The following is a 56834-nucleotide window of genomic DNA, read 5'->3' on the forward strand; positions in this document are numbered from 1 at the left end:
AGGGGCGCGGGGAACTGCGCGACCAGCCACGGACCACCCGCACCCGGCACGCCACCGCACCCCCCGCCCCCTACTCCGCCGTCTTTCGCGCCAGCGGGTTGCTGCCGATGGAGTTGTGCACACTGAAACTCACCGCGTCCGACCGGTACCGGTCGTCCGACCACTCCACCGGCCGCCCCTCCCGCGTCGTCGTCACCCGCCGCACCCGCAGCAGCGGACTCGTCCGGCGGACCCGCAGCAGCACCGAGTCCTGCGCCCCCGCCGCCACCGCGTCGATGACGTGCTCGCCGTACGCGAAGACCAACCCCGTCTCCTCGTAGAGGCGTTGAGTCACCGACGGGCACTCGGGCTCTATCGGCTCCACCGCAGGGGCGATCCAGTCGGCGTACACCGTCCGCTCGAGCAACACCGGTTCGCCGTCCAGCCCGCGCACCCGAAGCACATGCAACACCGGTGTGCCGGCGGTCAGTTGGAGGCGGACGGCGTCCTCCTGGGAGGCGGGACGGTACTCCTGGGACACCACGTGCCCCGTCGCCGTGCGGCCCATCGCCTTCGCCCACTGCGCGAAACTGCGCAGCTCCGCGAAGCTCTGGCTGCGGCGGCTGGCCAGCACCACCCGGCGGGCGCCCTGCCGGGAGCCGATCAGCCCCTCGGAGGTCAGCGCGGCGACCGCCTGGCGGACCGTGCCGCGCGAGACGCCGTACTGCGCCGCCAGTTCCGTCTCCGCGGGCAGCCGACTGCCGACGGTGTACTCCTCGCGGTCGATGGCGCGCCGCAGCTCGTCGGCGATCTCCTCATGTCGCGCCGTCATGCTTCCCCTCTGATCAGGCGGCTGTGCACAGCGTGACCAGCCTAATCGACGCCCTCAGGTGATTCGTGTCAGCCCGCAGCCGGGCGGGATTGTGCAGGGAATAAGGGTCTGGAGTTTCGTCTCCGTTCATGAAGGGGAAACCCACGGCGGGCGTACTAGGGCCAACTTGTTCAGACAAGTTGCCCGGTGCCTTCCGCAGCGCCGCCCCACCCTCGTGCGTACTCCCTGGAGAGACCGTGACCGTGTCCCTGCCGAGAACCGCCCTCCTCGGCGGCTCCCTCGCCGCCGTAGCCGCGCTCGCCCTGAGCGCCTGCGGCGCCGCTCCCGACAACGCGTCGTCCACCACGTCCGGTGGCAAGAGCGCCGCCACCGCCACCTCCGCCGCCGACCTCGGCGGCATGGACAAGCTGATCGCCGCCGCCAAGAAGGAGGGCACGCTGCACATCATCGCCGTGCCCCGCGACTGGGCGAACTACGGCGCCGTCATCGACGGCTTCAAGGCGAAGTACGGCATCAAGATCGAGGACGAGAGCCCCGACGGCTCCAGCCAGGACGAGATCAACGCCGTGACGTCGAGGAAGGGGCAGGACCGGGCCCCGGACGTGCTCGACCTCGGTTCGTCGTTCGCGCTCAGCGCGGCCCAGCAGGGCCTGCTCGCCCCTTACAAGGTCACCTCGTACGCCGACATCCCCGAGGGCCAGAAGGACCCGCAGGCCCGCTGGTACAACGACTACGGCGGCTACATCTCCATCGGCTGCGACGCGAAGCGCGTGAAGACCTGCCCGACGACCTTCGCGGACCTGCTCAAGCCGCAGTACAAGGGCCAGGTCGCCCTCAACGGCAACCCGACCAAGTCCGGCTCGGCGTTCGGCGGCGTGTACGCGGCCGCGCTGGCCGACAAGGGCTCCTTCGACGACATCCAGCCGGGTCTGGACTTCTTCGCCAAGCTGAAGAAGAACGGCAACTACACGCCCGTCGAGTCCACCCCGGCCACCGTCGAGAAGGGCGAGACGCCCATCTCCATCGACTGGGACTACCTGAACGCCGGTTACGCCGACGAGTTCAAGTCCAAGGGCGTCGACTGGAAGGTCAGCATCCCGACCGACGGCCAGTACGCCCAGTTCTACTCCCAGGCCATCAACAAGGACGCCCCGCACCCGGCGGCCGCCCGCCTGTGGCAGGAGTACCTGTACAGCACCGAGGGCCAGAACCTGTGGCTCAAGGGGTACGCCCGCCCGGTCCTGATGTCCGCCATGGAGAAGGCCGGCACGCTCGACAAGGCCGCCGCCGCCAAGCTCCCCGCGGTCACCGGCACGCCCACCTTCCCGACCGAGGCCCAGCAGGACAAGGCCAAGACGGTCCTCTCCTCCGGTTGGTCGAAGGCCGTATCCGGATGACGGCCACGCTCACGCGGGCCGACGTGGCGGCCGCCGCTTCCCAGAAGCGGCGGCGCCGTGCCCCCGGCTGGCTCGCCGTCGTCCCGCTGCTCGCCTTCACGGCCGTCGCCTTCGGACTGCCGGCCGTGGCCATGCTGAACGGCGCCTTCACGGTCAAGGACCCGGTCAGTGGCACGAGTTCCTACACCGCGAGCAATCTCAGCGACTCGCTCCAGGGGCCGTACCTCACCGCCCTCGTCGGCAGTGTGAAGCTGTCCGCGCTCTCCGCCGTCATCGCCGCCGTCCTCGGGCTGCCGCTCGCGCAGGCCGTGGTCAGCTCGCGCTCCCGGGCGCTGCGCGAGGCCGTGCTCACCGCCTCCGGGGTGCTCGCCAACTTCGGCGGTGTGCCGCTGGCGTTCGCGTTCGTCGCGACCCTCGGCAACGCCGGTGTGCTGACCGTGCACCTGCACCTCGCGGACCACGGCTGGGACCTGTACAGCTTCTGGGGGCTGGTCCTCGTCTACCTGTACTTCCTGATCCCGCTGATGGTCCTCACCATCACCCCGGCCCTGGACGGACTGCGCGCCCAGTGGCGGGAGGCCGCGCTCAACAACGGCGCGACCGGTGTGCAGTACTGGCGGTTCGTCGCGCTGCCGGTGCTCGCGCCCTCGCTGCTCGGCGGCTTCGTGCTGCTCTTCGGCAGCGCCTTCGCCGCGTACGCCACCGCCGCCGCCATGGTCGGCAGCGCGGTCCCGCTGGTCACCCTGCAAATCGCGGACGCCCTCTCCGGCAACGTCCTGGTCGGCCAGGAGAACGTGGCCCTCGCCCTGAGCCTGGACATGGTGCTGGTGGCGGGCCTGGTGATGGCCGTGTACCTGCCCCTGCAACGACGGAGCGCCCGATGGCTCGACGCCTGAACCTCTGGCGCTGGGCCGTCCTCGGCCTGGCCGCCCTGTACTTCCTGATCCCGATGGCCGCCTCCGTGCTCTTCACGGTGGACGTGCCCGGCGAGGGCGTCACCTTCGACGCCTACACCCAGATCGTGTCCGCCGACGGCTTCCTGTCCAGCCTGCTGCTCTCGCTGGAACTGGCCGTCGCCACCATCGCCGTCGTACTGCTGCTGACGGTGCCCGCCGTGGTCGCCCTGCGGCTCAGCGCGCCCAGGCTGCGGCCCGTGGTCGAGATCGTCTGTTCGCTGCCCCTGGTGGTGCCGCCGATCGCGTTCGTGGCCGGCATCGTCACCGTACTGAAGTGGGGGCCGGACCACCTCTCCCGGACCCCGCTGTTCGAGACGTTCGTCGCCGTGCAGAACCCGGACTTCCCGGTCGTCCTGGTCATCGCCTACGTCGTGATGGCGCTGCCCTTCGTGTACCGGGCGCTGGACGCCGGGCTGCGCGCGGTAGACGTGCGCACCCTCGTCGAGGCCGCCCGCAGCTGCGGTGCCTCCTGGCCGCAGGCGCTGGTCCGGGCCGTCCTGCCCAATCTGCGCGGGGCGCTGCTCAACGCGTCCTTCCTCACCCTGGCGCTGGTGCTCGGTGAGTTCACCGTCGCCCGGCTGCTGGGCTTCGAGCCCTTCGCCGTGTGGATCTACGACGTCGGCGGCTCGCAGGCCCAGATGTCCGTCGCCGTCTCCGTGCTCAGTCTCCTGGTGACCTGGGCCCTGCTCCTCGCGCTCGCCGGTGCCGGCGGCCGTGACCGAACCGCTTCCTCCCGGGGTTGAACCATGAGTGTCAGCACGCCCGACAAGGCCGCCACCGTCGAATTCCGCTCCCTGCGCCGGGAGTTCGGTGCCACCGTCGCCCTCGACGGACTCGACCTGACCGTCCGGCCGGGGGAGTTCCTGGCCCTGCTCGGTCCGTCCGGCTGCGGCAAGACGACCGCCCTGCGCATGCTCGCCGGGTTCGAACACCCCGACTCCGGCGCGGTCCTGGTCGACGGCGAGGACGTCACCCGGGTCCCCGCCCACCGCCGTGACGCCGGCATGGTCTTCCAGTCGTACAGCCTCTTCCCGCATCTCGACGCCGTCGACAACGTGGCGTTCGGGCTGCGCATGCGCAAGGTGCGCACCGGCGAACGGCGGGCGCGGGCGGCGGAGTTGCTGGACCTCGTCGGGCTCGGCGACAAGGGCGAGCGGTTTCCGCACCAGCTCTCCGGCGGTCAGCAGCAGCGCGTCGCGCTGGCCCGGGCCCTCGCCCTGCGGCCCCGGGTGCTGCTGCTCGACGAGCCGCTGTCCGCGCTCGACGCCAAGGTGCGGTTGTCGCTCCGCGAGGAGATCCGCCGGCTTCAGCAGGAACTCGGCATCACCACCCTGTTCGTGACGCACGACCAGGAGGAGGCCCTGTCCATCGCCGACCGGGTCGCCGTGATGCGCGCCGGACAGCTCGAACAGTGCGCCGAACCAGCCGAGTTGTACGGCCGTCCGGCCACCGCCTTCGTCGCCGAGTTCGTGGGCACGATGAGCCGGATACCGGGCACGGTCAAGGACGACCGGGTGGAGGTGCTCGGGCAGCGGCTGCCGTTCGACGGACAGGCGCCGGGCGCCGGCGAGGTCGACGTCCTGGTGCGGCCCGAGGCCGTGCGGGTGCGCGCGGACGGGTCCGGCACGGCCACCGTCGTCGCCACCGCCTTCCTCGGCGCGGTCGTCCGGGTCACCGTACGGCTCGCCGACGGCACCGAGGCCAAGGCCGACCTGCCCGCCCACGAGGCCGCCGAGCTGGGCGCCGGATCCGCCGCGACCGTGTCGCTGCCCGAGCGGCCGGTGCTCGTGGCGGAACGTGCCCGGGAGTGAACCCGGGAAGCCGCCCAGGGGCCCGGCCCCGACCCGAGGGAATCCATCCAGAAGTGAGGAATGACAACAACGTGACCCCCCACCCACGACTCCCGCTCCAGGCCGTCCTGTTCGACATGGACGGCACGCTCGTCGACACCGAGCGACTGTGGTGGGAGGCGGTGGAAAGCGTTGCCGGACGGCCGCTCGACGCGGCCGACGAGCCCGATGTGCTGGGCCGGCCCGTCGAGCACACCGCCCAGTGGCTGGCCGACGGCACCGGCCGGCCGGGCGCCGACCTCGCGGCCGAGCTGCACCGGGAGTTCGCGGACCGGGTCCGCACCGGCATCGTGCCCCGCCCCGGCGCCCTCGACCTGCTGGACGCGCTGGCCGCGGCCGACGTCCCCACCGCCCTGGTCACCGCGTCCCCACGCGCGGTCGCGGGACTCGTGCTCGACGCCCTCGGGCCCGGCCGCTTCGCCGTCTCCGTCACCGCCGACGACACCGGCCGCACCAAGCCGGCCCCCGACCCCTACCTCGCCGCCTGCCGCGCGCTCGGCGTCGACCCGGCGGCCTGTGTGGCCGTCGAGGACACCGAGACCGGGGTCGCCTCCGCCGAGGCCGCCGGGTGCGCCGTGCTGGCGGTGCCCTCGCTCGCGCCGATCGGCGACGCGCCCGGCCGGACCGTCCGGGAGACGCTGGTCGGAGTCACCCCGAAGGAGCTGAGCGAGATGGCCGTACCCGAACTGCGGGTCATGTCCTGGAACCTCTGGCTCGGCGGCAGCCGGATCGACGACCACCGGGCCAAGCAGGTGAAGACCGTCGTGGACGTGGGCGCCGACGTCGTCGGCCTCCAGGAGACCGCGGGCACCTCGGCCCGGGAACTCGCCGAGGCCCTCGGCTGGCACCACCACACGGCGGGGGAGAACCTCGGGATCATCAGCCGCCACCCGATCACGGCCCGCCTCGGCGACCCGGAGGTCGGCTTCTACGGCGCCACCGGGGTACGGATCGCCGTCCGGCCCGGCCGCGAGGTCGAGGTCTGGACCGCGCACCTGCACTACACGCCGTACGGGCCCTACGAGTTGCACTTCGACGGGCTCGTCGCGGACGAACTGATCGCCCACGAGGAGGTGCGGCTCGGACAGCTGCGGGAGGCGCTGCGGCGGATCGGCGACGGTGACCGTGCCGGTGCCGTGCCGGTGGTGCTGACGGGCGACTTCAACTGCCCCTCGCACCTGGACCGGCCGGACGTGGAGTGGCCGGTGACGAAGGCCGCCGAGGAGGCCGGGTTCCACGACTCCTTCCGGCAGGCGCACCCGGACCCGGCCGCGGTGCCCGGACACACCTGGTCGCCGATCCACCCCGTGCACGAGGACGGCAGCGGGCGGCCCGAGCCGCAGGACCGGATCGACTACGTGCTGCACAGGGGGCTGCGCGTGCTCGACTCCCGGACCTGGGTCACCGGCACCCCGGCGCCCTGGCCCGACGTCGCGGACAACGACTGGCCCTCCGACCACGCGGCCGTCGTCACCACGTTCGCCGTCGAACCGTGATCGACCGGGTCTTGACCAGGGGTTACCCAGGGCAACCATTGCGAGGCGCGGCGGGCATCCCGTAGGTTGTGCCGGCCCCGTCTTACTGGTTGGTAACACCGGCAGGTAACCATGCGCTGGCCCCTCGGCCGCCCCACCACCGTCCGCGCGCGGATCGTGGCGCTCGCGCTCGCCCCGGCCGTCGCGCTGACGGCCCTGTGGAGCTTCGCCATGGTGTCCGTGACCGCCGAACCCCGCGCCCTGATCAGGCTCAAGGGGGTGTACGACGACTTCGGCACGCCGGTGGACACGGCGGTCGGCCAGATCCAGATCGAACGGCGGCTGTCGGCCGCCTACCTGGGCGCCCGCCCGGACACCGCGACCGCCGCCGGCCTGCTGGTGCAGCAGCGGCGCACCGACCGGGCGGTGGCCGCCCTGCGGGACGCCGTCCGGGGCGGCGACCGGGGGCGCCTGACCACCCGGCAGCGCGGGTCCCTCGACGCGATGGTGACCGCCACCGGCGGGCTGGAGAAGCTGCGCGAGCGGGTGCTGTCCCGGCAGATCTCCTGGGACGGCGCCGTCGCCGGCTACAGCGCGCTGGTGGAGCCCGGCTTCGACGTCGAGTCCACCCTGACCGCCCTCCAGGCCGGACAGCTGGCCCGGGAGGCCCAGGTCGTCATCGAGCTGGTGCGGGTACGGGAGTTCGTCTCGCGCGAGGACGCGCTGGTCGCCGGGGCACGGGCCGCCGGACGGCTCACCGACCGGCAGTACGACACCCTCACCGCGACGATCGAGGACCGGCGCGTCTTCGAACGGACCTACGTGCCGGATCTGCCGGCCGACTCACGGACACTGTTCGAGCGGTTCCAGCGCGGGCCGCTGTACCGGGCGCTGGTGAGCGGCGAGGACGCGCTGCTGCGCGCGGGCGCGGACCGGGCCGGTGCGGCCGTCGCCGCGGACACCTGGCGGGCCACCACCGACCGGGCCGTCAGGCAGTACATGCTGCTGTGCACCCGTGCGGCGGAGAACTCCGGGGCCCGCGGCCGGGAGTTCGCGTACCGGGAGCTGGCGAAGGCGGCCGTGTCCGGCGCGGCCGGGCTGGTGGCGGTCGGGCTGTCCCTGTGGTTCGCGGTACGCGGGGCACGCCGGATCTCGCGCCGGCTGGAGACCCTGCGGGACGCCGCCGATGTGCTGACGGCACAGCAACTACCCGCTCTGATGGCTCGGTTGAGTGCCGGGGTGGACGTGGACCCGGTCGCCGAGGCGCCGCCGCTGGCCGCCGGGGAGGCCGGGGACGACGAGATCGGGGACGTCGGCCGGTCGTTCAACCGGGCCCGGCTGGCCGCCGTCGGGGCCGCGGTCACGCAGGCCACGCTCCGCCGCGGGCTGTTCGCGGTCCTCCTCAACATCGCCCGACGCAACCAGGCCCTCGTCCACCGCCAGCTGAAACTCGTCGACACCCTGGAGCGGCGCACCGACGACCCCGTCGTCCTGCGTGAACTGTTCCGCATCGACCACCTCACCACCCGGATGCGCCGGCACGCGGAGAGCCTGATCATCCTCTCCGGCGCGACCCCCGGACGGCGCTGGCGGCGGCCGGTGCCCCTCGCCGACGTGGTGTCCTCGGCGGTCGGCGAGATCGAGGACTACACGCGGGTCGTGGTACCGCCGATGCCCGAGGTGGGCGTGGCCGCGGACGCCGTCGCCGACGTGGTGCACCTGGTCGCCGAGCTGCTGGAGAACGCGACGGTGTTCTCGCCGCCGCACACCCGGGTCACTTTGCGCACCGGCCGGGTCGGCCGGGGCTTCACCCTGGAGATCGACGACCGGGGACTCGGTCTCGACGCCGGACAGCTCGCCGAGGCCCACCGCACCCTCACCGACCCCGGCGCCTTCGACCCGACCCGCCACGACCGGCTCGGCCTGTACGTCGTGGGCCGCCTGGCCGCCCGCCACGGCATCGAGGTGACCCTGCGGGAGTCGCCGTACGGCGGGACGACGGCGGTGGTACTGCTGCCGGCCGCCGTCCTGGCGGAGGCGGACACGGCGGAAGCAGCTGACGCGGCGGAAGGGGCGGGCTCGGCGGACGTAGTGCGCTCGGCGGGCTCGGCGGGCTCGGCGGGTGTGGTGGAGCGGCGGGTGCCCGCCGGTGCGGGGGAGCGGCCGGTGCGGGCGGTTCCGGGCGACGCCCGGCCCGCCGACGACGTGGGGGACGGCGCGCGTGCGCAGTCCGCCGCGCAGGGCGCCGCCCCCGCGCTGCCCACCCGCACCCGTCAGGCCTCCCTCGCCGCCGGGCTGCGCGCGGAACCGGAGCCGGGCGGCCCGCGTGACCTGGACGCCGACGAGATGCGGGCGGTCTTCGGAGCCTTCCAGCGAGGTCTGGAACGAGGCCGCAGGGGACTGCCCGTCGAAGCCGGGGAGCCGACCGACACCCAGGAGAGGAAGCCCGCGGGCCATGAACAGTGACGACCGGAAAGACACCCCCGACGCTCCCGCGACGCCCGCGGGCCCGTCCGACGGCCGGCCCGGCAGCGGTCTCGGCTGGCTCCTCGACGATCTCGTCGCCCGCACCGACCACGTCCGGCAGGCCGTGCTGCTCACCGCCGACGGGCTGCCGCTCAGCCACTCCGACGGCATGCGGCGGCGGGACATCGAGCACCTCGCGGCCGTCTGTTCCGGCTTCCACAGCCTCGCCCGCTCCGCCGGCGACCGCTTCGGGGTGGGGGAGGTGCGGCAGACCATGGTGATGCTGGACGACGCCTACCTCTTCGTGACCCCGGCCGGACACGGCAGCCGGCTCGCCGTCCTCAGCGACGTCCGCACCGACGTCGGCCAGCTGGCCCACGAGATGGCCCTGCTCGTCCGCCGGCTCGGCGGACACCTGGACGCGGCCACCCGCACGACCCCCTGACATCGCGGTGAGCGACGAGCACTGGTACGAGGACGAGACCGGTTCGCTGGTCCGCCCCTACACCGTCACCCGGGGCCGCACCAAGCCCTCCGACCGGCACACCGTCGACCTGATGTCCCAGGTCACGGCCCTGGAACCGGGCACGGGCACGGATCCGGGCACCGGCCCGGACCGGCGCGAGGTCGAGCACGCCGGCGCCGCCCTGCTCGCCCTGGTGCGCTGCGGCGCCCGCCCGGTGGTCGAGCTCGCCGCGGACGCCGACCTGCCGCTCACCGTCGTCCGCGTGCTGCTCGGCGACCTGGCCGAGGCCGGCCTGGTCCGGATCGACGAGCCGCGCCGCGCGGAGCCGGCCGGTCCCGCCGCCGACCCCGCGCTGCTGGAGGAGATCGTGGCGCGCCTGCGGGAACTCTGACCGCGCGCAACGAATCGCCGCCCGGCCCCCGCATCACGCAACGAACCGCTCACCGGCGCGCAACGGCTCCTCCTTGTCCGGCCGGGGCCGCCGACCGTACGGTCTAAACGGCCCCAGAACCCCCTCCGTACCGGTGAGGACCCCGCATGCGCACCGCCCTGCTCCAGAGCTCCGGCCGCCCCGGCTCGACCGTCGAGAACCTGAAGGTGCTCGACGAGGCCGCCGGCCGGGCCGCCGCCGCGGGCGCCGCGCTGCTCGTCGCTCCGGAGATGTTCCTGACCGGCTACGCGATCGGCGACGACATCGCCCGGCTCGCCGAGCCCGCCGACGGGGACAGCGCGGACACGGTCGCCGGGCTGGCCCACCGGCACGGTCTGGCGATCGTCTACGGCTACCCGGAGCGCGACGGCGACCGCGTGCACAACTCCGCCCAGCTGGTCTCCGCCGACGGCACCCGGCTCGCGAACTACCGCAAGTCCCACCTGTTCGGCGGCTTCGAGGCGGACCACTTCACCCCGGGCGACCAGCCGGTCGTCCAGGCCGAGCTGAACGGCCTCACCGTCGGGATCATGATCTGCTACGACGTGGAGTTCCCGGAGCTCGTCCGCGCCCACGCCCTGGCCGGCACCGACGTGCTCCTCGTCCCGACGGCGAACATGCACCCGTTCCAGCTGGTCGCCGAATCCCTCGTCCCGGTCCGGGCCTGGGAGAACCAGATGTACGTCGCCTACGCCAACCGGGTCGGTCACGAAGGGGAGTTCGAGTTCTTCGGGCTCTCCACCCTGGCCGGCCCCGACGGAGTCGCCCGCGCCCGCGCCGGCCACGGCGAGGAACTCGTCGTCGCCGACGTCGACCCGGTCTTCCTCGCCGCCTCCCGCGCGGCGAACCCGTATCTGAAGGACCGCCGCCCCGGCCTCTACGGCTCCCTGGCCTGACCTTCCGCCGCGTCGCCCCGCCCGCTCCCCACCTCACGCATGCCCGCAAGGAGTCCGTACCCCATGACGTCCACCGTGCCCAACGCCGTCGAGCACGCGGCCGGGCAGCAGCCGCCGATCACCATGTTCGGCCCGGACTTTCCCTACGCCTACGACGACTTCCTCGCCCACCCGGCGGGACTCGGGCAGATCCCGGCCACCGAGCACGGCACCGAGGTCGCGGTCGTCGGCGGCGGTCTGTCGGGGATCGTGGCGGCCTACGAACTGATGAAGATGGGCCTGAAGCCGGTCGTCTACGAGGCCGACGAGATCGGCGGCCGGCTGCGGACCGTCGGCTTCGAGGGCTGCGACCCCGAACTGACCGCGGAGATGGGCGCGATGCGCTTCCCGCCCTCCTCCACCGCCCTCCAGCACTACATCGACCTGGTGGGCCTGGAGACCCGGCCGTTCCCCAACCCCCTCGCGGAGGCGACCCCTTCGACCGTGGTCGACCTCAAGGGCGAGTCGCACTACGCCGAGACGATCGCCGACCTCCCGCAGGTCTACCGCGATGTCGCGGCCGCCTGGAACAAGTGCCTCGACGAGGGCGCCGACTTCTCCGACATGAACCGCGCGATGCGCGAGCGCGACGTGCCGCGGATCCGCGAGATTTGGTCGAAGCTCGTGGAGAAGCTCGACAACCAGACCTTCTACGGCTTCCTCTGCGAATCCGAGGCGTTCAGGTCCTTCCGGCACCGCGAGATCTTCGGCCAGGTGGGCTTCGGCACGGGCGGCTGGGACACCGACTTCCCCAACTCGATCCTGGAGATCCTGCGCGTCGTCTACACCGAGGCCGACGACCACCACCGCGGTATCGTCGGCGGCTCCCAGCAGCTGCCGCTCAGGCTCTGGGAGCGTGAGCCGGAGAAGATCGTGCACTGGGCCCACGGGACGTCCCTGAAGTCCCTGCACGAGAACGGCGAGCCGCGGCCCGCCGTCACCCGGCTGCACCGCACCGGCGGCAACCGGATCACGGTGACCGACGCGAACGGCGACATCCGCACCTACCGGGCGGCGGTCTTCACCGCCCAGTCCTGGATGCTGCTCTCGAAGATCGCCTGCGACGACTCGCTCTTCCCGATCGACCACTGGACCGCGATCGAGCGCACCCACTACATGGAGTCCTCGAAGCTGTTCGTGCCGGTCGACCGGCCGTTCTGGCTGGACAAGGACGAGCAGACCGGCCGTGACGTCATGTCGATGACCCTCACCGACCGTATGACCCGCGGTACCTACCTCCTCGACGACGGCCCGGACAGGCCCGCCGTCATCTGCCTCTCCTACACCTGGTGCGACGACAGCCTGAAGTGGCTGCCGCTGTCCGCGCACGAGCGGATGGAGGTCATGCTGAAGTCGCTCGGCGAGATCTATCCCAAGGTCGACATCCGCAAGCACGTCATCGGTAACCCGGTGACCGTCTCCTGGGAGAACGAGCCGTACTTCATGGGCGCGTTCAAGGCCAACCTGCCCGGCCACTACCGCTACCAGCGGCGCCTGTTCACGCACTTCGTGCAGGACCGGCTGCCCGCCGACAAGCGGGGCCTCTTCCTCGCCGGCGACGACATCTCCTGGACGGCCGGCTGGGCCGAGGGCGCCGTCCAGACCGCGCTGAACGCGGTCTGGGGCGTCATGCACCACTTCGGTGGCGAGACCGACCCCACCAACCCCGGCCCCGGTGACGTCTACGACGAGATCGCCCCGGTCGAACTCCCCGAGGACTGAGCCGAAGACGCGGCCCACGGGACGCGTCCGTCAGCCGCGCAGCGGGGTGAGCAGCATCCTGCCCGCGAGCCCGACCGCCGCGTCCAGCCGTTCGGCGAACTCCTCGGCCAGGTCCTCGAACCGGCGCAGCGCCCACAGCGCCCGCGCCGCCGACCAGGTCGCGTCCCGGGCCCGCTCCAGACTCCAGGACCCGAGCAGATGGGTCAGCGGGTCGGCGATCTGGAGCAGGTCCGGGCCCGGCATCAGGTCCTCGCGGATCCGCTCCTCGAGCGACACCAGGAGGTCGCCCACCCGGTCGAACTCGTCCTCCAGGTCGGCCGGTTCGCAGCCGAGCGTGCGGCAGGCGTCGACCACGGCCAGCGCCAGGTCGTGGCCGATGTGCGCGTTGATGCCGGCCAGGGCGAACTGGAGCGGCCGTACCCCGGGGTGGCGGCGGAACTGGAACAGCGGCCGCCAGCAGGCCGGCGGACGGCGGCCGTCCGCCGCCGCGTCCACGGCCGCCAGGTACCGCTCCGCGAATCGCACGTCCAGCGTCGCGGCGGCTCTCGGGTCCCCGAACCGGCCCGCTTCCAGGCGCCGTTCGACCTCCTCCGTGACGGCGAGGTAGACCCGGTTGAAGACCGCGACACCGTCCCGCTCGGGCAGGTCCTCGTCCAGGGCGCGCATCCGGGAGACGACGGTGCCGACCGGAGCGGTGAGGTGTGCCAGCTGCGCCATGGGGGAAGGGTGCCAGCCCCGGACCGGCGGTGGTGCCGACCGGCCCGGAGCTTCCCCGGAACGGGCGAACGCGGCCGTCGTACGGCTACGGCCGGGCGTCGTCGTAGGAACTGGTCCCCTCGTCGAGAAGGGGCGCCTGGCCCTTGAGGTGGGCGGGCGCGAAGGCGCGCAGGGTGTGGTAGCCGGTGATGACGACCAGCGTGCCCAGCGCGATACCGCTGAGGGAGAAGGTGTCGGTGAACTTCATGCTGACGTTGCCGACTCCGATGATGATGCCGGCGGCGGCCGGGACCAGGTTCAGCGGATTGCGCAGGTCGACCTTGGCGTGCAGCCAGATCTGGGCGCCGAGCAGGCCGATCATGCCGTACAGGATCACCGTGATGCCGCCGAGGACCCCGCCCGGGACCGCGGCCACGATCGCGCCGAACTTGGGGCAGACGCCGAAGAGCAGCGCGAAGCCGGCGGCGGCCCAGTAGGCGGCGGTGGAGTAGACGCGGGTCGCGGCCATCACGCCGATGTTCTCGGAGTACGTGGTGTTGGGCGGGCCGCCCACGGCGGTGGACAGCATCGAGGCGACGCCGTCGGCCGAGATGGCCGTGCCGAGCTTGTCGTCCAGCGGGTCACCGGTCATCTCGCCGACGGCCTTGACGTGTCCGGCGTTCTCCGCGACCAGGGCGATCACGACCGGGAGCGCGACCAGGATCGCGGACCACTGGAAGGACGGGCCGTGGAAGGACGGCAGCCCGATCCAGTCGGCCTTGCCGACACCGGACAGGTCGAGACGCCAGTGGTCGGTGACCTTGCCGCTCGGGCTCATCGAGTGGATCCTGCCGAAGATCCGGTCCAGGGCCCAGGAGAGGACGTACCCGAAGACCAGGCCCAGGAAGATCGCGACCCGTGACCAGAAACCACGCAGACAGACGACGGCCAGACCGGTGAACAGCATCACCAGCAGCGCCGTCCACTGGTCCTGCGGCCAGTAGGTGGCGGCGGTCACGGGCGCGAGGTTGAAGCCGATCAGCATCACGACCGCGCCGGTGACGATCGGCGGCATCGCGGCGTGGATGATCCGGGCGCCGAAGCGCTGGACGGCCAGTCCGATCAGGAAGAGCACGGCACCGACCACCAGGACCGCGCCGGTCACCGTGGCACTGGTGCCGCCCTGCGCCCGGATGACCGCGGCCACGCCCACGAACGACAGCGAACAGCCCAGATAGCTGGGCACCCGGCCGCGTGTCGCCAGCAGGAAGATCACGGTCGCCACGCCGGACATCATGATCGCGAGGTTGGGGTCGAGGCCCATCAGCACGGGGGCCACGAAGGAGGCGCCGAACATGGCCACCACGTGCTGGGCGCCGAGCCCGACCGTGCGGGGCCAGGAGAGCCGTTCGTCGGGGCGTACCACCGCTCCGGGCGCGGGGGTACGTCCGTCGCCGTGGAGTTTCCAGCGCACGCCGAGATCCATGGTGGGGCTTCGCTTTCTTCGTACGTGAAGTCGGTCCGGACCATTGTCAGGGCTACCTCGCGGTTCTACGCTCACACGGTCCTACTCATGAACTGTGTTCACGTACCTGATTGACCCTGTGTCCGATCGGAGTGCTCGATGAGTGGAAGATCCCGCATGGCCGTCGTCCTGACGGCACTGGCGGCCGTCGGCGCCGTCCTCGTCCCCTCCGCCCACGCGACCGCGAGGGCGGCCAAGGCGCCGGACACCGCCGTCCTCGACGGCACCCGCCTCCAGCGCACCAGAGCGGAACTCGACCACGGCGACCCGCGACTGCGCCGCGCCGTCCGGGACCTGGCCGTCCGCGCCGACGCCTGGCTGGACCAGGGTCCCTGGACGGTGGTCGACAAACCGAAGCCCGCCCCCGGCGGCGACGTGCACGACTACCTCAGCCAGGCCCCCTACTGGTGGCCCACCACCACCCCCACCGCGGACAATCCCTGGGGCTGCCCCTACGTCCAGCGGGACGGTCAGCGCAATCCCGAGGTCGACAGCGGCACCGACCGCCAGGACGTGGAGAAGGTCTTCGACTCGGCCTACGACCTCTCCCTGGCGTGGTACTACACGGGCCGGCGGGCCTACGCCGAGAAGGCCGGGCAGGTGCTGCGCACCTGGTTCCTCGACCCGGCGACCCGGATGAACCCCGACCTGGACCACGCCCAGTTCATCCCGTGCAAGTACGACGGCCGGTCGATCGGCATCATCGACTTCTCCCAGTCGTACACCAGCGTGGTCGACGCGCTGGCGATCCTCGGCACCGGGGCACCCGGCTGGAGCGCCGCGGACCGGGCGGGCATGCGGAGCTGGAACACGGACTTCCGCGACTGGCTGGCGAACAGCTCCTTCGGGAAGGAGGAGGGCGCGACCGCCAACAACCACGGCACCTTCTACGACATGCAGCTCGCCGCCCTCGCCTACGCGACCGGTGACCGGGCGCTGGCGAGGAGGACCGTGCTGGACGCGCGGGCGAAGCGGATCGCCGCGCAGATCGCGGCCGACGGCAGCCAGCCGCAGGAGCTGTCCCGCACCCGGAGCTGGCACTACTCGACCTTCGACCTGGTCGCCTACACCCGCCTCGCGGCGATCGGCCGGCACGTCGGGGTCGACCTGTGGGCCTACCGGGGTCCGGACGGACAGTCGCTGTCCGCGGCCGTGGACTACCTGCTCCCCGCCGCCACCGGGTCCGCCGCCTGGCCGCACCCGGAGCTGGAGTTCCACCGCTACGCGGCCACCGACGTCGTGCACGCGGCGGCCGACGCGGGCGACCGGGCGGCGCAGCGGGCGGTCCGGTACCTGGAGGCACCGCCCGGCGGCGACCTCTGGGCCCTGCGGCCCGCCGCCGAGCAGCTGGACTCCATCGCGGGCTGACCAGCCCCTTCCCGGCCGGGGCTCCTGAGCACCCGCTTAGGATGGAGTGTCCCCACCACTTCGTCCCGTGCTCAGGAGTCCCACCCGTGACCGCCGAAGCCCCCGCCGCCCCCGCCCTGTCCTACGGCCGGCTGATCCCCGTGACCGTTCACTTCGACGACCTGGACGCGCTCGGGCTGCTGCACAACGCCCGGTACCCGGTGATGGTCGAGCGGGCCTGGGCCGAGCTCTGGCAGGAGCACGGCTTCGTCTTCGAGGGCGACTGGGCCGCGGCCGGGGACGCCTGCAACGCCGTCAAGGAACTGCGGATCGGCTACGAGGCACCGGTCACCCGGCCCGGCACCTACGCCGTCCACCTCTGGCTCGAACGGCTCGGCACCACCGGCCTGACCTACGGCTTCCGGTTCTGTTCGGAGGACGGCGCGGTCACCTACGCGCAGGGCACCCGGGTCCTCGTCCGGCTGGACGCCGGCACGCTGCGCCCGGCCCCGTGGAGCGAGCGGTTCAGGGCCGCGGGTCGGGAACTGCTGCGGGTCGGGAACTGACCTCCGCCCGCACCCCGCGGTCCCCGGACCGCAGCACGCCGGCGAACGCGACCAGTCCGAAGGCCAGCGCCGTGACCAGGTCGAACGACACCACCAGGCTGGTCGCCTGGGCGACCCCGCCGATCAGGCTCGGGGCGACGAGACCCGAGGTGTAGGTGATCGTCGCGACGCCCGCTATGGCCTGGCTGGGGTTCGGCCCCGCGTGTCCGGCCGCCGCGAAGCACAGCGGTACGACCACCGCGATGCCGAGACCCATGAGGGCGAAGCCCGTCATCGCCACCGCCGGATGCCCCGCGAGGACGATCAGCAGGCCGCCGAGCACGGCCAGCACCCCGCCGCCGCGCACGGTACGCACCGCGCCGTAACGGTTCACCACGGCGTCCCCGCTGATCCGGGCGATCGCCATGGTCAGCATGAACCCCGTGGTGGTGGCCGCCGCGAGCCCTGCCGAGGTCTCCATCCGGTTCTTCAGGAACACCGCCGACCAGTCCAGGCTCGCCCCCTCCGCGAACACCGCGCAGAAGCCCACCGCTCCGATCAGCAACGCCGACCGCGGCGGCAGCGCGAACCGCGGCGGCGGCTCCTCGTCCGCCTCCGGCTTGAGATCCAGGACCCAGCCGGCGGCCAGGATCCCGAGCAGCGTCAGGGTGGCCGCGGCCAGCGCGAAGTGCAGTCGGGCGTCCGAGCCGAGGTGCGCGGCGAGGGTGCCGGCCGCCGAACCGATCAGGGCGCCCGCGCTCCACATGCCGTGCAGCCCCGACATGATCGACTTCCGCAGCCGCCGCTCCACCTCCACGCCGAGCGCGTTCATCGCGACGTCGGCCATGCCGGCGCTGGCCCCGTACACGAACATCGCCAGGCACAGCAGGTACATGTTCGTCGCGAGAGCGGGCAGCACCAGCGCCAGCGTCCACAGCGCGATGAGGCCGCGCATCGCGTTGCGACTGCCGAAGCGGTGGCTGATCCGGCCGGCCAGCGGCATCGAGCACGAGGCGCCGAACGCCCCGAACGCGAGCGCGAAGCCGAGCTGTCCCGCGCCCAGCGAGGCATGGTCCTGGATCCACGGCACCCGGGTCGCGAACGAGCCGGTGACCGCACCGTGCACGGTGAACACGGCCGCGACGGCGTACCGCGCGCGCCTCACGTCGTGCTGCTCGTGGCTCACGTCTTCCATGGTCCTGCCCCTCCCCGGCCGGGTGCCGCCCCGCTGCCCGCCGTAAACTATCAGGGACCCTGCCTGATAGATAGGGAGCGAAGTGGCCGTCCCGGGCCGCATGTTCTGGGAGGATGCCCGTCATGCCCGCATCACCGAGCACCGCCCGGGCCATCAACGACCGGCTCGCGCTGAGCCTGCTCCAGCAGCAAGGGCCGCTGACGGCAGGCCAGTTGAAACAGCTGACCGGGCTGTCCCGGCCGACCGTCGCCGACCTCGTCGAACGGCTCGCCGCGTCCGGTCTGATCGCGGTGGTCGGCGAGTCCGGCGAGCAGCGCCGGGGGCCGAACGCCCGCCTGTACGGGATCGTCGCGGACCGCGCCCATCTGGCCGCCCTCGACGTGCGCACCGACAGCGTCTCGGTCCTCGTCTCCGACCTGGTGGGGCGGGTGCTGGCCGAGGGGACGGTGCCGGTCGGCCCGGAGGAGGGGACCACGGCGGCCGTCGAACAGGCGGTGGCGCTCGTGGAGCGGACGGTGAAGGAGGCGGAGGCCTCCGGCGGGGGGCGGCTGCACACCGTCGGCATCGGGGCGCCCGGGCTCATCGACCCGGCGACCTGCGAACTCCGTGACTCGGCGGGGCTGCCGGCGTGGCACCGCCGCCTGGTCGCCGCGCTCCAGGAGCGTTTCCCCGAGGCGCGGGTCAGCGTCGAGAACGAGACCAACCTGGCCGCCCTGGCCGAGCAGCGGGAGGGCGTGGCCCGCGACCGGGACACCTTCGTCCTGCTCTGGCTCGGCGACGGCTGCGGCGCCGCCGTGGTCCTCGACGGCAGCCTGCGCCGCGGTGCCTCCGGAGGCACCGGGGAGATCGGCTTCCTCCCGGTACCGGGCACCGAAGCCCTCCCGTCGGCCACGGACTGCTCGGGCGGCTACCACTCCCTGGTAGGAGCGGCGGCGATCACCCGACTGGCCGAACAGTGTGGCCTGCCCCCGTCCGAGACCGCGGCCCAGGCGGTGGCACAGGCAACCCGAACAACACCCGACCCACCCGCCCCCCTCGAAACCACCGGCACCCCGGCAGAGCCTCGAAGGGGCGCGGGGAACGGCGCGGCGGGCCATGACGCGCCCGCGGCCGACGACGGCCTGTCCCGACCGCGCCTTGAAGCCGACGGTGGCTCGGCAGAGCCTCGAAGGGGCGCGGAGAACGGCGCGGCGGGCCATGACGCGCCCGCGGCCGACGACGGCCTGTCCCGACCGCGCCTTGAAGCCGACGGTGGCTCGGCAGAGCCCCGAAGGGGCGCGGGGGACGGCGTGGCCGGTCACGACGTGGCCGCGGTCGGCCGGCGAGCCGCTTCGGGTCCGTCCGGGGACCGTTCCGGTCGTTTTCTGGATGCCCTCGCCGACCGTATCGCCGTAGGTGTGGCCGCTGTCGTCGCCGTTCTGGACCCCGGCTGCGTGGTCCTGGGTGGTGAGATCGGCCCCGCCGGTGGTGCCGTGCTCGCCGAGCGGGTCGAGGCGCGGCTGCGTCTGATGTCCCCGCTGGCCACCGAGGTACGGGCGAGCACCCTCGGCGGCGCCGCCGTACTGCGCGGCGCCCTGCTGACCGCCCGGGAGCGCGCCCAGGACGACCTCTTCGCACCTCCGGGCCGGTGACCCCGCCGGGGGCAACCGTCAGCGGCGTGTCAGGAAGTCCTCGAACGTGCCCTTCCCGACCGCCCGTTCCGGTGTCAGGTGGCCGCCGTCCCGGAAGGCGCGGTACGCCCCGCCGAACAGCGGTACCCCGACCACCGCCCGGCGCCGCCCGCTCGCCTTCAGGTACGCACGGGCCAGCGACTCCAGGGACCGCACCTCGGGGCCGCCCATGTCGGCCACCCGCCCCGCCGGCCCCGCACCGGCCAACTCGGCCAGCCGGTCCGCGACTTCGGCCACCTCGATCGGCTGGTCGGGCACCCCGCGCGGCACCGCGAGCACGGGCGCCTTCGCCAGCCCCTCGAACAGCGTCACCAGCAGATCGTGGAACTGCGTCGTCCGCAGCACGGTCCAGCCGAGCCCCGACTCCTCGACCAGCCGTTCCACCGCGAGCTTCGCCCGGTAGTAGCCGAACGGCACCCGGTCCACCCCCACGATCGAGATGTACACCAGATGGCCCACCGAGGCCCGCCGCGCCGCCGCGATCAGGTTCGCCGCCGCCCGCTCGTCACCGCCCTTCGGCGTGCTCGCGCAGTGCACGACCGTGTCCACGCCGGCCAGTGCCGTGTCGAGACCGGCTCCGCCCGTGCGCAGGTCCACGGCGTAGGGCTGGGCGTGCCGGCTGAGCACCCGCACCTCGTGGCCGTCCGCCCGCAACCGCGCCGCGACGAGCCGGCCGAGCGTGCCGGTTCCGCCGGTCACCAGGGTCGTGGTCATGTCGTTCCGTCCCTCCGGACACCGGGCGCTCCCGGTCGGAACGCCCCTCCGGCGAGTACGACTGCGCGCACCCCGCGAAATGTGACATCGGCGCGCGACCCGGCGACGGGCAAGGGCCGTCGTCACCGCCGCCGGGTTCGCTCGCACCATAAAAGGACTAGACCAGTAGGGTCAATAGAGGTGAATCGAAGTCAGGAACCCTGGTCCGGGCGGCCGTTGGGCACACGTCGACCCCCGTGGGAAGTCCAGCGGCACGGGCTGTGAGGCAGCCCACACCGTTCGCCTGTATGGACCACCATCGGGCGTGGCACACTGGCGGTGTACCAGAAGCAGCGCACTCCGGGGTCGGTGAAAGTCCGAACCGGCGGTTACAGTCCGCGACCCGTCCGCTTCCAGCGGCCGGTTGACCAGGTGAAATTCCTGGACCGACGGTTAAAGTCCGGATGGGAGGCAGTGCGCGGCGGGCGAGCATGTACATGTGCGCGCCGCCGTATCTGGTCTCGTCCGTGCCGGACGGGACCTTGTCGGCGTCGCACCGGTGTGTTCACCCGTACATTCTGTCGTCCTTCGACAGGCCCCGGAGTCCGTGCCCCGTTGAGGCAGGAGGACCCGGGAAGTGTTCACCGGAATCGTCGAAGAGCTGGGTGAGATCACCGCCGTCGAGAACCTCGGCGACGCCTCCCGTTTCCGGCTCCGTGGCCCCGTAGTGACCGAGGGCGCACAGCACGGCGACTCCATCGCCGTGAACGGCGTCTGTCTGACCGTCGTGGAGCACGAGGGGGACGAGTTCACCGCCGACGTCATGGCGGAGACCCTCCGGCGGTCCTCCCTCGGCGCCCTGGGCGTCGGCTCCCGCGTCAACCTGGAGCGCCCCACCGCCGTCGGCTCCCGCCTCGGCGGCCACATCGTGCAGGGCCACGTGGACGGCACCGGTCAGGTGCTGGCCCGCACCCCCTCCGAGCACTGGGAGATCGTCAAGGTCTCGCTCCCGGCCGACCTCGCCCGCTACGTCGTGGAGAAGGGCTCCATCACGGTCGACGGCATCAGCCTCACCGTCGTGGAGGCGGGCGCGGACCACTTCACCGTCAGCCTCATCCCCACCACCCTCGACCTGACCACGCTCGGCCACAAGCAGCCCGGCGACCCGGTCAACCTCGAGGTCGACGTCGTCGCCAAGTACGTCGAGCGGCTGCTCGCGAACACGCAGGGAGCGGGCAAGTGAACTGGCTGAACTCCGAGGCGTTCACCCTCCTCGACCAGCACATCATCTGGTCGGACATGATCGGCAACATCCTGGGCCTGATCACCCTCGCCCTCGGCTGGCGGCGCTCGCTGCTCACCTGGCCGGTGCAGTTCCTCTCCGGCCTGGTGCTGTTCATCGCCTTCTACGGCCACCTGGCCGGCAGCGCGGGCAAGCAGGTCGTCGTCATGGTGGTCGCCCTGTACGGCTGGTGGCAGTGGAACCGCGACAAGGACCGGTCCGGTGACGGCCACATCGTGCCCCGCTTCGCCACCTGGGGCGAGCGCGCCGCGATGCTCGCCGCCGCGGCCGTCGGCACGGTCGCCGTCGCCCTGCTCTTCAAGGCCTTCCCGTCCCTGTCCTGGGACCCCTGGCCGGACGCCTACATCTTCGTCGGCACGATCGTCGCGATGTACGCCCAGGCCCGCGGCATGGTCGAGTTCTGGATCGCCTGGCTCCTGGTCGACCTGGTCGGCGTCCCGCTGAACTTCGCCAACGGCTACGCCTTCTCCGGCTTCGTCTACGTCATCTACGGCGCGCTCGTCCTGTGGGGCATGCGCGACTGGTGGCAGCGCTCCCGCCAGGGCGCGCGGCCCGCTCTGGAAGGAGCCCCCGCATGACCGCGGCACCCGTCCTCCACAGCACCCACGGAATCGACGACCTCGTCCTGGACCCGGTCGAGCAGGCCGTCGCCGACATCGCCGCCGGCCGCCCCATCGTGGTGGTCGACGACGAGGACCGCGAGAACGAGGGCGACCTCGTCATCGCCGCCGAGAAGGCCACCCCCGAGATCATCGCCTTCATGATGAGCGAGTGCCGCGGCCTGATCTGCGCCCCCATGGAGGGCGAGGAACTGGACCGGCTCCGGCTGCCGCAGATGGTCGAGGACAACACCGAGTCCATGAAGACCGCGTTCACCGTCTCCGTGGACGCCTCCGCCGCGCACGGCGTCACCACCGGCATCTCGGCCGCCGACCGCGCCACCACGCTCCAGCTGCTGGCGAGCGGTGCCGCCGAGCCGTCCGACCTCGTCCGCCCCGGCCATGTCTTCCCGCTGCGCGCCCGCCCCGGCGGCGTCCTCACCCGCAACGGGCACACCGAGGCCGCCGTCGACCTCGCCCGGCTCGCGGGCCTGCGCCCAGCCGGCGCCATCGTGGAGATCGCCGGCGAGGACGGCCGGATGCTCCGCCTCCCCGAGCTGATCCCGTTCGCCCGCAAGCACGGCCTGACGATCATCTCCATCGCGGACCTGATCACCTACCGCCGGTCCGCCGAGCCCACCGTCCGCCGCGAGGCCGAGGTCAAGCTGCCCACCCGGCACGGCACCTTCACGGCGTACGGCTACCGCTCCACCACCGACGGCGTCGAGCACGTCGCCCTCGTCCACGGCGAGATCGGCGACGGCGAAGACGTCCTGGTCCGCGTCCACTCCGAGTGCCTCACCGGGGACGTCTTCGGCTCCGCCCGCTGCGACTGCGGCCCCCAGCTCGACGAGGCGCTCGAACGCATCCAGGAAGAGGGCCGCGGCATCGTCGTCTACCTGCGCGGACACGAGGGCCGGGGCATCGGGCTGCTGTCCAAGCTGCGCGCCTACGAACTACAGGAACGCGGCCGCGACACCCTCGACGCCAACCTCGAACTCGGCCTGCCCGCCGACGCCCGCGACTACCGCGCGGGCGCCCGGATCCTGACCGACCTCGGCGTGCGCAGCGTCCGGCTGATGACCAACAACCCCGACAAGAGCGACGCGCTGCTGAGCCACGGTCTCAGGATCAGCGGGCGCGAGCCGATGCCCGTGCAGGCGGGCGAGCACAACCTCCGCTACCTGCGCACCAAGCGGGACCGGATGGGCCACGACCTGCCCTGGCTGGACACGCCGGCCGTGGCCACCTGCGCGAACCAGTAGAGAAACAGCACTGAGGAGAGACGTACGTGAGCGGCAAGGGTGCACCGGAGTTGTCCGTACGCAATGTCAGCGACCTGCGGGTCGCCGTCATCGCGGCCCAGTGGCACGAGAAGGTGATGGACGGACTGGTGGACGGCGCCCTGCGCGCCCTGCGCGACCTGGGCATCGACGAGCCCACCCTGCTCCGGGTCCCCGGTACCTGGGAGCTCTCGGTCGCCGCGAAGGTCCTCGCCGGCCGCGGCTACGACGCGGTGGTCGCCCTCGGTGTCGTCATCCGCGGTGGCACCCCGCACTTCGAGTACGTGTGCCAGGGCGTCACCCAGGGCCTCACCCAGGTCTCCGTCGAGACCGGCGTCCCCGTCGGCTTCGGCGTACTCACCTGCGACAACGAGGAGCAGGCCCTGGACCGCGCCGGCCTGCCCGGATCGAACGAGGACAAGGGCCACGAGGCGGTGACGGCCGCCGTGGCGACGGCGGCCACGCTCCGCTCAGTATCTGAACCCTGGCACTGAGCGAGGCGGCATTTGGCGTAGTCTGGCGCTCACCATGTCCAACAAGACTTTCGAGGAGCTCTTCACCGAGCTCCAGCACAAGGCCGCCCACGGCGACCCCGCCACGTCCCGCACCGCCGAGCTGGTCGGCAAGGGCGTCCATGCCATCGGCAAGAAGGTCGTCGAGGAGGCCGCCGAGGTCTGGATGGCCGCCGAGTACGAGGGCAAGGAGGCGGCCGCCGAGGAGATCTCGCAGCTGCTCTACCACGTCCAGGTGATGATGGTCGCCCGCGGCATCTCGCTGGACGACGTCTACGCCCACCTCTGAACCACCCGCCGTCACCCCTCCCAGAGCAAAGGAAGCCGACCTCATGCTGCGCATCGCCGTCCCCAACAAGGGTTCCCTCTCAGGCCCTGCGGCGGACATGCTGCATGAGGCCGGCTACCGGCAGCGGCGGGAGTCCAAGGAACTCCGCATCGTCGACCCGGTCAACGACGTGGAGTTCTTCTACCTGCGCCCCCGCGACATCGCGATCTACGTCTCCTCCGGCCGCCTCGACATCGGCATCACCGGCCGTGACCTGCTCGTCGACTCCGGCGCCAACGCCGAGGAGATCCTGCCGCTCGGCTTCGCCCGCTCCACCTTCCGCTTCGCCTCGAAGCCGGGCGCGGCGAACTCCCTGGCCGACCTGACGGGCAAGACGGTCGCCACCTCCTACGAGGGGATCGTCGGCAAGCACCTCGCGGACAGCGGCGTCGACGCCTCCGTGGTCCACCTGGACGGCGCCGTCGAGACCGCCATCGAACTGGGCGTGGCCGAGGTCATCGCCGACGTCGTGGAGACCGGCACCAGCCTGCGCAACGCCGGCCTGGAGGTCTTCGGCGAACCGATCATGAAGTCCGAGGCGATCGTGATCCGCCGCACCGGCGCGGACGCCGAGGAGCCCAAGGTCCAGCAGTTCCTGCGCCGGCTCCAGGGCGTCCTGGTCGCGCGGACGTACGTGATGATGGACTACGACTGCCGGGTCGAGCAGCTGGAGAAGGCCGTCGCCCTCACCCCGGGCCTGGAGTCGCCGACCGTCTCCCCGCTGCACAACGAGGGCTGGGTAGCCGTCCGCGCCATGGTCCCCACCAAGGACGCCCAGGGCATCATGGACGACCTCTACGACCTCGGTGCCCGCGCCATCCTGACCACGGCCATCCACGCCTGCCGCCTCTGAGGGCCCCGCGAGAGATGTCCGAGCCTCCCACGCTGCCCGTCACCTTCCGGCCGGGCCACACCCGTGCGATCCTCCTCACCGCCGGTGTCGCGATCTTCGTCACCATCTCCGGTGTCGCGCTGCTCCTGGAGCAGCTCGGTCCGGGGGAGAAGCTCAGCTTCGTCGTCACCGGCGCCCTGATCTTCTGGGTGCTGGCACAGCTGGCCCGGGTGAAGGTGGTCGCCGACGAGTCCGGGGTCACCGTCGTCAACATCGCCGCCAAGCGGCATCTCCAGTGGGCGGAGATCCTCCAGGTGAACCTCCGCCCGGGTGACCCCTGGGTGTTCCTCGACCTCAGCGACGGCACCAGTCTGCCCGCGCTCGGCATCCAGCCCGGCATCGCCAAGCAGCGCGCCATCGCCGACGCCAAGGCCCTCCGGGCCCTCGCCGAGGCCCACACGATCCACGACCCCGAGCAGCATCAGGGCTGAGATCACGCAACTTGGGGGCCGTATCCGGGCCGTCGACCCTGCCGCATCGGCCCCTGTCTTGATTAATCTGTTGGCGGAGGCTTTTCACGTCCCGCCTCCGCCCCTGTGGCGCGCTCCGCGCACAGGGGTTCCTGCTACCCGAGGAGTGACCCTCTCCGGCGATGGACGGATCGTCCTGTAGTACCTGCGCCGCCCCCTCCCGACATACCGTGGACCGCCCCTGCGGAGTCCGCGGCGAAGCGGAGGCGGCGGCATCATGACCACCCCCCTGCTGCTCCTGGCAGCCGCGTTCCTGCTCATCCTGGCCAACGGCTTCTTCGTGGCCGCCGAGTTCGGCCTGGTCACCGTCGAGCGCCCGGAGGCCGAGAAGGCCGCCGCCGACGGCGACAAGCGTGCCGGCACGGTTGTCGAATCGCTGAGGGAACTGTCCTTCCAGCTGTCCGGCACCCAGCTCGGCATCACCATCACCTCCCTGGTCGTCGGCATGCTCGCCGAGCCGGCGCTGGCCGCGCTGCTGCGCGGCCCGTTCACCGCGATCGGCCTCCCCGAGGGCGCCGTCTCCGGTGTCGCCGTCGTCGTCGGCATGCTGCTGGCCTCGGCCATCCAGATGGTGATCGGCGAACTCGTGCCCAAGAACTGGGCGGTCTCCAAGCCCCTCCAGGTCGCGCGGTTCGTGGCCGGCCCGCAGGCCCGCTTCTCCCGCCTGTTCCGCCCGGTCATCGCCGCGCTGAACACGGTCGCCAACCGGCTGGTCCGGGCCCTCGGCGTGGAACCCGCGGAGGAGCTGGCCTCCGCCCGCACCCCCGGCGAGCTGGTCTCGCTGGCCCGGCACTCCGCCCAGGCGGGCGCCCTGGAACAGGACACGGCCGACCTGTTCGTCCGCACCCTGTCCCTGGGCGAGCTGACCGCCCAGCACGTCATGACCCCCCGGGTGAAGGTCAGCGCGCTCCAGGACTCGGCGACCGCCGAGGACGTCGTCAACCTCACCCGGGCCACCGGCCTGTCCCGCTTCCCCGTCTACCGCGAGAAGATCGACGAGATCGTCGGCATGGCCCACCTCAAGGACGCGCTGGCGGTCCCCGCGCACGACCGGCTGCACACCCCGGTCGGGCGGATCGCCCGGCAGGCGCTGCTGGTCCCCGAGACCCTCCCGGTCCAGCCCCTGCTGGCCCGGCTGCGCAGCGAACAGCCCATCGCGGTCGTCGTCGACGAGTACGGCGGCACGGCCGGCCTGGTCACCTTGGAGGACATCGTCGAGGAACTCGTCGGCGAGGTCCGCGACGAGCACGACAGCCCCGACGCGCCCGAGCTCGCCGCCGCCCCCTCCCAGGACGGCAAGCCCGCGTGGGACGTCGACGGCAGTGTCCGCGTCGACATCCTCCAGCGGATAGGGCTGGACGTGCCGGAAGGACCCTACGAGACGGTCGCCGGACTCGTCGCCGACCTGCTCGGCCGTATCCCGGCGCCCGGCGACCGCGCGGAACTGCCCGGCTGGCGCCTCTCGGTCCGCCGGGTCGGCCACTACCGGGCCGAACGCGTCCGGCTGGTCCGTATCGCCCCCGTCGCCGCGGAGGCCGCCCGATGAGCGTTCTCCAACTGGTCTTCGCCGGGCTGCTCGTCCTCGCCAACGGCTTCTTCGTGGGCGCGGAGTTCGCGCTGGTCTCGGTCCGCCGCAGTCAGATCGAACCACTGGGCACCGCACGGGCCCGCCAGGTGCTGTACGGCCTGGAGCGCCTGCCGCAGATGATGGCCGCCGCCCAGTTCGGCATCACCGTCTGCTCGCTGACCCTGGGCGCGGTGGCCGAGCCGACGGTGGCGCATCTGCTGGAACCGCTGTTCGAGGCGGCCCGTCTGCCCGAGGGCGTGATCCATCCCCTGGGCTATGTGATCGCGCTCGCCGGAGTGGTCTTCTTCCACCTGGTCATCGGCGAGATGGTGCCGAAGAACCTGGCGATGGCGGCACCGGAGAAGGCGGCGCTCTGGCTGAGCCCCGGCCTGGTGGCGTTCGCCCGGGTGTGCCGGCCGATCACGGTCGCGCTCGGCGCCTGTGCCCAGGGCATCCTCAAGCTCTTCCGGGTGGAGCCGAAGGACGAGGTCGAGGCCGTCGTCACCAGCGAGCAGCTGAACCGGCTGCTGGAGGACTCCGGCCAGGCGGGCCTCCTCGACCCCGAGGAGCGGGAGCGGCTGGAGGACGCGCTGGAGCTGGGCTCCCGCCCGGTGACCGACGTGCTCCTGCGCCGCGAGTCCCTGATCACGGTCCCCCCGTCGGTCACCCCGGGCCAGATCGTCGAGCTCACCGCCCGCACCGGCTTCTCCCGGTTCCCGGTCGCCACCGAGTCCGGCGCCTTCATGGGCTACGTGCACGTGAAGGACGTACTGGACCTGGAGGACTCGGACCGGGCGGTGCCGCAGCAGATATGGCGTCCGATGACCACACTCCGAGCCGAGCTGCCCCTCGACGACGCGCTGACGGTGATGCGCCGAGCGGCTACCCACCTGGCCCAGGTGGCCGACGGGAAGGGCAGGGTGCTCGGTCTGGTCGCACTGGAGGACGTGCTCGAACTGCTCGTCGGCGAGGTCACGGACCCGGCACACCGGGAACAGCCGACGCCGCCGCGGACTCCGGAGCCGCGGGGGAGTGGGGAGCCGGAGGAGGTCATGGCCCGGTGAGGCAGTAGTCAGGCCGCGGGTGCGTGGGGGGATGGTCGCACAGCTCCCCACGCACCTGGCCGGGCGCCGCACTCGCGTCGGCCGGCACCCCGCCGGCGCCGGTGAGCGTCCCCACCCACGGCCCACCCCACCCGCGGCTACATCCCGGCTGACGGATCCTGCGGTCCCCGGCCCGACAGGACCTCCCCGTACGCCTGCATCAGGTCCGGCAGGCGCAGTGTCGCCAGGTCGTCCCTCGACAAGACCCCGGGATACGTCGACAGCCGCAGATCCCGGTAGGCGCAGCTCTTCTCGTACAGCGTGCGCAGGAACCGGCCGTTGCCCAGTTCGTCGATCCAGCCCTGTTCGACCACGTGCCCGGCGATGGAGCGCAGCTCGTCCAGGGCCTCCTCGTCCCACGCGTCACCGTTCTCCGCGGCCAGCACCTCCCCGATGGACGTCAGCTCCAGCGGACGGTAGGACGGGAAGTCGACGCGGGAGGTGAAGCGGGAGGAGAGCCCCGGGTTGGCGGCCAGCAGCCGGTCCATGCCCTCCGGGTAGCCCGCCAGGATCACCACCAGGTGGTCCCGGTTGTCCTCGGCCCGCTTCAGCAGTACCTGGAGCGCCTCGTCGCCGTACGCGTCGCCCTTGCCGTACCCGGAGTTGGAGAGGGAGTAGGCCTCGTCGACGAAGAGCACACCGCCGATCGCGGAGTCGATCAGCTCGTTGGCCTTCACGGCGGTCTGGCCGAGGTACTCGCCCACGAGGTCGGCCCGCTGCGCCTCCACCAGGTGGTCGCCGCCCAGCAGCCCCAGCGCGTAGAACACCCGGCCGAGAATCCGGGCGACGGTGGTCTTGCCGGTCCCGGACGGCCCGGAGAAGACGAAGTGGCGTTTCGGCGGCTGCACCGGCAGGCCCTGCCCGGCTCGCAACCGGGCCATGTTCAACTGGGCGGACAGCGCCTTGACCTGCCGCTTCACGGGCTCGAGCCCGACCATGCGCTCCAGTTCGGCGAGCGCCTCCTCGAGTAACGCGGGGTCGGTCGGCCCGGCCGGCAGCGGCGGCGACGCCATCACCTTCTCGCGCACCGCCGGGTCGATCACCGACGGCATCGCCCCGGCCGGCGGTTCGGCCTCTCCGAACCGCAGCTCCCGTCCTTCCGTGCCGAACAGCGGGTCTAGCAGGTCCGGCCCGTCCACGACGTCCTGCCCGGCCCCGGTGAGCGTGATCGACGCGAAGTCGGCCGCCTCGTCGTACCCGTCGCCCTCGGCTATCGCGGCCAGCCGGGCGGAGGTGTCCATGAAGGCCGGATCGACCCGGTGCACGGCCCGGTAGAGCGGGAGCGCGGCGGCGCTGCGGCCGGTGCCCTCGTGCGCCCGGGCCAGCCAGTAGCGCAGCTCCTTGCGCTGCGGCTGCTCACTGCGGCACCGCATCAGCGCGGCCGAGAGCAGGGGTTCGGCCTGGCCGTACATCTCGAGACGGACGCGGGCCATGCCGCCGAAGAGGCCCGCCTCGATGCCGAGCAGGGGATCGTCGAGGAGCGGGTCGGTGTGCCGGACCAGCTGTTCCCAGTCCTTGACCAGGTAGGCCCGGCAGGAGTGCAGGAAGCGGACGTGGTGGTCGGTGTCCACGGGCGGCAGTCCGGCGAGGGCCCGGTCGAGCTCCGGGACGTGTCTGCCGTCCAGCCAGTGGGAGGCGTGGGCGAGCAGCAGGTCGCGCGGGCTCTCCAGCACCGGCTGCACCCACCAGCCCAGCCAGTACCAGGAGTTGAGCGTGCGGCGGTGGCGGCCGCGCTGTTCGCCGAAGCGGTCCCGGTGCCGGAACATCCGCAGCAGCGCGGTCGTCGTGTCGACGCGCAGCGCGTGCAGGCCGAGCCAGGCGTCGGCCATCCCGGGATCCATCCGCACCGCGGTGCGGAACTCCTCCTCCGCCTGCGGATAGGCGCCCATCGTGTAGGCGTCCACGCCTCGCAGCCAGGCGAGGTCGGCCGGGGCCTCGGGGCCCTGCGTGCCGAATTCCATCACGTCCCCCACAAACCGTGCCCCCGTTGTTGGCCCCCGGGCTCCCCCCGATGGCCGCCGTTGGTCGAACCGCTGTGCCGCGGACCGGAGTTGCAGGTGCGCGAAGCAGCCGTTCGAAGGTCGCACCGATGGCATCGTACCTGCGGTTCCACCGCCTGCCGAAGGGTGACGTACAGGCCGTTTGGCGAGGTGGGAGCAGATGGGGCGCACACCGGACGGTGACCGTGGGTGAGCAGGAGGGCGCGCGCGGCAGGCGTAAAAGGGGTAAAGGGCAGAACGAAGCCCCCGATCACGGGGGAACAACCGGGGGCTTCGCGTCTGTGGGGCGGCTGCGAACGGCCGCTCATTGAGAACGTAAGACCTGTACGACCCTTGGGTCAAGCCGAGTTGAGGTACTCGGGCAACTTCTTCGGGGCGCGTCTTCACAAGTTCAGCACACCGGCGACGGCCCGTCACGGTGGGTGACGCCCTGGTACGGTCCAGCTGTCCGTCCTGGCCCCGGCAGTACCTCGTACCCCTGCTGTGTCTGTGTCACCAGGAGGTCGGCGTGCGGCCTCGACGGGTCCCCGGTGAAGTGGTCGCGTTCCGCCGCGACCCACCTGACCCAGAAGTCCCGCTGTTCCGCGCCGTCCCGGGTCCTGCCCCGCGCCCAGGACTCCTCGTGCGGCAACTCCATCCACAGCAGTCGCGCCAGATGCGGGCGCAGGGCCCGGCGGCCGGCGCCGACTCCCTCGACCAGGACCACGGGGTCGGGCGACAGCGGGCGGGGCGGGCCGAAGCGGCGGGTGCGCCAGTCGTAGGGGGAGTAGTGCGCCGTCTCGCCCCGGCCGAGCGGCCCGATCACCTGGGTCAGCAGGCGGCCGGTCCAGTCGAACAGCTCCTCGTGGCTGGCGATGTCGTCCAGGTGCAGCACCGGCGCACCCCCTAGCGCGGCGGCCAACCCCCCGGCGAACGTGCTCTTTCCGGAGCCGGCGTGCCCGTCGACCGCGACGAGGCGGACCGGACCACAGGAGGGCGGCAGGCCCTGGAGCGCGGTGGCGAGCTGGTGAATGACGATTCCCGAGGTGTGCTGCGGTGTGCGGCGTTTTCCGGAAACATTCTAGTAGTGCGGCGCATAGCGGACGTCCGCGGCCCCGAAGAAGTAGCGGCTTGAACCAATTTCTGGCCGATCTTCGTCGGCCCCATTAATATTTCCGACCGGCTGACCGATATGTCGAATTCGGACGTTCCCGCCCTCCCCGGCCGTGAGTAGGGTGCCTTCAGCGTGCACGCGTCGCACGGGGACGGACAGGGGAAGATGGCCGCGGAGTTATTCGAGGGGCAGTACGTATGGCATCCGGCGGCCGATGACCGCTTGCTGGCGAGCGTATGCGTCGACGTACGTGCCGGAAGATATCTGAGCGCCCGCGAGGCCCTGGCCGAGACACGTTCCGACTTCGCCCTGCGCGCCCACCGCTCCCTGGTCCTGGCCTCCGAGGCGGCCGGCACGGATCTGGTCGAACGCTGGCTGGCCGAGGAGCCCGGCCCCGAGGCCGCCCTGATGTGGGCCCGGGTCGCCGTGCAGCGCGCCATCCGGGCCGCCGACGCCCACGACGAGCGGGCCGAGGCGCTGGAGCGGATCGCGCTCACCGCCTGCGAGCGGGCCGCGGCCATGAACCCCGCCGACCCCACGCCCTGGGCCGCCAAGCTGGCCATGGCCCGGCTGCACCGCCCCCACGACCAGGCCCCCGGCGGCCTGCTGACCTCCCCGCCCGGCCCCTGGCGGCTGTTCGCGCACACCCTCAGCCTCGATCCCTGGCACCGCGAGGCCCACCACCGCTTCCTGTCCTTCTTCTTCACCCGGTACGGCGGCTCGGTCAACGCGGCCTGGGACGTCGCCGCCTTCCTCGGGCAGCGCGCCCCCGCCGACTCCGTGCTGCGGCTGCTGCCGCTGGTCGCGCTGGTGGAGAGCCACAACCCCACCCAACTGCTCGCCGAGCGGGTCTGGGAGCAGCCCCAGTGGCGCGCCACGGCCCTGTCGATCTACCGCAACTGGCTGCCCGCGGTGGCCGGCTACTCCTTCACCCCGGTGCTCGACCTGGCCTACCTCGCGCACGCGCTGGTCATGGCCCGGCGCGAGTTCGAGGCCCGGGCGGTGTTCACGGCCATGGGGCCGTACGCCTCCCGGATGCCCTGGAGCGTCTTCGGCGAACCCGCCGACCAGCTCTCCCGGGCCCGCCGCGCCTGCGGCCTGTCCGTCCCCTCCTAGTCACGCCTAGCGAAAGGCCGGCAAGTGTCAGAACGCACAGCGGATCCGATCGTGCTCGACGACGACGCGACCCTGCACGCGATGGGTTATCCGCGGAAACTCACCCGCCGATTCCACGCGTTCGACAATTTTGCGATCTCCTTCACCATCATCAATATCCTCTCCGGAATCTTCTCGTCATTCGGGTTCGGTATGAACGCGGGCGGCCCCCGCATTCTCGTGTTCGGCTGGATCGGCGTCTGCGTGATGGTGCTCTGCATCGGCGCCGCCATGGCGGAAGTCGCCTCCGCCTATCCGACGAGTGGTGCGCTGTATTTCTCCGCCGGCAAGCTCGCCAAACGCCACAAGGGTGCCTGGTCCTGGTACACGGGCTGGCTCAACTTCGTGGGCCAGATCGGCGGTACGGCCGCCACCGGATACGCGGCGGCCACGTTCATCCAGGCGTTCATCGCCCTCCAGTGGACCTCGTACACGCCGACCGCTCACCAGACGGTGCTGATCACGGCCCTGATCATCGTGCTCCAGGGGCTCGCCAACACCTACACCGTCCAGCTCGTCGCCGTGCTGAACCGGATTTCCGTGTGGTGGCTGCTGATCGGACTCGTGGTGATCGTGAGCACACTGATCGTGATGCCCGACCATCATCAGTCGGCGTCCTTCGTGACGCATTTCGTGAACAACACCGGCTTCACCAACGGTCTTTACGGCGGCATGCTCGGCCTGCTGGTCACCAGCTGGACCTTCACCGGCTTCGACGGCAGCTTCCACATGTCCGAGGAAACGGTCCAGGCGACCGTCAACGCCCCCAAGGGCATCATCCGTTCCATCGGCTATTCGGCGGTCACCGGCCTGATCCTGATGCTCGCCCTGGTGTACAGCATCGGTGACTACGCCAAGGTGGCGAGCTCCTCCGCGCCGCCCGTCCAGATCCTCATCGACGGACTCGGCATGGGCTGGGCCAAGGCGATGCTGCTCGTCGTCATCGGCGCCATGCTCTTCTGCGGTCTCGCCAACCTCACCAGCAACACCCGGCAGATCTTCGCCTTCTCCCGGGACGGCGCCATGCCGGGCTCCCGGCTCTGGCACTCGGTCTCGCCCCGCACCCGGACGCCCGTCAAGGCCGTCTGGCTCGCCGTGGCCTGCTCGCTCGCCCTGGTGGTGCCGGGCTGGTGGTCGCACACGGCGTTCACCGCGATCGTCAGCGTCAACGTCGTCGGCCTGTTCCTCGCCTATGCCGTCCCGGTGTTCCTGCGGCTGCGCCTCGGTGACGAGTTCCAGCCGGGACCGTGGAACCTGGGCCGCTGGAGCAGGCCGGTCGGCTGGCTGGCGGTGGTCTGGATCCTGCTCAGCAGCGTCCTGTTCATGCTGCCGCAGGCCTCGCCGATCACGGTCGACTCCTTCAACTACGCGCCGATCGCGCTGGCCGTCGTCCTGGTCGTCGCCACGGTCTGGTGGTTCGCCACCGCCCGCCGCCGCTTCCAGGGACCGGTCAGCTACGGCGGCCCCGACGAGGTCGCCGCCATGGACCTCATCTGACCCCGACGCGAGTACACCCCGTACCGGCATCCCGTGCGGGCGCCCCCGTACCGGAACCCCGTGCGGGCATCGGGTGCGGGAACGCCCCGGCGCCGGCCCCGCGCCGGCGCCGGGGCCTTTCAGTGGACAAGACCAATATTGGTGGGCGTGGCTCGGGCGGAAGTGCTGGTAGGGGCCCGATGACTGCTCCATAGTGGGCGCACAGTCCCGCACCCGGACCAGCCGCGACGCGCACCCTGGGGGTCTTTCACCCATGAGCAGAGCCGAACAGCCGTCCCGCAGAACCGTGCTGGCAGCCGCCGCCTCCGTCGCCGCGGCCGCCGTGGCGCAGGGCGTGGTCCCCGCCGTCCCGGCGGCCGCGGCGACGGAGAGCGACCCCGACGCCGACGGCACCGGCCGGGCCGACCCGAGCCAGGTCGAGTACTGCTGCTGGACCACCTACGGCGACTGGCGGACCGGTACCGCGACCGGCGTCGAGGCCGTCGCCGGCGACCGCCCGGGTGTGGTGGTCGGCACCCCCGCCGGTACCACCTCCTACACCGACCCCCACACCGGCAAGACCGCCACCTGGGAGTACGGCACCTGGACCGGCCCCGTGCACCGGCTCGCCGTCCCCGCCACCGAGGTCATCGCCTCCTGGAACGCGGACACCCCGGCCGGCACCTGGATCAAGGTCGAACTGCACGGCACCTACTCCGACGGCACGGACACCCCCTGGTACGTGATGGGCCGCTGGGCGGCCGGTGACCAGGACATCAGACGGACCTCCGTGGACGGCCAGGGCGACGGCAGGAGCAGCATCTCCACGGACACCTTCGCCATCGGCGACGCCTCCGCCGGCCTGCGCCTCGCCTCGTACCAGCTGCGCCTGACCCTCTACCGCAAGCCCGGCACCCAGCTCACCCCGACCGTCCGGCGGCTCGGCGCCATGGGCTCCGACGTCCCGGACCGCTTCACGGTGCCCGCCTCCGTCCCGGGCCTCGCCCGGGAACTGAAGGTCCCGCGGTACTCCCAGGAGATCCACAAGGGGCAGTACCCGGAGTACGACAACGGCGGCGAGGCCTGGTGCAGCCCCACCTCCTCGCAGATGATCATCGAGTACTGGGGCGGCCGGCTCACCGCGGCCCAGCTGGCCTGGGTCGACCCGTCGTACGCGGACCCCCAGGTCTGCCACGCGGCCCGCTACACCTACGACTACCAGTACGCCGGCTGCGGCAACTGGCCGTTCAACGCCGCCTACGCGGCCACCTACCAGGACCTCCAGGGCGTGGTGACCCGCCTGGGGTCGCTCACCGACCTGGAGACCCTGATCGCGGCGGGCATCCCGGCCATGACGTCCCAGTCGTTCCTGTCGAGCGAGCTGACGGGAGCCGGCTACGGCACCTCGGGACACCTCATGACGGTGATCGGCTTCACCGCGGACGGCGACGTGATCGCCAACGACCCGTTCTCGCCCGACGACGACGCGGTCCGGCGGGTCTACGCGCGGCGGGAGTTCGAGAACATCTGGTTGCGGACCAAGCGCTACAACGCCAGCGGCAAGGTGACCTCCGGCACCGGAGGCGTCTGCTACGTGTACTTCCCGGCGGCCCCGACGCCCGCCCAGACCACGGCGCTCGCGGCGGTCGGCCTGCGCTGACCAGCCACGACGGCGGCCCCGGGCGCTCCGGGGGCCGCCGTCCTGTGACCAAGCTCTCCGCCGCAAAAGCCGCAATCGGTGGCATGGTGGACGTCATGACCACGCACTCCGCCACCGCCGCCCGCGCCCGTACCGGCGGCCCGAAGGACGACGGCCCGAAGGTTCTGGAACATGTCATGGGCTGGACCCTGGTCGTGGTCATCGCCATGCTGGTCACCCAACTCGGGCTGCTGTGACCTGACGCGCGACCCGAGCTGACATACTGCGGATGTCCCGCAGCCTGTTGAGACCAGGGTCGAATTTGAATATCAGTCAACAACGTGCCGCTGCCCGTCCGCGGGCGCGCGGCACCGAGCGCTCGGTGGCCCGTCGCGCCGAACTCATCGCCATCGGGCGGAAGTTGTTCGCCGACACCTCGTACGACGCGCTCTCCATGGACGACATCGCCAGGCAGGCGCATGTCGCCAAAGGGCTGATCTACTACTACTTCCAGTCCAAGCGCGGCTACTACCTGGCGATCATCCAGGACTCCGTCGCCGACCTGGTCACCTACGCCGCGAGCGGTCTGGAACTGCCTCAGGTGGACCGCGTCCACCGCACCATCGACAGCTATCTGCGGTACGCGGAGCACCATCAGGCCGCGTACCGCACGATCGTCAGCGGCGGGGTCGGCTTCGACACCGAGGTGCACGCCATCCGGGACGGGGTGCGTGAGGCGATCGTCGCCACCATCGCCGAGGGCGCCTACGGCCGGACCGACATCGCCCCGCTGGCCCGGATGGGACTGCTCTCCTGGCTGTGCAGCGTGGAGGGCGCCACCCTCGCGTGGATCGACCGCCCCGAACTCTCCCGCGACACCATGTGCGAGCTGCTGGTCAAGACCCTCGGCGGCACGCTCCGCGCCATCGAGGAGCTCGACCCGTCCTACCCCGCTCCGGCCCCGGCCCGCCGGGACGGCTGACGCACGAGGGGCGGAGGTCTCGTGGTACCCCCGCCCCAGGCCCCCGTGCGGGGGGCTAGTTGATGGCCTTGATCAGCTCACCGTTGGCGGTGTCACCGCTCAGTTCCCAGAAGAAGGTGCCGCCCAGGCCCTGCTGGTTCTTGTACGTCATCTTGGTGCCGATGGTCGCCGGGGTGTCGTAGCTCCACCAGTCGCTGCCGCACTTGGCGTACGCCGTGCCGCCCACCGTGCCGGTCGCCGGGCACTTCGTCCTGAGCACCTTGTAGTCGTCGATGCCCTGTTCGTAGGTTCCCGCCGCCGGGCCGGTCGCGGTGCCGCCGGGGGCCGCCTGGGTGACGCCGGTCCAGCCGCGGCCGTAGAAGCCGATGCCGAGCAGCAGCTTGGCCGCCGGGATGCCGAGGCCCCTGAGCTTGGCGATGGTCGCCGAGGTGTAGAAGTTCGCCGTCGGGATCCCGGAGTAGGAGTTCAGCGGCGAGTGCGGAGCCGTCGGGCCGGTCGAGGCCCAGGCACCGAAGTAGTCGTACGTCATCGGGTTGTACCAGTCGACGTACTGTGCGGCGCCTGCGTAGTCGGCCGCGTCGATCTTGCCGCCGCTGGTGGCGTCGGCCGTGATCGCCGCCGTGACCAGCGAACTGCTACCGAACTTCGCGCGCAGCGCCGCCAGCACGTTCCGGAACGCGTCCCGCCCGCTGGTGTCGCAGGTGTTTCCGCAGGCGTTCGGGTACTCCCAGTCGATGTCGATGCCGTCGAAGACGCCGGCCCACTTGGAGTTCTTGACCAGGTCGTAGCAGGACTGGGCGAAGGCCGCCGGGTTCCTGGCGGCCTCGCCGAAGCCGCTCGACCAGGTCCAGCCGCCGAAGGACCAGAGGATCCTGAGGCCGGGGTGCTTCTTCTTCAGCTTCAGCAGCTGGTTGAAGTTGCCGCGCAGCGGCTGGTCCCAGGTGTCCGCGACGCCGTCCACCGACTCGGCGGCGGTGTAGGCGCGGTCGGTGGCCGCGTAGGAGTCGCCCATCGCGCACTTGCCGCCGGTGACGTTGCCGAAGGCGTAGTTGATGTGGGTGAGCTTGGCGGCCGAGCCGGAGGTCTCGACGTTCTTGACCAGGTACTTGCGGTCGTAGGTGCCCCATTCCGTGAAGTAGCCGACGACCTTCGAGCCGGCCTTGACCTGTGGGGCGGGCGGGGTGGCCGCGGAGGCGGTGCCCGCGCCGGCCAGCAGGCCGGCACCGAGGACGGCACAACAGGCCGCGGAGAGCAGCGCCCGGAACCGGGAGCGGCGGGGAGTGTGCATCGGGTGTCTCCTCCTGGGGGAGAGGGGAACGCGCGCCGATTGGCATGAACGCGGTAAAGCGTTGGTCATGAACCTTAGGAGGACTAGACCAGTAGGGTCAATGGTTCGGACCAATTTCGCTACGGCGGGATGTTGGCCTGGAATTCCGGAAGTAAGCGGTCGTTAACTGGTGACGGGAGGTCCCCGATCGGGCATACTCACTGCGCAGCCGCAGGTCAGCAGCTTCCGAGACCCGGAAACGTCCCTTCGGCCGCACCCGAACGACAGGCGGAGCAGCCCCTACCCGATGGGCCGCGGCCGCTGGTGCCCGACAGGGAGGAGACCGACGCCATGTCCGACCGCGACCCGCAGCCGGTGGAGCGTCAACTGCCCACGGAAGAGGCGAGAGACCTGCTCTCGCTGGTCCGGGACATCGCCCGGCACGAGATCGCGCCGGAGGCGGCCGAGGAGGAGGACGCCGGACGCTTCCCGCGCGGGGTCTTCACCCTGCTCTCCGAATCAGGCCTGCTCGGCCTGCCGTACGACTCCGAGTACGGCGGCGGCGACCAGCCCTACGAGGTCTACCTCCAGGTCCTGGAGGAGCTGGCCGCGGCCCGCCTCACCGTCGGCCTCGGGGTCAGCGTGCACACCCTCGCGAGCTACGCGCTCGCCGCCTACGGAACCAAGCAGCAGCAGGTCGAGCACCTGCCCGCGATACTCGGCGGCGGCCTGCTGGGCGCCTACTGCCTCTCCGAGCCCGCCTCCGGCTCGGACGCCGCCTCCCTGCGCACCAGGGCCGTCCGGGACGGGGACTCCTGGGTGATCAACGGCACCAAGGCCTGGATCACCCACGGCGGCATCGCCGACTTCTACACCGTCATGGCCCGCACCGGCGGCGAGGGCTCGCACGGCATCACCGCCTTCCTGGTCCCCGGCGACGCCGAGGGCCTGAGCGGCGCGGTGCCGGAGAAGAAGATGGGCATGAAGGGCTCGCCCACCGCCCAGGTCCACTTCGACGACGTCCGGGTCCCGGACGAGCGCCGCCTCGGCGAGGAGGGGCAGGGCTTCGCCATCGCCCTGTCCGCCCTGGACTCGGGCCGGCTCGGCATCGCGGCCTGCGCGATCGGCCTGGCCCAGGCCGCCCTGGACGAGGCGGTCGCCTACGCCACCGGGCGGCGGCAGTTCGGGCATCCCATCGCCGACTTCCAGGGCCTGCGCTTCATGATCGCCGACATGGCCACCCAGATCGAGGCCGGACGCGCCCTCTACCTCGCGGCGGCCCGGCTGCGCGACGCGGGCCGCCCGTTCGCCCGGCAGGCCGCCATGGCCAAGCTGCACTGCACCGACACCGCGATGAAGGTCACCACCGACGCCGTCCAGATACTCGGCGGCTACGGCTACACCGCGGACTTCCCGGTCGAGCGCTACATGCGGGAGGCCAAGGTGCTACAGATCGTCGAGGGGACCAACCAGATCCAGCGGATGGTCATCGCCCGTCATGTGGCAGGGCCGGAAAGCCGCTGAACTGCCCCCGTACGACCGTCGGAGCCGCCAGCCTGACCCACTCCGGGTCGTGGCGGCCCGGCAGGGCGCGGCCCCGGTCGGCCCAGATCCGCATCAACTCGCGGTAGATCGGCGGATCCTGCGGCGCGGGCGGCGGGAGCGAGGCTGCGGGCGGGGGGACGAAGATCCGGCGCTGACGGCCGAGGACCGAGTACGTGGTCGTCATGCCCGGCCAACGCGGCGGCGGCCGCCCAGGTCACCGATCCCGCGAATCGCGCGTGAGTTCGCGGGCGTCCCCTCCCGGATCTGGCCTCCCGACGCCTTCTGACGTACCGTCAGCCGGGCCGTTGCCAGCCACCGGGGGAGGCCCTGCCATGGCCGACGACCGTCCCGTACCGCTCGACGAGTACCCCGTGCACCAGGTCCCGCTCTCCATGCGGCACGTCGCCACCGGGGACCGCAACGCCTACGACCGCTGCATCTTCCACGTCCTCGACCACTCCGGCGCCGCCCTGCTCGTCCTCGGCCTCGGCGTCTATCCGAACGTCGGTGTGATCGACGCCTACGCCACCCTGCGCACCGGCGACACCCTGCACGCGGTCCGCGCCTCGGACGCCCTCGGCGAGGACCGGATGCGCCTGACGGTCGGCCCGCTGCGCATCGAGGTGGCGGAGCCGCTCCGACGCTTCCGTCTGATCTGCGACGACGACCTGATCTCCTACGACCTCACCTGGACCGCCGGCTTCCCGCCGCTGTGGGAGCCGCACCACCTCCAGCGCCGCGGTGACCGCCTGACACTGGAGGGCCGCAGGTTCGTGCAGGCCGGCGGGGTCTCCGGGGTGATCCGGGCCGGCGGCGCGGAGTTCCGCGTCGACCCGGGCGGCTGGACGGGCACCCGGGACCGCAGCTGGGGCGTGCGGCCGATCCCGGGGGAGGAGGGCGGCCGGCTCGCCGAGGCGCACCCGACCGAGGGCTTCCACTGGATCTGGTCCCCGGTCCGCTTCGAGGACCGCTTCCTGATGGTCGTCGTCCAGGAGGACGCCGACGGCTACCGCACCCTCAACGACGCCACCCTGCTCCGCGACGGCCACCCCGACCGCCAACTCGGCTGGCCCCAGGCCGAGATCGGCTACCGCAGCGGTACCCGGCAGCCGGAGCGGGCCGTCGTCCACCTCGGCGGCCCGCGCGAACCCCGGGAACTGGAGGTGGAGATCCTCGCCTCCTCGCCGCTCGCGGTCGGCGCCGGCTACCCGCCCGCCGACGACTGGCAGCACGGCACCTGGCAGGGACCGGGGTGGACGGACCGCCGTACCTACGACATGACCGCGGCGCATCCCCGCGCCGCCTACGGCGTCACCGACCACTCCGCCCGGTTCCGCCTGGACGGCCGCGTCGGCCACGGGATCTTCGAGCACGGCTCGTTCGGCAGACACGATCCGAGCGGCTTCACCGGCTTCGACTCGGTGGCGCCCTGAGAGAGGAGGCCGGCATGACCGCGAAACCGCGCCCGCGCACCACGACCCGCGATCCCGCCGAACTCGCGCGGCGGCTGACCGCCTGGCTGGACGCCCGGCTCCCCGGCGCCCGAGCCGTCGGCATCACCGTGCCCGCCTCCAACGGTCTCTCCAGCGAAACCCTGCTCTTCGACATCGAGCACCCCCGACCGCCCGTCCGGGCCTGCGCGTTGAGGCTGGCTGCGGACCCGTCGGCGTACACGGTCTTCCCCTCGTACGACATGACCCGGCAGTACCGCACCATGCGGCTGGTCGGTGAGCACACGGACGTGCCCGTGCCGCGGGTGCTGTGGCTCGAAGAGGACCCGGAACCGCTCGGCGCGCCCTTCTTCGTCATGGCACGGGTGGCGGGGCGTGTCCCGCCCGACGTCATGCCCTACACGTACGAGGGGAACTGGCTGCACGCGGCGACCGACGGCGAACGCGAGCACCTGGAAGCGGCTTCGGTCGGCCTGCTGGCCCGGATCCACGACCAAGTCCCCCTGGCACAGGCCGGGTTCCTCACACTGCCGGGTGAGGGCGATGCGCTGGGCCGGCACGTCCGCTCCCAACGCGCCTACTACGACTGGGTGGTGGACGGACTGGCCCGCTCTCCCCTGATCGAGGCCGCGTTCGACCGGCTGGCGGAACTGTGGCCGCACGAGCCCGGCGCCCCGGTCCTCAACTGGGGTGACGCGCGCATCGGCAACATCGTCTACGACGGCTTCGACCCCGTCGCCGTCCTCGACTGGGAGATGGCGGCACCGGCCCCGCGCGAGGTGGACCTCGGCTGGACCGTGTACCTGCACCGCTTCTTCCAGGACCTCACGGTCGCCTCCGGGCAGTCCGGCCTGCCCGGCTTCCTGCGCCGCGACCGCATCGAGGCCCGCTACGCCCGCCTGACCGGCCACGCCCCGCGGGACATGGAGTTCCACACCCTGTACGCCGCCCTGCGGCACGCGATCGTGATGCTGCGCATCGCCTACCGGCAGGTGTACTTCGGCGAGGCCGCCGTCCCGGCGGATCCGGACACACTGATCCTGCACCACGGCAGCCTGCGCGCCATGGTGCAGGGCAGGTACTGGAGTGAGGTGCGGTGACTCAGGCGGCCTGACGGCTGACGGTGTCGCCGCCGAAGCGCATCGCCGGTACGCGCATCGGGCGTGAGCCCGGGCCGCCGACGTGCGAGAAGGGCTGCGTCCGCCAGTCCAGACCCTGCGGGAGGGTGAGCAGGAGGGCGGTGTCCTGCTCCTGCGGCTCGGCCGACTCGTCCGCGGACGGGGCGTCGGCGGCCGCGCGGCCCGTACCGGCACAGACCGTCAGGCCGAACGGGTTCCACGGCGAGGCGCACAGCGCGTGCTCCGGCAGAAACTCCTCGTCCGCCAGCAGCGCGATGGGCTGCGCGCAGTCCGGGCAGACCACCCGGAACATCTCGAAAGTGTCGTAGGCGTCCAGTTCCTCGGCCTCGTAGGGGTCGGATTCGACGCCCTCCGGCTCGGGCTCGACGACCAACTGCGGGCGCTTGGGCGTGGTACGACCAGGGCGCTTAAGACTCTGCATGGGTACTCCCCCTCGGGCTGGGCCGTGACGGCACTGCGGCCTCGACCACAGCAAGCACTTCCCGTCCGGTCTCGGCGGTAATCACGAGACCATCACAGAGCCCGCCCGGGAGCTGTGTCGTTCGTCACATGCCGTTCGCAGGTGCCCGGTGCGGTGTTTTTGTCCCTCAGGCGACCCACAGCCTGCCCTCCGTGACATCACGAACCGGCTATGACCTGCGCCGCTGAGGTATCCGATCAGATCGGGCGCCCTGTAGCTTTTGCGCCATGGAGGAGCTCGACCGTCAAATCGTGCAGCTGCTCGTCAAGGACGGGCGGATGAGCTACACGGACCTGGGCAAGGCCACGGGCCTTTCCACGTCGGCCGTGCACCAGCGGGTGCGCCGGCTGGAACAGCGCGGCGTCATCCGCGGCTATGCCGCGGTCGTCGACCCGGAGGCCGTCGGGCTGCCCATGACTGCGTTCATCTCGGTGAAACCGTTCGATCCCAGCGCCCCCGACGACATCGCGGACCGGCTGGCCGGCGTCCCCGAGATCGAGGCGTGCCACAGTGTGGCCGGGGACGAGAACTACATCCTCAAGGTGCGGGTGGCCACGCCCCACGAGCTGGAGGAGCTGCTGGCGCGGCTGCGCAGCCTGGCGGGAGTGTCCACGCGGACGACGGTGGTGCTGTCGACGCCCTATGAGGCACGGCCGCCGAGGATCTGAACGGCGACGCGGCGGGTCGGGCGCGGATGGGCAGCGCTTCCAGGAGCCCCCGGTCCCACGGCTGGCGGTGTGAGGCGCGAGACTGTCCCCTATGAGTGATCGCGCCGACCAGCACAAGACCGTTCTCCTCCGTCGCGGCGAGGTGCACAGCCCCGCCGATCCGTTCGCGACCGCGATGGTCGTGGAACGCGGGCAGGTCGCCTGGGTCGGGTCCGAGGGAGCCGCCGACGCGTTCGCGGACGGGGTCGACGAGGTCGTCGACCTGGACGGCGCGCTGGTCACCCCCGCCTTCACCGACGCCCATGTCCACACCACGTCCACCGGACTCGCGCTGACCGGGCTCGACCTTTCGGGCGCGGCCTCGGCGGCCGAGGCCCTGGCGCTGGTCAGGGATTTCGCGGCTGCCCGCCCGGACGACCGGGTGCTGCTCGGGCACGGCTGGGACGCCTCCCGCTGGGCCGGTGGACGGCCGCCGAGCCGGGCCGAGCTGGACGCGGCCACCGGCGGACGGCCGCTCTACCTCTCCCGTATCGACGTCCACTCGGCCGTCGTCACCACCCCCCTGCTGGACCTGGTCCCGGATACGGCCGCCCGTCAGGACGCCCCGCTGACGGGCGACGCCCACCATGCCGTACGGGCCGCGGCGTTCGCGGCCGTGACGCCCGCGCAGCGTGCCGAGGCCCAGCGAGCCGCCCTCGCGCACGCGGCCTCGCTCGGCATCGGCACGGTGCACGAGTGCGGCGGGCCGAAGATCTCCTCCGAGGACGACTTCACCGGGCTGCTGCGCCTCGCCGCCGGACTGCCCGGCCCACGCGTCGTCGGCTACTGGGCGGAGGAGGACGCCGAGAAGGCGCGGGAGCTGGGCGCGCTCGGTGCCGCCGGCGATCTGTTCGTCGACGGAGCCCTCGGCTCGCACACCGCCTGCCTGCACGAGCCGTATGCCGACGCGGACCACACCGGCGCCGCCTACCTGGACGCGGCAGCCGTCGCCGCCCATGTCGTCGCCTGCACCGAGGCCGGACTCCAGGCGGGCTTCCACGCCATCGGCGACGCCGCCGTGACGGCCGTCGTGGAGGGCGTGCGCACCGCCGCCGAGAAGATCGGCCTCGCCCGCGTCCGGGCCGCCCGGCACCGGGTCGAGCACGCCGAGATGCTCGCGCCCGCCCACATCGCGGGCTTCGCCGAGCTCGGCCTGATCGCCTCCGTGCAGCCCGCCTTCGACGCGCTGTGGGGCGGGGCGGACGGCATGTACGCGCAGCGCCTCGGCGCCGAGCGGGCCCGCACCCTCAACCCCTACGCGGCCCTCCTGAAGGCCGGGGTCCCGCTCGCCTTCGGATCCGACAGCCCGGTCACCCCGCTCGACCCCTGGGGGACCGTCCGGGCCGCCGCCTTCCACCACACGCCCGAGCACCGCGTCTCGGTCCGCGCCGCGTTCACCGCGCACACCCGCGGCGGCTGGCGGGCGATCGGCCGGGACGACGCCGGTGTGCTGGTGCCCGGCGCGCCCGCCGACTACGCGGTCTGGCGCACCGAGGAACTGGTGGTGCAGGCACCGGACGACCGGGTCGCCCGCTGGTCCACCGATCCCCGCTCCGGCACCCCCGGCCTGCCCGATCTGACCCCGGGACACGAGCTGCCGGTCTGCCTGCGCACGGTGGTCGGCGGCCGAACGGTGTTCGTACGACCGGGCGAGTGAGCGGACCGCATTCGTACGGCCGGGCGAGTGATCTCCCGGGGTGGCGCGGTCGTGATCATCGGCCGCCGGCCCGTCGCGCGACCTGCGCATCCTCCGCCCTGACCAGGGGTTTGAGGGTATTCGTGCAGGTCAAACGGCTGTTGACAGCCAGCGGCAGGGGGCCGGTAGGTTCGGCCGAGTCCACCACCGGACGCCCGACCGGGGAGCAGTTCGCGCACTCGCCGCAAGCGCCGCTGGGTCAGGGACGGTGTGCCGCACCGGGGCACCGTCACTGGGAGCCAGGCTCAGCGCCCGCGCCGACGAGGGAACGTTCCGGCCGGTCGGGAGGTGCGACCCGGGTGGGGCCCGGAGCTCAGTAGACAACGGCTTTCGGTCGACCCGCAGCCAGCGGGCCCCAGGTCGGCCCGAAGGGCGCCGGGCCCCCATCCGCAGGCAGGACACGGATGGCGGCCGCCTGAAACGGGCATCCTTACCCCGTTCTTGTGCAATCGACACCACCGTACGCACGAGCCGTCACGTCGGCGCAGGCCGTGGCCACTATGGTGGACCCCTGCGTACGACATGAAGGGGCAGCAGTGAACGACGGCGACGGGACCCTCGCGGCAAAGGCCCAGGGTAGGCAGTTCGGCCCGCTCGGCACGGCCTTGGTGATCATTCCGACCTACAACGAGGCGGAGAACATCAAGTCCATCGTCGGCCGGGTGCGCCAGGCCGTCCCCGAGGCGCACGTTCTGGTGGCGGACGACAACAGCCCCGACGGTACGGGCAAGCTCGCCGACGAACTGGCCGCCGAGGACGACCAGGTCCAGGTGTTGCACCGCAAGGGCAAGGAAGGGCTCGGCGCCGCCTACCTCGCGGGGTTCCGCTGGGGCATGGACAACGGGTACGGCGTGCTCGTGGAGATGGACGCCGACGGCTCCCACCAGCCGGAGGAGCTGCCCCGGCTGCTGACCGCGCTGAAGGGCGCCGACCTGGTGCTCGGCTCCCGCTGGGTGCCCGGTGGCCGGGTCGTCAACTGGCCGAAGTCGCGCGAGTTCATCTCCCGGGGCGGCTCGCTGTACTCCCGGCTCGCCCTCGACCTCCCGCTGCGCGACATCACCGGCGGCTACCGCGCGTTCCGCCGCGAGACCCTGGAAGGCCTCGGGCTCACCGAGGTCGCCTCCCAGGGCTACTGCTTCCAGGTCGACCTGGCCCGGCGCGCGGTCAAGGCCGGTTTCCACGTCGTCGAGGTGCCCATCACGTTCGTGGAGCGTGAGCTGGGCGACTCCAAGATGAGCCGGGACATCCTGGTGGAGGCCCTGTGGCGGGTCACCTCGTGGGGCGTCACCGAGCGGGTCGGCAAGATCACCGGCAAGGGCGGGCAGCCCTAGCGGACAGGGCGCCGGGAGCCCTGGCCGAGGGGCGCGCCGGGAGCCCTGGCCGACGGGTGCCGGGAGTTCCGGCCGACGGGTGCGGGGAGTCCCGGCCGAGGGGTGCCGGGAGCCCTGGCGGACGGCGTCGGCAGGCCAGGGGACACGGGCCGCGGCCACCTCTGCCGGGGTCCGGAAACCTCACAGATCCGGCTGATCATCCCCTTATCCCGCACTGAGCCGCGCCCAGGCACACTGGGGGCATGACGACTGGCGCGCAGACCCCTCCGTACACCACCCGGCCCCGCCGCTCCCGGCTCGCCAGATATCTGCCGCTGGGCCTCGCGGCCTGGCTGGTGCTGGAGATCTGGCTGCTCACGGTGGTCGCGGGCGCGGCCGGCGGGATGACGGTGTTCCTGCTGCTCGTGGCGGGCCTGGTGGCCGGTTCCGTGGTCATCAAGCGGGCCGGCCGCCGGGCCTTCCAGAGCCTCAACGAGGCGATCCAGCGCGGCGGCTCCCCGGAGCGCGGCGGTGGCAACGGGCTGATGATGCTGGGCGGCCTGCTCCTCATGATCCCCGGTCTGGTCTCCGACGCCCTCGGCCTGCTGCTCCTGCTGCCGCCGGTCCAGAAGGCCGTCTCCCGCCTCACGGAACGCGCCCTGGACCGCAAACTGCGCGCCGCCGCCCCTGGCACCCTGGGCAACGCCTTCCAGCAGGCCCGTATGCACCGCCCGGACGGCAAGGTGGTCCAGGGCGAGGTGATCAGGAACGACGGACCGGACCGGGGTGACGAGCCCGCGGGGGAGCGGCCGCCACTGACCCGCTGACCCCGGCGCGGGGCCCCGCGCCGGGGTCAGCGAGAACCGGGAGTGACCGGGAGCGCCGAAAACCGACGGCGCCGTACGTTCACAGAACGTACGGCGCCCTCGGTATCGGTTGTGTCGGCTTCCCGTTAAACGGGACTATGCGGACTTACGGCTGTCCCTGGGATGAATCGCGATGTTCATCGCCCCGGAGCGCAGAACCGCAAGACGCTCCTCGAGGACCTCTTCGAGTTCCTCACGGGTGCGCCGCTCCATCAGCATGTCCCAGTGGGTACGCGCGGGCTTGGCCTTCTTCTCTTCAGGGCCGTCGCCGTCCACGAGGAGTGCCTGGGCCCCGCAGACCTTGCACTCCCACTCCGGCGGGATCTCCGCCTCGACCGAGAAGGGCATCTCGAACCGGTGCCCCTTCTCGCATGCGTACTCCACGGCCTGGCGCGGGGCCAGGTCGATACCGCGGTCCGTCTCGTAGCTGGTCACCACGAGGCGCGTACCGCGAAGAGCTCGCTCACTCATGAATCGTGCCTCCCGGGCTTGTCGCCCACAGGACAGGTGTCGCTGTCGTCGTCATCCGGTCAACGTCCGGTCGGCGGTAAAGATTCCCGTTCCGGGTCATGCGTCGCCGTCGTAGCCGCCCCTTGTTGTACCCACCAGTGCCCGGTTTGTCACATCTGCTAACAGATGTCACCCAGCGTTTCGGCATCTTTGACGCGCAGTAACGGTACGCCTGGCAGGCCAAACGCGTACACTACCGCCCTTTCGCGTTGAACGCTAAATCTTCCTTGCTAGATCCTGTGCGGAACCGGATTGCCGGCCTCGCGGATCGCCCTCCGTACCGGTACCCGCGCGAGCAGCGCGAACCCGATGACGAAGAAGGCCACCAGCGAGATGATCGCCGAACGGTAGCTTCCGCTCAGCTGGTAGGTGATCCCGAACAACAACGGTCCCAGCCAGCTCATCCCCCGATCGCTCACCTCGTACGCCGCGAAGTACTCGGCTTCTTTGCCGGGCGGTACGAGATGGGAGAACAGGGAGCGCGACAGGGCCTGGCTGCCACCGAGGACGAGACCGATACCGCCCGCGAGGACGAAGAACCACACCGGCGCCCCGGCCGGCAGGAAGTACCCCGCCGCCAGCGTCACCGTCCACGCCACCAGCGAGCCGAGAATCGTGCGCTTCGCCCCGTACGCCCGGGCGAGCCGCCCCATCGTCAGGGCGCCCGCCACGGCCAGCACCTGCACCATCAGCACGGCACCGATGAGCGTCGACTGACCGAGCCCCAGTTCCTCGGAGCCGTAGACGGAGGCCTGGGAGATCACCGTCTGGATGCCGTCGTTGTAGACGAGGTACGCGAGCAGGAAGGACAGTGTCAACGGGTGACGTCGCATGTCCCGGACGGTCGCCGCGAGTTGACGCAGCCCCGGCGCGGTCGCCCCGGCGACGGTGCGGCCGCCCCGGTCGCGCAGCCGCCGTAGCGGCATCAGGGCGAAGAGGCCCCACCACAGGCCGGCGCCGGCCAGACAGATCCGGACCGCCTCCGTCTCGGAGAGGCCGAACGAGTCGTGCGCCGAGTACAGGACCAGGTCGGCGACGAGCACCAGGGAACCGGACGCGTACCCGAAGGCCCAGCCCCGCGAGGAGACGGTGTCGCGTTCCTCCGGCGGCGCGATCTGGGGGAGGTAGGAGTTGTAGAGCATCAGCGCGACACTCTGGGCCGCGTTCGCGACGACCAGCAGCAGCCCGCCGAGCAGATAGCGGTCGCCGTCCAGGAAGAACATCCCGGTCGTCGCCGCGGCCCCGGTGTACGCGGCCACGCCGAGCAGGTGCTTCTTGCGGCCGGTACGGTCGGCCGCGCCGGCCACCAGGGGCATCAGCACCACGGCCACGATCACCGACAGGGAGACCGAGTAGGCGAAGAAGGAGCCGGCCCGGACCGGGGCGCCGAGCGGGTGCACATAGCCGTCGGCGTCCGCCGCGTGGTCGGCCACCGACGTCAGGTAGGGGCCCAGGAACACGGTGAGGACGCTCGTCGAGTAGACCGAGCAGGCCCAGTCGTAGAAATACCATCCGCGCTGTTCGCGCCGCAGTTCGGCGGCCTCGTCCAAGGCCTCCGTCCGCACGGTCTCGGTGCCCACCCGTGCCCTCGCCCTCTCCGCAGCGGTGCCGGCCGCGCTTCTCAGACCCAGACGCCCCGGTCCTTCATGACCTCGCGCAGCGTGTCGATGTGATCGGTCATGATGCCATCGACACCCAGGTCCAGGAGCCGGTGCATCCGCTCCGCCTCGTTGACCGTCCACACGTGGACGTGCAGCCCGCGCGCGTGGGCCGCGCGCACGAACCGCCGGTCGACCACCGGGACCCCCGACTGGGACTCGGGCACCTGCGCCGCGACCGCCGAGCGGCGCACCGACGCGGGCAGCCCCCAGGAGCGCAGCCGCAGCCCGACCACACCGCGGGTACCGAACGAAGTGGCCAGCCGCGGGCCCGCCAGCCGCTGGGCGCGCAGCACCCGCGCCTCCGAGAAGGAGCCGACGCAGACACGGTCGTAGGAGTCCGTCTTCTCGATCAGGTCGAGGAGCGGGCGGAGCGCCGGCTCGGCCTTGGCGTCCACGTTCCAGCGGACGTCCGGGAACTCCTCCAGCAGCTCCTCGAAGAGGGGGAGCGGTTCGCGGCCCCCCACGCGCGCGTGCCGTACGTCGTCCCACGGCAGGTCGGCGATCCGGCCGGCCCCGTCGGTGACCCGGTCCAGGGTGTCGTCGTGGAGGGCGACGAGCCTGCCGTCCGCCGTGGCGTGCACATCGGTCTCGATGTAGCGGTAGCCGAGGTCGACCGCGCGCCGGAACTGCGCCACGGTGTTCTCCAGGCCGTCCGCGGCCCCGCCCCGGTGGGCGAAGGCGATGGGGCCGGGGTGGTCGAGGTACGGGTGGCGGATCGGCGTGCTCACTTGCGCAGTATGACCTGCCCGGGTGACCCCGCGGCAACGACCGTGCTGCGGCCCGGTGCCGCCGGGACGGCGAACACCTTGAGGAACAGCTGCGCGAGCGGTCCGATGGCCACCGCGTACAGGAGGGTGCCGACCCCGATGGTCCCGCCGAGTGCGAAACCGGTGACCACGACGGCGACCTCGATGGCCGTCCGGATCAGCCGGATCGACCGGCCGGTGCGCCGGTGCAGCCCCGTCATCAGGCCGTCCCGCGGCCCCGCCCCGAAACTCGCCGCGATGTACAGACCGGTCGCCGCCCCGTTCAGCACGATGCCCGCCGCCATCAGCGGGACCCGCACGGCGAACGCGTGCGCCACCGGGACGACGGCGAGCGTGGCGTTCATGGCGAGGCCGATGACGAACACGTTGGAGACCGTGCCCAGCCCCGGGCGCTGGCGCAGCGGGATCCACAGGAGCAGTACGGCCGCACCCACGACGATCGCCACCGTGCCGATGCTCAGCCCGGTGTGTCCGGCGAGCCCCTGGTGCAGTACGCCCCACGGCTCCAGACCCAGACCGGCCACGACGAGAAGGGCGGAACTCACGCCGTACAGCGTGAGTCCCGCATAGAGCTGGACCAACCGTCGCCCGAGACGGCCTTGCGTGGACAAGGGGGACCCCCAGAGTGGGAAAGGTGGAAAAGGTGGACTGACCCGTGTCACTCTGTGGCTTGGGAGGGAGAGCCATCCATGGCCAATTCGGGGAAGGTGGACTGATTCTCATGGCGCAGTGGACTTCGGCGGTGGGAGCCGCTCAGCTCGCCCGGCTGCTCAACTCGCAACAGGACCGCCCGGCCGGCCCCGGCACCCGGCGGCCGCCCGCCTACCGCGCGCTCGCCGACGGCGTCCGGCTGCTGGTGCTGGAGGGCCGCGTCCCGGTCGCCGCCAGGCTGCCCGCCGAACGCGAACTGGCGCTCTCCCTGTCCGTCAGCCGGACGACCGTCGCGGCGGCGTACGAGGCGCTGCGCGCGGAGGGGTTCCTGGAGTCCCGGCGCGGCGCCGGCAGCTGGACCGCCGTCCCGGCCGGCAACCCGCTGCCCGCCCGGGGTCTGGAGCCGCTGCCCCCCGAGGCGCTCGGCTCGGTGATCGACCTGGGCACCGCGGCCCTGCCGGCCCCGGAGCCCTGGCTGACCCGGGCCGTTCAGGGCGCCCTGGAGGAACTCCCGCCGTACGCCCACACCCACGGTGACTACCCGGCCGGGCTCCCGATCCTCCGCTCGATGATCGCCGAGCGCTACACCGCCCGCGGTATCCCCACCATGCCCGAGCAGATCATGGTCACGACGGGGGCGATGGGCGCGATCGACGCCATCTGCCATCTCTTCGGCGGCCGGGGCGAGCGCATCGCCGTCGAGTCCCCGTCGTACGCCAACATCCTCCAGCTGATGCGGGAGGCGGGCGCCCGGCTGGTGCCGGTGGCGATGGCCGAGGGGCTGGGCGGCTGGGACGTGGACCGCTGGCGTCAGGTGCTGCGGGACGCGGCGCCCCGGATCGCGTACGTGGTCGCCGACTTCCACAACCCCACCGGGGCGCTCGCCGACGACGACCAGCGGCGCCGGCTGGTGGACGCGGCCCGCTCGGCGGGGACGGTGCTGGTCGCCGACGAGACCATGAGCGAGCTGTGGCTGGACGAGGACGTGACCATGCCCCGCCCGGTCTGCGGTTTCGATCCGGCCGGCTCGACGGTCATCACGGTCGGCTCGGCCAGCAAGGCGTTCTGGGCGGGCATGCGGATCGGCTGGGTACGGGCCGCTCCCGACGTCATCCGCAGCCTGGTCGCCGCGCGCGCCTACGCCGACCTGGGGACTCCGGTGCTGGAGCAGCTCGCGGTGAACTGGCTGTTCAGCACCGAGGGCTGGGCGCAGGCAGTCGACCTGCGCCGGGCCCAGGCCCGCGAGAACCGGGACGCGCTGGTGACCGCGGTGCGCCGCGAGCTGCCGGACTGGGAGTTCGAGGTGCCCAGGGGCGGGCTGACGCTGTGGGTGCGGACCGGGGGGCTGTCCGGTTCCCGGCTCGCGGAGGCGGGCGAGCGGGTCGGGGTGAGGGTTCCGTCCGGGCCCCGCTTCGGGGTCGACGGGGCCTTCGAGGGGTACGTGCGCCTCCCGTTCACCGTGGGGGGAGCGGTGGCCGAGGAGGCGGCGGTGCGGTTGGCCGCGGCGGCGCGGCTGGTGGAGTCGGGGGCCAGTGGGGGGAGCGAGTCGCCGAGGTCGTTCGTGGCGTAGGTATGTGGCGTAGGGACCTGGCCGCGGGTGTGTCGCCAGGGCCGGTACGTCAGCCCTCGGCGACGGCGGCCTCCGCCGGTACCGCGTCCGCGGGCACAGCTTCCGCCGGTACCGCGTCCGCGGGCACCGCTTCCACCGGGACCGCTTGGGCGGGCGCGTTCAGGGGCGGCAGCAGGTTCAGCACCGCCTCCCGGTCCGCGTCGCTCGTCGCGTCGTCGTACGGGTCCGGTGTCGCCGGTACCTGGAGGCGCAGCACCGGACCGTGCCCCAGCCGGGCGTAACCCCGGCCCGGCGGCACATGGGTCAGCGGGGTCGTGTGCGGCGGCGCCCCCAGCACCGCCACGAGCTCGTCCGGCAGCGCCGGTCCGAGGACGACACGCGCGCGGGTGTGCTGTCGTACCGCCTCGTTCAGCGCGTCCGAGGCGTCGAGGTGTTCGGCGACCGCCACGGTGACGTTCGCCGCGCGGCCGTGCCGGAGGGGGACCTGGAGGAGGGACTGCGGGTCCTGGTGCCCGTCGGTCGAGGCCAGGTGGACGAAGGCGCTCGGGCGGTCCAGCAGGATCCACAGCGGACGTTTGCAGTCCTCCGGCGCCGGGTGGCCTCCCTGCCGGGCCAGGTTGAGGGCGATGAGCCGCCGTTCCGTCTCGTGCGCGGCCCACTCCAGGGCGGCCAGCGCCCCGGTCAGGCCGCACTCCACGGCGAGGACCCCGTCCCGGCCGCCCAGGCAGGCGTACTCGCCGGCGCCGCCGCCCTCCACGACGAGCACGTCTCCGTACTGGAGGGCTTGCAGGGCGACGGAGCGCAGCAGCGTCGAGGTGCCGCTGCCGGGGCGGCCCACGACCAGCAGGTGGGGTTCGGTGGAACGGGCGCCGGTGCGCCAGACGACCGGCGGCACGTCGCGCTGCTCCTCGCCGTACGCGAGCGGGAGGGTGCGCAGGACCTCGGTGGGGTCGGTGAAGCCGAGGACCGTCTCGCCCGGCGCGGTGACGAAGCGCTGGGCCGCGATGTCGGTGGGCAGCGGGGCGAGGACGGTCACCGTGAGCTGGTTGGCCTCCTCGTCCCACGCGAAGTGGTACTCGCGGCCCCGCCCGGACTTCGCGGTGAGCAGATGCTCGATCCCCGCGCGGGCCGCGGGCTCGCCGTCCGGGAAGTAGGCGGGGTAGCGGAGCACCAGTTGGCCGATCCGGCCCGTGTCGTCGAACTCGTGGGCGAGGAAGGCCTTCTCCCACTCCCCGCCGTGCGCGTACAGCGGCGCCGGGTCCTCGGCGGCCGAGAAGTACGGCACCAGGGCCTCGTACAGGGACTGGAGCCGCTGGGTCTGCGACTCGTCGGGGCCCTCCGGCGGGGGCGGGGTGCGGTCACGGCCCTGCCAGGCGCTCGCCGCCATCAGGGTGATGACGGCGAGCAGCGGTCCGTACGGCACCAGCGCCACGACCAGGACGACCGAGGCCACCAGGAAGAGCAGTGGCCCGCGTTTGTCCTTGGGGGTCTGCGCCCATCTCTGCCGTCCGGCCGAGGCCAGCCTGCCCAGTCCGCGGGTGACGGTGATGAGCGGGTGGAGGACGTCGGTGGCGTTGTCGGCAGCCGTCCGGGCCAGCTCCCGGCTTCGGGCGAGCTGCGCGGTGCCGTTGCTCAGGATGCGGGGGAGGGGGCGCCGGGCCACTGCTGTCTCCTGGTGGTGCGTACGGGCGGGAGGAGCGTCAGAACTTGATGCCGCCGAGCAGGCTCGCGAGGCTCTCGCCGCCCGCCTTGATGCTCGGCGCGATGGCCGTGCTCGCGAGATAGAACCCGAAGAGCGCCGAGACCGTGGCGTGCGACGGCTTCAGTCCGTCCTTGCGGAAGAAGAGGAAGACGATGATGCCGAGCACGATGACGCCTGAGATGGAGAGGATCATGTGAGATCTCCTGGTGTCGAAGGGGGACAGTCACCATGAGTTCTTCCAGCATCACAGCAGGTATCCATATGATTAAAGGTGCGATTGGGTGAATTTCGGTTGATTTCACCCGGCTGGCGGATCATTCTCGACCTGTGGCTGCCGTGATCTTTACCTCGGACAGATCCGGTCATGTGCACCCTGAGCCAGTACGCTGGCGAATCACTCGTACGGCCGTGCGGCCCGTCCGTTGCCGTACGCTCCCTCCGTCCGCGCAAGTCCCCGCAGCACACAGGAGAGGCGGTCCCGGTGATGAGCGAAGCCCCCGACCCCGAGGTCGTGGAGCTGGCGACCAAGATCTTCGATCTGGCCCGGCAGGGCGGGACCGAGGCGCTCGTGGCGTACCTCGACGCGGGCGTTCCGGCCAACCTCACCAACGACCGCGGCGACTCCCTCGTGATGCTCGCCGCCTACCACGGACACGCCGAGGCGGTGCGTGAGCTGCTCGCCCGGGGCGCCGAGGCGGACCGGGTCAACGACCGAGGCCAGACACCGCTCGCCGGAGCGGTCTTCAAAGGTGAGGCGGAAGTGATCAGAGTGCTCCTGGAGGCGGGCGCGGACCCGGCGGTGGGCACTCCGTCGGCCGTCGACACCGCCCGGATGTTCGGCAAGACGGACCTTCTGGAACTGTTCGGTACCCACTGACCCATCTGTTCTGACCAGCTAAAAGACACAAAACGGGGGAGGCGGTACAGGGCCGCCGAAATTTCGGTCGCGGCAGGTCGAAGTGCCGAGTCATCATGACGTCGTGATTCACGGACGCGATGGCTGGGCAGGTGTTGCCGCACCGCGCGGGCCGTGATCGGCCCGCATGGGCCACTGACGAGAGGCAGAGAGAAATGGTCTACAGCAAGCAAGAGACGGCGGGCGCTCCGACGTTGTGTCACGCGGCCAGGTAGTGCGTGTTCTCCGGTTGCGTCGACGCTTGATGTGAGGCTGTTTCCCATGTTCGATCCGGTCATAGCGCCCAGCGGCACGCTGCTCGGCCTGCTCCAGCGGGGCCGAGGCGACGGCACGCTGCACGCGCTCACCGCCCCGCGCGCCGAGGCGCTCGCGGCTCTGAACCACTGTGTGCTGAGCGACCCACGCCACGACTGGCAGGTGGAGAACCGCTCCCTGTACTACGCCCGGCTCTACCTCGACCTGAACGGCGAGCTCGACGCCGTCGAGGCGCACCTCTTCGACCCCGAGGACGTCCTCGATCCCGAGGAGTCCCGCACCGGCCTCGCGCTGGCCGTGCTCGGGCACCTCGCCTCCTACGGCAGGCGGGACGCCCTCGAACTGCTGCGCAGGTACGCGGCCGGCGGCACCAACTGGGCCTGGGCCCTGGACGAGCTGGCCCTGCGGGACGACGACGCGGGCCTGCGCGCCCTCGCCGCCCCGGTGCTCGCCCGGTTCGCCACCGACGCCGAGGGCGAGGCCGAACTGGCCGCCGCCGTACGCGACGCCTTCGAGCCACGGCCCTGGCGGCTGTGGGCCGACGATCCCCGCGCATCCATCGCCACGCGGGTGCGCGCCGCGCAGGAGACCGGCTGCTTCGACCGCTGGCAACGCCAGATGCGACCTACCGGGCCCCGTCCGGGGTGGAGCGTGCAGGCCGTCTTCGAGTGGGCCCAGCAGGGCATCGAGCGAGGGGCGGCACTCCATGTGCCCGCCGCCCGGTGTCTGGTCGCCGTGGCCGGGCCCGAGGACCGGCCGGAGATCCTCCGGGCCGCCCGGAGCGGCACCGACGGAGCCCGCTGCACCGCGTTGCGCTATCTCGCCGACAGCAACGACCGTGACGCGCTCGGCCTGATCGAGGGCGCGGTCGACGACGGCACGGCCACCGTGGTGGAGGCCGCCGTCGACGCCTTCGAACGCATGCGCAGCATCGCCGCCGTCGACAGGGCCCGCGGCTGGGCCCGCCGGCCCGACGCCCTCGGCGCCGCCGCCGGCCGGATGCTCGCCTGCCGGGGCGGTGCCCAGGACAGCGAACTGGTCCTCGCGGCACTCCGGGAGGCGGTACGCGGCGAAGGCCCCGACGCGCCGACCCTCTGGACGCTCGTCGACGGCACCGGACGGCTCGGCATCGCCTGTGCCGCTCCCGTCCTGCGCCACGTCTACCGCGAGACCGCCTCGTCCCACCTCCGCGGCCGCGCCGCCCGCGCGCTGGCCGCCACCGACCCCTCCTTCGCCACCGGCTTCGCCGTCGAATGCCTGTGGGACTGCGAGGAGACCACCCGCGAGATCGCCGCCCGGCACGCCGAGACCGGTGACGCCCGGGTCGTCGAACAGCTCCGCCGGCTCGCCGCCGACCCCGCCGAGGAGGCCGAGGTCCAGACGGCCGTACGCAGCCGCATCGGACCGGACACGCCCGCCGTGTGACACGACACCACGGGGGACACGGCTTCACGGGGGACACCGCTTCACGCGGGACACGCCCGCCGTGTGACACGGCACCACGGGGGACACGGCACCACGGGGGACACGGCCGCACTCCGGGAACCGCGGGGGATACCTCACACGTTGTACGCGCGTACGACCGCCCGACGGGTGAACGAGCGGTGACCGGCGGATCAGCCGGGCATGGACACCGGCTGGACTGCTCGGGTGTGCAGAGCAACGCTCATGGGACGTTTAACAACCGGAAAGATCCACTTTGACGCGCCCACGTCCAGCGCGGCGACAACACCGGTATGCGTGTCGTCATCGTGACCGAATCCTTTCCCCCCGATGTGAA

General features: G+C 72.0%; 54 protein-coding genes and 1 riboswitch (1 of these 55 running past the window's edge). Of the genes, 38 read left to right on the top strand and 16 right to left on the bottom strand.

Annotation, left to right across the window (positions count from 1 at the left end):
* Positions 1-70: 70 nt before the first annotated feature.
* Positions 71-811 (bottom strand): GntR family transcriptional regulator, encoded by a 741-nt coding sequence (locus tag AAW13_RS26825; RefSeq protein WP_046731933.1) that lies wholly within the window; start codon positions 809-811, stop codon positions 71-73.
* Positions 812-1047: 236 nt separating this feature from the next.
* On the opposite strand from AAW13_RS26825, the gene AAW13_RS26830 reads away from it, so the two are divergent.
* The 10 genes from AAW13_RS26830 to AAW13_RS26875 all read left to right on the top strand — a co-directional run bounded on the left by AAW13_RS26830 (position 1048) and on the right by AAW13_RS26875 (position 12508).
* Complete coding sequence (locus tag AAW13_RS26830) at positions 1048-2208, top strand: ABC transporter substrate-binding protein (RefSeq protein ID WP_046731934.1); 1161 nt, start codon at positions 1048-1050, stop codon at positions 2206-2208.
* Complete coding sequence (locus tag AAW13_RS26835; protein ID WP_046731935.1) at positions 2205-3104, top strand: ABC transporter permease; 900 nt, start codon at positions 2205-2207, stop codon at positions 3102-3104. The genes AAW13_RS26830 and AAW13_RS26835 overlap by 4 nt, the downstream gene beginning before the upstream one ends.
* On the top strand, positions 3089-3907 hold the full coding sequence (locus AAW13_RS26840; RefSeq protein ID WP_046731936.1) for an ABC transporter permease: 819 nt from the start codon (positions 3089-3091) through the stop codon (positions 3905-3907). Before AAW13_RS26835 ends, AAW13_RS26840 begins: the two co-directional genes overlap by 16 nt.
* 3 nt (positions 3908-3910) lie before the next feature.
* Positions 3911-4975, top strand: coding sequence for an ABC transporter ATP-binding protein (locus AAW13_RS26845; RefSeq protein WP_046731937.1), 1065 nt, complete (start codon positions 3911-3913; stop codon positions 4973-4975).
* Between the two features lie 71 nt (positions 4976-5046).
* Complete coding sequence (locus tag AAW13_RS26850; protein ID WP_046731938.1) at positions 5047-6510, top strand: HAD-IA family hydrolase; 1464 nt, start codon at positions 5047-5049, stop codon at positions 6508-6510.
* A gap of 111 nt (positions 6511-6621) precedes the next feature.
* Complete coding sequence (locus AAW13_RS26855) at positions 6622-8955, top strand: sensor histidine kinase (RefSeq protein ID WP_079178985.1); 2334 nt, start codon at positions 6622-6624, stop codon at positions 8953-8955.
* Entirely contained in the window at positions 8945-9400 is a 456-nt protein-coding gene (locus AAW13_RS26860; RefSeq protein WP_046731940.1) for a roadblock/LC7 domain-containing protein, read from the top strand. The genes AAW13_RS26855 and AAW13_RS26860 overlap by 11 nt, the downstream gene beginning before the upstream one ends.
* A 7-nt stretch (positions 9401-9407) precedes the next feature.
* Complete coding sequence (locus AAW13_RS26865; protein ID WP_052768666.1) at positions 9408-9812, top strand: DUF742 domain-containing protein; 405 nt, start codon at positions 9408-9410, stop codon at positions 9810-9812.
* A gap of 146 nt (positions 9813-9958) precedes the next feature.
* Positions 9959-10747 (top strand): carbon-nitrogen hydrolase family protein, encoded by a 789-nt coding sequence (locus AAW13_RS26870; RefSeq protein ID WP_046731942.1) that lies wholly within the window; start codon positions 9959-9961, stop codon positions 10745-10747.
* A gap of 63 nt (positions 10748-10810) precedes the next feature.
* Positions 10811-12508 (top strand): flavin monoamine oxidase family protein, encoded by a 1698-nt coding sequence (locus AAW13_RS26875; RefSeq protein ID WP_046731943.1) that lies wholly within the window; start codon positions 10811-10813, stop codon positions 12506-12508.
* Positions 12509-12538: 30 nt separating this feature from the next.
* Here AAW13_RS26875 and AAW13_RS26880 read toward each other — a convergent pair whose 3' ends face one another.
* On the bottom strand, positions 12539-13225 hold the full coding sequence (locus tag AAW13_RS26880; RefSeq protein ID WP_046731944.1) for a DUF5995 family protein: 687 nt from the start codon (positions 13223-13225) through the stop codon (positions 12539-12541).
* 85 nt (positions 13226-13310) lie between these two features.
* Positions 13311-14690 carry a uracil-xanthine permease family protein gene (locus AAW13_RS26885; RefSeq protein ID WP_046731945.1) on the bottom strand — a complete coding sequence of 460 codons (1380 nt, stop codon included), beginning with the start codon at positions 14688-14690 and terminating at the stop codon, positions 13311-13313.
* 138 nt (positions 14691-14828) lie between these two features.
* Between AAW13_RS26885 and AAW13_RS26890 the strand changes: the two genes are divergently transcribed.
* Positions 14829-16097 carry an alginate lyase family protein gene (locus AAW13_RS26890; RefSeq protein WP_046731946.1) on the top strand — a complete coding sequence of 423 codons (1269 nt, stop codon included), beginning with the start codon at positions 14829-14831 and terminating at the stop codon, positions 16095-16097.
* A gap of 86 nt (positions 16098-16183) precedes the next feature.
* Positions 16184-16642, top strand: coding sequence for an acyl-CoA thioesterase (locus AAW13_RS26895; RefSeq protein ID WP_046731947.1), 459 nt, complete (start codon positions 16184-16186; stop codon positions 16640-16642).
* Here AAW13_RS26895 and AAW13_RS26900 read toward each other — a convergent pair.
* Positions 16602-17816, bottom strand: coding sequence for an MFS transporter (locus AAW13_RS26900; RefSeq protein WP_046731948.1), 1215 nt, complete (start codon positions 17814-17816; stop codon positions 16602-16604). The two genes, AAW13_RS26895 and AAW13_RS26900, sit on opposite strands and share 41 nt — an antisense overlap.
* A 122-nt stretch (positions 17817-17938) precedes the next feature.
* On the opposite strand from AAW13_RS26900, the gene AAW13_RS26905 reads away from it, so the two are divergent.
* The gene (locus AAW13_RS26905) at positions 17939-19447 is read left to right on the top strand and encodes an ROK family transcriptional regulator (RefSeq protein ID WP_046731949.1); all 1509 of its coding nucleotides are present in this window, start codon (positions 17939-17941) and stop codon (positions 19445-19447) included.
* Positions 19448-19465: 18 nt separating this feature from the next.
* Here AAW13_RS26905 and AAW13_RS26910 read toward each other — a convergent pair whose 3' ends face one another.
* On the bottom strand, positions 19466-20200 hold the full coding sequence (locus AAW13_RS26910; protein ID WP_046731950.1) for an SDR family oxidoreductase: 735 nt from the start codon (positions 20198-20200) through the stop codon (positions 19466-19468).
* A 330-nt stretch (positions 20201-20530) separates the two neighbouring features.
* A riboswitch (FMN riboswitch) is annotated at positions 20531-20661 on the top strand.
* A 155-nt stretch (positions 20662-20816) separates the two neighbouring features.
* On the opposite strand from AAW13_RS26910, the gene AAW13_RS26915 reads away from it, so the two are divergent.
* From AAW13_RS26915 to AAW13_RS26955, 9 genes are all read left to right on the top strand, one after another.
* The gene (locus AAW13_RS26915) at positions 20817-21422 is read left to right on the top strand and encodes a riboflavin synthase (RefSeq protein ID WP_046731951.1); all 606 of its coding nucleotides are present in this window, start codon (positions 20817-20819) and stop codon (positions 21420-21422) included.
* Positions 21419-22060, top strand: coding sequence for a nicotinamide riboside transporter PnuC (gene pnuC / locus AAW13_RS26920; RefSeq protein ID WP_046731952.1), 642 nt, complete (start codon positions 21419-21421; stop codon positions 22058-22060). Before AAW13_RS26915 ends, pnuC begins: the two co-directional genes overlap by 4 nt.
* Positions 22057-23346: a bifunctional 3,4-dihydroxy-2-butanone-4-phosphate synthase/GTP cyclohydrolase II gene (locus AAW13_RS26925; protein WP_046731953.1), complete on the top strand. Its 1290-nt coding sequence runs from the start codon at positions 22057-22059 to the stop codon at positions 23344-23346. Before pnuC ends, AAW13_RS26925 begins: the two co-directional genes overlap by 4 nt.
* A gap of 26 nt (positions 23347-23372) precedes the next feature.
* Positions 23373-23858: a 6,7-dimethyl-8-ribityllumazine synthase gene (ribH, locus tag AAW13_RS26930; protein WP_046731954.1), complete on the top strand. Its 486-nt coding sequence runs from the start codon at positions 23373-23375 to the stop codon at positions 23856-23858.
* A gap of 34 nt (positions 23859-23892) precedes the next feature.
* Complete coding sequence (locus AAW13_RS26935; RefSeq protein ID WP_030946750.1) at positions 23893-24165, top strand: phosphoribosyl-ATP diphosphatase; 273 nt, start codon at positions 23893-23895, stop codon at positions 24163-24165.
* A gap of 43 nt (positions 24166-24208) precedes the next feature.
* Complete coding sequence (hisG, locus tag AAW13_RS26940) at positions 24209-25057, top strand: ATP phosphoribosyltransferase (protein WP_046731955.1); 849 nt, start codon at positions 24209-24211, stop codon at positions 25055-25057.
* Positions 25058-25071: 14 nt separating this feature from the next.
* Positions 25072-25527, top strand: coding sequence for a PH domain-containing protein (locus AAW13_RS26945; protein ID WP_046731956.1), 456 nt, complete (start codon positions 25072-25074; stop codon positions 25525-25527).
* Between the two features lie 256 nt (positions 25528-25783).
* Complete coding sequence (locus AAW13_RS26950; protein ID WP_046731957.1) at positions 25784-27112, top strand: hemolysin family protein; 1329 nt, start codon at positions 25784-25786, stop codon at positions 27110-27112.
* Positions 27109-28197: a hemolysin family protein gene (locus AAW13_RS26955; protein ID WP_046731958.1), complete on the top strand. Its 1089-nt coding sequence runs from the start codon at positions 27109-27111 to the stop codon at positions 28195-28197. Before AAW13_RS26950 ends, AAW13_RS26955 begins: the two co-directional genes overlap by 4 nt.
* A 137-nt stretch (positions 28198-28334) precedes the next feature.
* Here AAW13_RS26955 and AAW13_RS26960 read toward each other — a convergent pair whose 3' ends face one another.
* Together AAW13_RS26960 and AAW13_RS26965 are read right to left on the bottom strand one after the other, a co-directional pair.
* Entirely contained in the window at positions 28335-30197 is a 1863-nt protein-coding gene (locus AAW13_RS26960) for an AAA family ATPase (protein WP_046732005.1), read from the bottom strand.
* 430 nt (positions 30198-30627) lie between these two features.
* The gene (locus AAW13_RS26965) at positions 30628-31248 is read right to left on the bottom strand and encodes a uridine kinase family protein (RefSeq protein WP_071659695.1); all 621 of its coding nucleotides are present in this window, start codon (positions 31246-31248) and stop codon (positions 30628-30630) included.
* Positions 31249-31494: 246 nt separating this feature from the next.
* On the opposite strand from AAW13_RS26965, the gene AAW13_RS26970 reads away from it, so the two are divergent.
* The 5 genes from AAW13_RS26970 to AAW13_RS26985 all read left to right on the top strand — a co-directional run bounded on the left by AAW13_RS26970 (position 31495) and on the right by AAW13_RS26985 (position 36581).
* On the top strand, positions 31495-32445 hold the full coding sequence (locus AAW13_RS26970) for a hypothetical protein (protein ID WP_046731960.1): 951 nt from the start codon (positions 31495-31497) through the stop codon (positions 32443-32445).
* Between the two features lie 81 nt (positions 32446-32526).
* Positions 32527-33981, top strand: coding sequence for an amino acid permease (locus AAW13_RS26975; protein WP_240528755.1), 1455 nt, complete (start codon positions 32527-32529; stop codon positions 33979-33981).
* 253 nt (positions 33982-34234) lie between these two features.
* Positions 34235-35620 carry a peptidase C39 family protein gene (locus AAW13_RS26980; protein ID WP_046731962.1) on the top strand — a complete coding sequence of 462 codons (1386 nt, stop codon included), beginning with the start codon at positions 34235-34237 and terminating at the stop codon, positions 35618-35620.
* A gap of 95 nt (positions 35621-35715) precedes the next feature.
* The gene (locus tag AAW13_RS45075) at positions 35716-35856 is read left to right on the top strand and encodes an SCO1431 family membrane protein (protein ID WP_308310962.1); all 141 of its coding nucleotides are present in this window, start codon (positions 35716-35718) and stop codon (positions 35854-35856) included.
* A gap of 65 nt (positions 35857-35921) precedes the next feature.
* Entirely contained in the window at positions 35922-36581 is a 660-nt protein-coding gene (locus AAW13_RS26985) for a TetR/AcrR family transcriptional regulator (RefSeq protein WP_071659696.1), read from the top strand.
* A 55-nt stretch (positions 36582-36636) separates the two neighbouring features.
* Here the strand turns inward: AAW13_RS26985 and AAW13_RS26990 are convergent, their stop codons facing one another.
* On the bottom strand, positions 36637-37869 hold the full coding sequence (locus AAW13_RS26990) for a glycoside hydrolase family 18 protein (protein WP_046731964.1): 1233 nt from the start codon (positions 37867-37869) through the stop codon (positions 36637-36639).
* A gap of 330 nt (positions 37870-38199) precedes the next feature.
* Between AAW13_RS26990 and AAW13_RS26995 the strand changes: the two genes are divergently transcribed.
* Entirely contained in the window at positions 38200-39372 is a 1173-nt protein-coding gene (locus AAW13_RS26995) for an acyl-CoA dehydrogenase family protein (protein ID WP_046732006.1), read from the top strand.
* On the opposite strand, the gene AAW13_RS27000 is transcribed toward AAW13_RS26995, so the two are convergent.
* Positions 39335-39577, bottom strand: a complete 243-nt coding sequence (locus tag AAW13_RS27000; protein ID WP_071659697.1) for a hypothetical protein — start codon at positions 39575-39577, stop codon at positions 39335-39337. The two genes, AAW13_RS26995 and AAW13_RS27000, sit on opposite strands and share 38 nt — an antisense overlap.
* A 148-nt stretch (positions 39578-39725) precedes the next feature.
* Between AAW13_RS27000 and AAW13_RS27005 the strand changes: the two genes are divergently transcribed.
* Together AAW13_RS27005 and AAW13_RS27010 are read left to right on the top strand one after the other, a co-directional pair.
* Positions 39726-40826, top strand: coding sequence for an Rv3169 family protein (locus AAW13_RS27005; protein WP_046731965.1), 1101 nt, complete (start codon positions 39726-39728; stop codon positions 40824-40826).
* Positions 40827-40840: 14 nt separating this feature from the next.
* Positions 40841-41944: a phosphotransferase family protein gene (locus tag AAW13_RS27010; protein WP_046731966.1), complete on the top strand. Its 1104-nt coding sequence runs from the start codon at positions 40841-40843 to the stop codon at positions 41942-41944.
* Between the two features lies 1 nt (position 41945).
* On the opposite strand, the gene AAW13_RS27015 is transcribed toward AAW13_RS27010, so the two are convergent.
* Complete coding sequence (locus AAW13_RS27015) at positions 41946-42404, bottom strand: hypothetical protein (protein WP_046731967.1); 459 nt, start codon at positions 42402-42404, stop codon at positions 41946-41948.
* A gap of 266 nt (positions 42405-42670) precedes the next feature.
* Here AAW13_RS27015 and AAW13_RS27020 point away from each other — a divergent pair, with 266 nt between their 5' ends.
* From AAW13_RS27020 to fxsA, 4 genes are all read left to right on the top strand, one after another.
* Positions 42671-43111, top strand: coding sequence for an Lrp/AsnC family transcriptional regulator (locus AAW13_RS27020; RefSeq protein WP_004002750.1), 441 nt, complete (start codon positions 42671-42673; stop codon positions 43109-43111).
* A gap of 91 nt (positions 43112-43202) precedes the next feature.
* The gene (locus AAW13_RS27025) at positions 43203-44807 is read left to right on the top strand and encodes an amidohydrolase (protein ID WP_046731968.1); all 1605 of its coding nucleotides are present in this window, start codon (positions 43203-43205) and stop codon (positions 44805-44807) included.
* A gap of 575 nt (positions 44808-45382) precedes the next feature.
* The gene (locus AAW13_RS27030; RefSeq protein WP_046731969.1) at positions 45383-46177 is read left to right on the top strand and encodes a polyprenol monophosphomannose synthase; all 795 of its coding nucleotides are present in this window, start codon (positions 45383-45385) and stop codon (positions 46175-46177) included.
* 242 nt (positions 46178-46419) lie between these two features.
* Complete coding sequence (gene fxsA, locus AAW13_RS27035) at positions 46420-46983, top strand: FxsA family membrane protein (protein WP_046731970.1); 564 nt, start codon at positions 46420-46422, stop codon at positions 46981-46983.
* Positions 46984-47118: 135 nt separating this feature from the next.
* On the opposite strand, the gene AAW13_RS27040 is transcribed toward fxsA, so the two are convergent.
* From AAW13_RS27040 to yczE, 4 genes are all read right to left on the bottom strand, one after another.
* The gene (locus AAW13_RS27040) at positions 47119-47493 is read right to left on the bottom strand and encodes an RNA polymerase-binding protein RbpA (protein ID WP_010046329.1); all 375 of its coding nucleotides are present in this window, start codon (positions 47491-47493) and stop codon (positions 47119-47121) included.
* 269 nt (positions 47494-47762) lie between these two features.
* Positions 47763-49112, bottom strand: a complete 1350-nt coding sequence (locus AAW13_RS27045; RefSeq protein WP_046731971.1) for an MFS transporter — start codon at positions 49110-49112, stop codon at positions 47763-47765.
* A 41-nt stretch (positions 49113-49153) separates the two neighbouring features.
* A complete protein-coding gene (locus AAW13_RS27050; protein WP_046731972.1) occupies positions 49154-49921 on the bottom strand; it encodes a glycerophosphodiester phosphodiesterase family protein in 768 nt (255 codons plus the stop codon).
* The gene (gene yczE, locus AAW13_RS27055; RefSeq protein WP_071659698.1) at positions 49918-50571 is read right to left on the bottom strand and encodes a membrane protein YczE; all 654 of its coding nucleotides are present in this window, start codon (positions 50569-50571) and stop codon (positions 49918-49920) included. The genes AAW13_RS27050 and yczE overlap by 4 nt, the downstream gene beginning before the upstream one ends.
* 110 nt (positions 50572-50681) lie before the next feature.
* On the opposite strand from yczE, the gene AAW13_RS27060 reads away from it, so the two are divergent.
* Positions 50682-52181: an SCO1417 family PLP biosynthesis transcription factor gene (locus AAW13_RS27060; RefSeq protein ID WP_046731974.1), complete on the top strand. Its 1500-nt coding sequence runs from the start codon at positions 50682-50684 to the stop codon at positions 52179-52181.
* A gap of 49 nt (positions 52182-52230) precedes the next feature.
* On the opposite strand, the gene AAW13_RS27065 is transcribed toward AAW13_RS27060, so the two are convergent.
* Together AAW13_RS27065 and AAW13_RS27070 are read right to left on the bottom strand one after the other, a co-directional pair.
* Complete coding sequence (locus tag AAW13_RS27065; protein WP_046731975.1) at positions 52231-53844, bottom strand: ABC transporter ATP-binding protein; 1614 nt, start codon at positions 53842-53844, stop codon at positions 52231-52233.
* Positions 53845-53881: 37 nt separating this feature from the next.
* Positions 53882-54076: a hypothetical protein gene (locus AAW13_RS27070; RefSeq protein ID WP_046731976.1), complete on the bottom strand. Its 195-nt coding sequence runs from the start codon at positions 54074-54076 to the stop codon at positions 53882-53884.
* Between the two features lie 291 nt (positions 54077-54367).
* Between AAW13_RS27070 and AAW13_RS27075 the strand changes: the two genes are divergently transcribed.
* From AAW13_RS27075 to AAW13_RS27085, 3 genes are all read left to right on the top strand, one after another.
* Complete coding sequence (locus tag AAW13_RS27075; protein WP_046731977.1) at positions 54368-54760, top strand: ankyrin repeat domain-containing protein; 393 nt, start codon at positions 54368-54370, stop codon at positions 54758-54760.
* A 300-nt stretch (positions 54761-55060) separates the two neighbouring features.
* Complete coding sequence (locus tag AAW13_RS27080) at positions 55061-56479, top strand: hypothetical protein (RefSeq protein WP_046731978.1); 1419 nt, start codon at positions 55061-55063, stop codon at positions 56477-56479.
* 311 nt (positions 56480-56790) lie between these two features.
* Positions 56791-56834, top strand: the 5' portion of a protein-coding gene (locus AAW13_RS27085) for a glycosyltransferase family 4 protein (RefSeq protein WP_046731979.1). 1087 nt of this gene lie beyond the right edge of the window; the window shows 44 of its 1131 coding nt (coding positions 1-44); it begins with the start codon at positions 56791-56793; its stop codon lies off the right edge, out of view.

It is taken from the genome of Streptomyces humi (genome assembly GCF_001005085.2).
Taxonomy (GTDB): Bacteria; Actinomycetota; Actinomycetes; order Streptomycetales; family Streptomycetaceae; genus Streptomyces; species Streptomyces humi.

Bases quoted from the DNA above. Each gene is read 5' to 3' on its own strand.
- AAW13_RS26825 (WP_046731933.1), bottom strand. From the start codon at position 811: ATGACGGCGCGACATGAGGAGATCGCCGACGAGCTGCGGCGCGCCATC.
- AAW13_RS26835 (WP_046731935.1), top strand. From the start codon at position 2,205: ATGACGGCCACGCTCACGCGGGCCGACGTGGCGGCCGCCGCTTCCCAG.
- AAW13_RS26840 (WP_046731936.1), top strand. From the start codon at position 3,089: ATGGCTCGACGCCTGAACCTCTGGCGCTGGGCCGTCCTCGGCCTGGCC.
- AAW13_RS26845 (WP_046731937.1), top strand. From the start codon at position 3,911: ATGAGTGTCAGCACGCCCGACAAGGCCGCCACCGTCGAATTCCGCTCC.
- AAW13_RS26855 (WP_079178985.1), top strand. From the start codon at position 6,622: ATGCGCTGGCCCCTCGGCCGCCCCACCACCGTCCGCGCGCGGATCGTG.
- AAW13_RS26860 (WP_046731940.1), top strand. From the start codon at position 8,945: ATGAACAGTGACGACCGGAAAGACACCCCCGACGCTCCCGCGACGCCC.
- AAW13_RS26870 (WP_046731942.1), top strand. From the start codon at position 9,959: ATGCGCACCGCCCTGCTCCAGAGCTCCGGCCGCCCCGGCTCGACCGTC.
- AAW13_RS26875 (WP_046731943.1), top strand. From the start codon at position 10,811: ATGACGTCCACCGTGCCCAACGCCGTCGAGCACGCGGCCGGGCAGCAG.
- AAW13_RS26880 (WP_046731944.1), bottom strand. From the start codon at position 13,225: ATGGCGCAGCTGGCACACCTCACCGCTCCGGTCGGCACCGTCGTCTCC.
- AAW13_RS26885 (WP_046731945.1), bottom strand. From the start codon at position 14,690: ATGGATCTCGGCGTGCGCTGGAAACTCCACGGCGACGGACGTACCCCC.
- AAW13_RS26890 (WP_046731946.1), top strand. From the start codon at position 14,829: ATGAGTGGAAGATCCCGCATGGCCGTCGTCCTGACGGCACTGGCGGCC.
- AAW13_RS26900 (WP_046731948.1), bottom strand. From the start codon at position 17,816: ATGGAAGACGTGAGCCACGAGCAGCACGACGTGAGGCGCGCGCGGTAC.
- AAW13_RS26905 (WP_046731949.1), top strand. From the start codon at position 17,939: ATGCCCGCATCACCGAGCACCGCCCGGGCCATCAACGACCGGCTCGCG.
- AAW13_RS26910 (WP_046731950.1), bottom strand. From the start codon at position 20,200: ATGACCACGACCCTGGTGACCGGCGGAACCGGCACGCTCGGCCGGCTC.
- AAW13_RS26925 (WP_046731953.1), top strand. From the start codon at position 22,057: ATGACCGCGGCACCCGTCCTCCACAGCACCCACGGAATCGACGACCTC.
- AAW13_RS26935 (WP_030946750.1), top strand. From the start codon at position 23,893: ATGTCCAACAAGACTTTCGAGGAGCTCTTCACCGAGCTCCAGCACAAG.
- hisG (WP_046731955.1), top strand. From the start codon at position 24,209: ATGCTGCGCATCGCCGTCCCCAACAAGGGTTCCCTCTCAGGCCCTGCG.
- AAW13_RS26945 (WP_046731956.1), top strand. From the start codon at position 25,072: ATGTCCGAGCCTCCCACGCTGCCCGTCACCTTCCGGCCGGGCCACACC.
- AAW13_RS26950 (WP_046731957.1), top strand. From the start codon at position 25,784: ATGACCACCCCCCTGCTGCTCCTGGCAGCCGCGTTCCTGCTCATCCTG.
- AAW13_RS26955 (WP_046731958.1), top strand. From the start codon at position 27,109: ATGAGCGTTCTCCAACTGGTCTTCGCCGGGCTGCTCGTCCTCGCCAAC.
- AAW13_RS26960 (WP_046732005.1), bottom strand. From the start codon at position 30,197: ATGGAATTCGGCACGCAGGGCCCCGAGGCCCCGGCCGACCTCGCCTGG.
- AAW13_RS26970 (WP_046731960.1), top strand. From the start codon at position 31,495: ATGGCCGCGGAGTTATTCGAGGGGCAGTACGTATGGCATCCGGCGGCC.
- AAW13_RS26975 (WP_240528755.1), top strand. From the start codon at position 32,527: ATGGGTTATCCGCGGAAACTCACCCGCCGATTCCACGCGTTCGACAAT.
- AAW13_RS26980 (WP_046731962.1), top strand. From the start codon at position 34,235: ATGAGCAGAGCCGAACAGCCGTCCCGCAGAACCGTGCTGGCAGCCGCC.
- AAW13_RS45075 (WP_308310962.1), top strand. From the start codon at position 35,716: ATGACCACGCACTCCGCCACCGCCGCCCGCGCCCGTACCGGCGGCCCG.
- AAW13_RS26990 (WP_046731964.1), bottom strand. From the start codon at position 37,869: ATGCACACTCCCCGCCGCTCCCGGTTCCGGGCGCTGCTCTCCGCGGCC.
- AAW13_RS26995 (WP_046732006.1), top strand. From the start codon at position 38,200: ATGTCCGACCGCGACCCGCAGCCGGTGGAGCGTCAACTGCCCACGGAA.
- AAW13_RS27000 (WP_071659697.1), bottom strand. From the start codon at position 39,577: ATGACGACCACGTACTCGGTCCTCGGCCGTCAGCGCCGGATCTTCGTC.
- AAW13_RS27005 (WP_046731965.1), top strand. From the start codon at position 39,726: ATGGCCGACGACCGTCCCGTACCGCTCGACGAGTACCCCGTGCACCAG.
- AAW13_RS27010 (WP_046731966.1), top strand. From the start codon at position 40,841: ATGACCGCGAAACCGCGCCCGCGCACCACGACCCGCGATCCCGCCGAA.
- AAW13_RS27015 (WP_046731967.1), bottom strand. From the start codon at position 42,404: ATGCAGAGTCTTAAGCGCCCTGGTCGTACCACGCCCAAGCGCCCGCAG.
- AAW13_RS27020 (WP_004002750.1), top strand. From the start codon at position 42,671: ATGGAGGAGCTCGACCGTCAAATCGTGCAGCTGCTCGTCAAGGACGGG.
- AAW13_RS27025 (WP_046731968.1), top strand. From the start codon at position 43,203: ATGAGTGATCGCGCCGACCAGCACAAGACCGTTCTCCTCCGTCGCGGC.
- fxsA (WP_046731970.1), top strand. From the start codon at position 46,420: ATGACGACTGGCGCGCAGACCCCTCCGTACACCACCCGGCCCCGCCGC.
- AAW13_RS27040 (WP_010046329.1), bottom strand. From the start codon at position 47,493: ATGAGTGAGCGAGCTCTTCGCGGTACGCGCCTCGTGGTGACCAGCTAC.
- AAW13_RS27060 (WP_046731974.1), top strand. From the start codon at position 50,682: ATGGCGCAGTGGACTTCGGCGGTGGGAGCCGCTCAGCTCGCCCGGCTG.
- AAW13_RS27070 (WP_046731976.1), bottom strand. From the start codon at position 54,076: ATGATCCTCTCCATCTCAGGCGTCATCGTGCTCGGCATCATCGTCTTC.
- AAW13_RS27075 (WP_046731977.1), top strand. From the start codon at position 54,368: ATGAGCGAAGCCCCCGACCCCGAGGTCGTGGAGCTGGCGACCAAGATC.
- AAW13_RS27080 (WP_046731978.1), top strand. From the start codon at position 55,061: ATGTTCGATCCGGTCATAGCGCCCAGCGGCACGCTGCTCGGCCTGCTC.